Origin of the sequence: Streptomyces achromogenes subsp. achromogenes (assembly GCF_000720835.1) — a bacterium.
Taxonomy (GTDB): Bacteria; Actinomycetota; Actinomycetes; order Streptomycetales; family Streptomycetaceae; genus Streptomyces; species Streptomyces achromogenes.
The window spans coordinates 56,102-112,582 of the sequence record NZ_JODT01000003.1 but is presented as its reverse complement, the minus strand read 5'-3'; the positions used below and the strand labels follow the sequence as shown (position 1 = coordinate 112,582).

At 73.2% G+C, this 56,481-nt stretch carries 49 protein-coding genes and 4 pseudogenes (2 of these 53 only partly in view); 34 read left to right on the top strand and 19 right to left on the bottom strand.

Going from position 1 to position 56,481, the window contains the following annotated elements; genetic code table 11:
• Window positions 1–698 carry the final stretch of a phytoene desaturase family protein gene (locus IH25_RS0104005; protein ID WP_051753770.1) on the top strand. 910 nt of this gene lie to the left of the window's left edge, so only the last 698 of its 1,608 coding nucleotides appear in the window; its start codon lies beyond the left edge, outside the window; its stop codon occupies window positions 696–698.
• On the opposite strand, the gene IH25_RS0104000 is transcribed toward IH25_RS0104005, so the two are convergent.
• The gene (locus IH25_RS0104000) at window positions 664–2,472 is read right to left on the bottom strand and encodes a serine hydrolase (RefSeq protein ID WP_030602921.1); all 1,809 of its coding nucleotides are present in this window, start codon (window positions 2,470–2,472) and stop codon (window positions 664–666) included. The two genes, IH25_RS0104005 and IH25_RS0104000, sit on opposite strands and share 35 nt — an antisense overlap.
• A gap of 415 nt (window positions 2,473–2,887) precedes the next feature.
• Here IH25_RS0104000 and IH25_RS0103995 point away from each other — a divergent pair, with 415 nt between their 5' ends.
• Window positions 2,888–4,402 (top strand): acyl-CoA synthetase, encoded by a 1,515-nt coding sequence (locus IH25_RS0103995; RefSeq protein WP_030602918.1) that lies wholly within the window; start codon window positions 2,888–2,890, stop codon window positions 4,400–4,402.
• Between the two features lie 14 nt (window positions 4,403–4,416).
• Here IH25_RS0103995 and IH25_RS0103990 read toward each other — a convergent pair whose 3' ends face one another.
• The gene (locus IH25_RS0103990) at window positions 4,417–4,980 is read right to left on the bottom strand and encodes a CGNR zinc finger domain-containing protein (RefSeq protein WP_030602913.1); all 564 of its coding nucleotides are present in this window, start codon (window positions 4,978–4,980) and stop codon (window positions 4,417–4,419) included.
• A 79-nt stretch (window positions 4,981–5,059) separates the two neighbouring features.
• On the opposite strand from IH25_RS0103990, the gene IH25_RS0103985 reads away from it, so the two are divergent.
• Complete coding sequence (locus IH25_RS0103985) at window positions 5,060–6,292, top strand: MFS transporter (RefSeq protein WP_051753769.1); 1,233 nt, start codon at window positions 5,060–5,062, stop codon at window positions 6,290–6,292.
• A 2-nt stretch (window positions 6,293–6,294) separates the two neighbouring features.
• Here IH25_RS0103985 and paaK read toward each other — a convergent pair whose 3' ends face one another.
• Complete coding sequence (gene paaK / locus IH25_RS0103980) at window positions 6,295–7,599, bottom strand: phenylacetate--CoA ligase PaaK (RefSeq protein WP_030602907.1); 1,305 nt, start codon at window positions 7,597–7,599, stop codon at window positions 6,295–6,297.
• Window positions 7,600–7,715: 116 nt separating this feature from the next.
• Between paaK and IH25_RS0103975 the strand changes: the two are divergent.
• Together IH25_RS0103975 and IH25_RS38985 are read left to right on the top strand one after the other, a co-directional pair.
• Window positions 7,716–7,960, top strand: a pseudogene (locus IH25_RS0103975) (hypothetical protein); the annotation flags it as partial.
• 90 nt (window positions 7,961–8,050) lie between these two features.
• Window positions 8,051–8,911, top strand: a complete 861-nt coding sequence (locus tag IH25_RS38985) for an alpha/beta fold hydrolase (RefSeq protein WP_245172694.1) — start codon at window positions 8,051–8,053, stop codon at window positions 8,909–8,911.
• Window positions 8,912–8,973: 62 nt separating this feature from the next.
• On the opposite strand, the gene IH25_RS0103965 is transcribed toward IH25_RS38985, so the two are convergent.
• On the bottom strand, window positions 8,974–9,699 hold the full coding sequence (locus IH25_RS0103965; RefSeq protein ID WP_030602896.1) for a dienelactone hydrolase family protein: 726 nt from the start codon (window positions 9,697–9,699) through the stop codon (window positions 8,974–8,976).
• Between the two features lie 252 nt (window positions 9,700–9,951).
• Here IH25_RS0103965 and IH25_RS0103960 point away from each other — a divergent pair, with 252 nt between their 5' ends.
• Together IH25_RS0103960 and IH25_RS0103955 are read left to right on the top strand one after the other, a co-directional pair.
• Window positions 9,952–10,344, top strand: coding sequence for a MarR family transcriptional regulator (locus IH25_RS0103960; RefSeq protein WP_030602893.1), 393 nt, complete (start codon window positions 9,952–9,954; stop codon window positions 10,342–10,344).
• Window positions 10,345–10,396: 52 nt separating this feature from the next.
• Window positions 10,397–10,690, top strand: a complete 294-nt coding sequence (locus tag IH25_RS0103955; RefSeq protein WP_030602890.1) for a DUF1330 domain-containing protein — start codon at window positions 10,397–10,399, stop codon at window positions 10,688–10,690.
• Window positions 10,691–10,732: 42 nt separating this feature from the next.
• Here IH25_RS0103955 and IH25_RS42775 read toward each other — a convergent pair.
• A pseudogene (locus IH25_RS42775) lies at window positions 10,733–11,330 on the bottom strand (AMP-binding enzyme); the annotation flags it as partial.
• On the opposite strand from IH25_RS42775, the pseudogene IH25_RS38975 reads away from it, so the two are divergent.
• From IH25_RS38975 to IH25_RS0103915, 6 genes and pseudogenes are all read left to right on the top strand, one after another.
• Window positions 11,330–11,888: pseudogene (locus tag IH25_RS38975) on the top strand (thiolase domain-containing protein); the annotation flags it as partial. The pseudogenes IH25_RS42775 and IH25_RS38975 overlap by 1 nt on opposite strands.
• Before the next feature lie 126 nt (window positions 11,889–12,014).
• Window positions 12,015–12,257 (top strand): DUF397 domain-containing protein, encoded by a 243-nt coding sequence (locus tag IH25_RS0103940; RefSeq protein WP_030602884.1) that lies wholly within the window; start codon window positions 12,015–12,017, stop codon window positions 12,255–12,257.
• Window positions 12,258–12,375: 118 nt separating this feature from the next.
• Entirely contained in the window at window positions 12,376–13,278 is a 903-nt protein-coding gene (locus tag IH25_RS0103935; RefSeq protein WP_030602882.1) for a universal stress protein, read from the top strand.
• Window positions 13,279–14,022: 744 nt separating this feature from the next.
• Window positions 14,023–15,291 (top strand): extracellular catalytic domain type 1 short-chain-length polyhydroxyalkanoate depolymerase, encoded by a 1,269-nt coding sequence (locus IH25_RS0103925; protein ID WP_030602878.1) that lies wholly within the window; start codon window positions 14,023–14,025, stop codon window positions 15,289–15,291.
• A gap of 140 nt (window positions 15,292–15,431) precedes the next feature.
• Entirely contained in the window at window positions 15,432–16,862 is a 1,431-nt protein-coding gene (locus tag IH25_RS0103920; RefSeq protein ID WP_209445265.1) for a 3-hydroxybutyrate oligomer hydrolase family protein, read from the top strand.
• Between the two features lie 58 nt (window positions 16,863–16,920).
• Window positions 16,921–17,418 (top strand): glycosyltransferase family protein, encoded by a 498-nt coding sequence (locus IH25_RS0103915; protein WP_030602871.1) that lies wholly within the window; start codon window positions 16,921–16,923, stop codon window positions 17,416–17,418.
• 4 nt (window positions 17,419–17,422) lie between these two features.
• Here the strand turns inward: IH25_RS0103915 and IH25_RS0103910 are convergent, their stop codons facing one another.
• On the bottom strand, window positions 17,423–19,450 hold the full coding sequence (locus IH25_RS0103910; protein WP_030602868.1) for an N-acetylmuramoyl-L-alanine amidase: 2,028 nt from the start codon (window positions 19,448–19,450) through the stop codon (window positions 17,423–17,425).
• A gap of 562 nt (window positions 19,451–20,012) precedes the next feature.
• On the bottom strand, window positions 20,013–21,161 hold the full coding sequence (locus IH25_RS0103905; RefSeq protein WP_030602865.1) for an aminoglycoside phosphotransferase family protein: 1,149 nt from the start codon (window positions 21,159–21,161) through the stop codon (window positions 20,013–20,015).
• A gap of 334 nt (window positions 21,162–21,495) precedes the next feature.
• Between IH25_RS0103905 and IH25_RS0103900 the strand changes: the two genes are divergently transcribed.
• Window positions 21,496–22,992: a DNA-binding protein NsdB gene (locus IH25_RS0103900; protein ID WP_030602862.1), complete on the top strand. Its 1,497-nt coding sequence runs from the start codon at window positions 21,496–21,498 to the stop codon at window positions 22,990–22,992.
• A 39-nt stretch (window positions 22,993–23,031) separates the two neighbouring features.
• On the opposite strand, the gene IH25_RS0103895 is transcribed toward IH25_RS0103900, so the two are convergent.
• Window positions 23,032–24,441, bottom strand: coding sequence for a PP2C family protein-serine/threonine phosphatase (locus tag IH25_RS0103895; RefSeq protein WP_030602860.1), 1,410 nt, complete (start codon window positions 24,439–24,441; stop codon window positions 23,032–23,034).
• Between the two features lie 349 nt (window positions 24,442–24,790).
• Between IH25_RS0103895 and IH25_RS0103890 the strand changes: the two genes are divergently transcribed.
• Window positions 24,791–25,204 (top strand): SsgA family sporulation/cell division regulator, encoded by a 414-nt coding sequence (locus tag IH25_RS0103890; protein ID WP_030602857.1) that lies wholly within the window; start codon window positions 24,791–24,793, stop codon window positions 25,202–25,204.
• Between the two features lie 34 nt (window positions 25,205–25,238).
• On the opposite strand, the gene IH25_RS0103885 is transcribed toward IH25_RS0103890, so the two are convergent.
• Together IH25_RS0103885 and IH25_RS0103880 are read right to left on the bottom strand one after the other, a co-directional pair.
• Complete coding sequence (locus IH25_RS0103885; RefSeq protein WP_030602854.1) at window positions 25,239–26,264, bottom strand: Gfo/Idh/MocA family protein; 1,026 nt, start codon at window positions 26,262–26,264, stop codon at window positions 25,239–25,241.
• A gap of 74 nt (window positions 26,265–26,338) precedes the next feature.
• A complete protein-coding gene (locus IH25_RS0103880) occupies window positions 26,339–27,433 on the bottom strand; it encodes a baeRF3 domain-containing protein (RefSeq protein WP_030602848.1) in 1,095 nt (364 codons plus the stop codon).
• Window positions 27,434–27,847: 414 nt separating this feature from the next.
• Between IH25_RS0103880 and asnB the strand changes: the two genes are divergently transcribed.
• Entirely contained in the window at window positions 27,848–29,689 is a 1,842-nt protein-coding gene (asnB, locus tag IH25_RS0103875) for an asparagine synthase (glutamine-hydrolyzing) (RefSeq protein ID WP_030602845.1), read from the top strand.
• Between the two features lie 64 nt (window positions 29,690–29,753).
• On the opposite strand, the gene IH25_RS0103870 is transcribed toward asnB, so the two are convergent.
• Both IH25_RS0103870 and IH25_RS0103865 read right to left on the bottom strand, forming a co-directional pair.
• Complete coding sequence (locus IH25_RS0103870) at window positions 29,754–30,269, bottom strand: DUF4232 domain-containing protein (protein ID WP_030602841.1); 516 nt, start codon at window positions 30,267–30,269, stop codon at window positions 29,754–29,756.
• Between the two features lie 206 nt (window positions 30,270–30,475).
• Window positions 30,476–32,140 (bottom strand): alpha/beta hydrolase, encoded by a 1,665-nt coding sequence (locus IH25_RS0103865; protein ID WP_030602838.1) that lies wholly within the window; start codon window positions 32,138–32,140, stop codon window positions 30,476–30,478.
• Window positions 32,141–32,423: 283 nt separating this feature from the next.
• Between IH25_RS0103865 and IH25_RS0103860 the strand changes: the two genes are divergently transcribed.
• Entirely contained in the window at window positions 32,424–33,131 is a 708-nt protein-coding gene (locus IH25_RS0103860; RefSeq protein ID WP_107058320.1) for a chaplin, read from the top strand.
• Window positions 33,132–33,500: 369 nt separating this feature from the next.
• Window positions 33,501–34,355, top strand: coding sequence for a GNAT family N-acetyltransferase (locus IH25_RS0103855; protein ID WP_030602834.1), 855 nt, complete (start codon window positions 33,501–33,503; stop codon window positions 34,353–34,355).
• Window positions 34,356–34,358: 3 nt separating this feature from the next.
• Here the strand turns inward: IH25_RS0103855 and IH25_RS0103850 are convergent, their stop codons facing one another.
• Window positions 34,359–34,850 carry a nucleoside deaminase gene (locus IH25_RS0103850; RefSeq protein WP_030602832.1) on the bottom strand — a complete coding sequence of 164 codons (492 nt, stop codon included), beginning with the start codon at window positions 34,848–34,850 and terminating at the stop codon, window positions 34,359–34,361.
• A gap of 390 nt (window positions 34,851–35,240) precedes the next feature.
• Between IH25_RS0103850 and IH25_RS0103845 the strand changes: the two genes are divergently transcribed.
• Complete coding sequence (locus IH25_RS0103845; protein WP_030602831.1) at window positions 35,241–36,689, top strand: hypothetical protein; 1,449 nt, start codon at window positions 35,241–35,243, stop codon at window positions 36,687–36,689.
• Window positions 36,690–36,741: 52 nt separating this feature from the next.
• On the opposite strand, the gene IH25_RS0103840 is transcribed toward IH25_RS0103845, so the two are convergent.
• On the bottom strand, window positions 36,742–39,459 hold the full coding sequence (locus IH25_RS0103840; RefSeq protein ID WP_030602828.1) for a glycoside hydrolase family 2 protein: 2,718 nt from the start codon (window positions 39,457–39,459) through the stop codon (window positions 36,742–36,744).
• Window positions 39,460–39,658: 199 nt separating this feature from the next.
• On the opposite strand from IH25_RS0103840, the gene IH25_RS0103835 reads away from it, so the two are divergent.
• The 3 genes from IH25_RS0103835 to IH25_RS0103825 are packed head-to-tail and all read left to right on the top strand — an operon-like array spanning window position 39,659 to window position 42,222.
• Complete coding sequence (locus IH25_RS0103835) at window positions 39,659–41,104, top strand: APC family permease (protein WP_030602826.1); 1,446 nt, start codon at window positions 39,659–39,661, stop codon at window positions 41,102–41,104.
• Window positions 41,105–41,160: 56 nt separating this feature from the next.
• Window positions 41,161–41,727, top strand: a complete 567-nt coding sequence (locus IH25_RS0103830) for a GNAT family N-acetyltransferase (protein ID WP_245172683.1) — start codon at window positions 41,161–41,163, stop codon at window positions 41,725–41,727.
• A 24-nt stretch (window positions 41,728–41,751) separates the two neighbouring features.
• Window positions 41,752–42,222, top strand: a complete 471-nt coding sequence (locus IH25_RS0103825; protein WP_037654329.1) for an SRPBCC domain-containing protein — start codon at window positions 41,752–41,754, stop codon at window positions 42,220–42,222.
• 184 nt (window positions 42,223–42,406) lie between these two features.
• On the opposite strand, the gene IH25_RS0103820 is transcribed toward IH25_RS0103825, so the two are convergent.
• Window positions 42,407–42,841: an SPW repeat protein gene (locus IH25_RS0103820; protein WP_030602817.1), complete on the bottom strand. Its 435-nt coding sequence runs from the start codon at window positions 42,839–42,841 to the stop codon at window positions 42,407–42,409.
• Between the two features lie 234 nt (window positions 42,842–43,075).
• On the opposite strand from IH25_RS0103820, the gene IH25_RS37350 reads away from it, so the two are divergent.
• The 4 genes from IH25_RS37350 to IH25_RS0103805 all read left to right on the top strand — a co-directional run bounded on the left by IH25_RS37350 (window position 43,076) and on the right by IH25_RS0103805 (window position 45,451).
• Complete coding sequence (locus tag IH25_RS37350) at window positions 43,076–43,252, top strand: hypothetical protein (protein ID WP_209445264.1); 177 nt, start codon at window positions 43,076–43,078, stop codon at window positions 43,250–43,252.
• Window positions 43,253–43,410: 158 nt separating this feature from the next.
• Window positions 43,411–43,494: a putative leader peptide gene (locus IH25_RS43060; protein ID WP_350710819.1), complete on the top strand. Its 84-nt coding sequence runs from the start codon at window positions 43,411–43,413 to the stop codon at window positions 43,492–43,494.
• A gap of 212 nt (window positions 43,495–43,706) precedes the next feature.
• Window positions 43,707–44,267 (top strand): NADPH-dependent FMN reductase, encoded by a 561-nt coding sequence (ssuE, locus tag IH25_RS0103810; protein WP_030602814.1) that lies wholly within the window; start codon window positions 43,707–43,709, stop codon window positions 44,265–44,267.
• A gap of 41 nt (window positions 44,268–44,308) precedes the next feature.
• Window positions 44,309–45,451, top strand: a complete 1,143-nt coding sequence (locus IH25_RS0103805; RefSeq protein WP_030602812.1) for an LLM class flavin-dependent oxidoreductase — start codon at window positions 44,309–44,311, stop codon at window positions 45,449–45,451.
• Window positions 45,452–45,498: 47 nt separating this feature from the next.
• Here the strand turns inward: IH25_RS0103805 and IH25_RS0103800 are convergent, their stop codons facing one another.
• A complete protein-coding gene (locus IH25_RS0103800; RefSeq protein WP_030602809.1) occupies window positions 45,499–46,635 on the bottom strand; it encodes an acyl-CoA dehydrogenase family protein in 1,137 nt (378 codons plus the stop codon).
• 163 nt (window positions 46,636–46,798) lie between these two features.
• Between IH25_RS0103800 and IH25_RS0103795 the strand changes: the two genes are divergently transcribed.
• The 3 genes from IH25_RS0103795 to IH25_RS0103785 all read left to right on the top strand — a co-directional run bounded on the left by IH25_RS0103795 (window position 46,799) and on the right by IH25_RS0103785 (window position 49,979).
• The gene (locus IH25_RS0103795) at window positions 46,799–48,121 is read left to right on the top strand and encodes an aldehyde dehydrogenase family protein (protein WP_030602806.1); all 1,323 of its coding nucleotides are present in this window, start codon (window positions 46,799–46,801) and stop codon (window positions 48,119–48,121) included.
• A 209-nt stretch (window positions 48,122–48,330) separates the two neighbouring features.
• Entirely contained in the window at window positions 48,331–49,038 is a 708-nt protein-coding gene (locus IH25_RS0103790) for a chitinase (RefSeq protein WP_030602802.1), read from the top strand.
• A gap of 35 nt (window positions 49,039–49,073) precedes the next feature.
• A complete protein-coding gene (locus IH25_RS0103785; protein ID WP_030602799.1) occupies window positions 49,074–49,979 on the top strand; it encodes an aldo/keto reductase in 906 nt (301 codons plus the stop codon).
• Window positions 49,980–50,061: 82 nt separating this feature from the next.
• Here the strand turns inward: IH25_RS0103785 and IH25_RS0103780 are convergent, their stop codons facing one another.
• The gene (locus IH25_RS0103780) at window positions 50,062–50,520 is read right to left on the bottom strand and encodes a pyridoxamine 5'-phosphate oxidase family protein (RefSeq protein WP_030602796.1); all 459 of its coding nucleotides are present in this window, start codon (window positions 50,518–50,520) and stop codon (window positions 50,062–50,064) included.
• Between the two features lie 205 nt (window positions 50,521–50,725).
• Here IH25_RS0103780 and IH25_RS37345 point away from each other — a divergent pair.
• The 4 genes and pseudogenes from IH25_RS37345 (at window position 50,726) to IH25_RS0103760 (ending at window position 53,951) form a co-directional block, all read left to right on the top strand.
• Window positions 50,726–51,105, top strand: a pseudogene (locus tag IH25_RS37345) (BlaI/MecI/CopY family transcriptional regulator).
• Between the two features lie 359 nt (window positions 51,106–51,464).
• A complete protein-coding gene (locus tag IH25_RS42930) occupies window positions 51,465–51,761 on the top strand; it encodes a M48 family metalloprotease (RefSeq protein WP_063755131.1) in 297 nt (98 codons plus the stop codon).
• Between the two features lie 686 nt (window positions 51,762–52,447).
• Window positions 52,448–52,843, top strand: coding sequence for a VOC family protein (locus IH25_RS0103765; protein ID WP_030602793.1), 396 nt, complete (start codon window positions 52,448–52,450; stop codon window positions 52,841–52,843).
• Window positions 52,844–52,880: 37 nt separating this feature from the next.
• Window positions 52,881–53,951 (top strand): adenosine deaminase, encoded by a 1,071-nt coding sequence (locus tag IH25_RS0103760; protein WP_030602790.1) that lies wholly within the window; start codon window positions 52,881–52,883, stop codon window positions 53,949–53,951.
• Here IH25_RS0103760 and IH25_RS0103755 read toward each other — a convergent pair.
• Both IH25_RS0103755 and IH25_RS0103750 read right to left on the bottom strand, forming a co-directional pair.
• Window positions 53,933–54,448: a mycothiol transferase gene (locus IH25_RS0103755; protein WP_030602787.1), complete on the bottom strand. Its 516-nt coding sequence runs from the start codon at window positions 54,446–54,448 to the stop codon at window positions 53,933–53,935. The genes IH25_RS0103760 and IH25_RS0103755 overlap by 19 nt on opposite strands.
• Before the next feature lie 58 nt (window positions 54,449–54,506).
• The gene (locus IH25_RS0103750) at window positions 54,507–55,388 is read right to left on the bottom strand and encodes a LysR family transcriptional regulator (protein WP_030602783.1); all 882 of its coding nucleotides are present in this window, start codon (window positions 55,386–55,388) and stop codon (window positions 54,507–54,509) included.
• 112 nt (window positions 55,389–55,500) lie between these two features.
• Between IH25_RS0103750 and mgrA the strand changes: the two genes are divergently transcribed.
• Window positions 55,501–56,481, top strand: the 5' portion of a protein-coding gene (gene mgrA, locus IH25_RS0103745) for an L-glyceraldehyde 3-phosphate reductase (RefSeq protein ID WP_030602779.1). Its footprint extends 12 nt past the window's final position; the window shows 981 of its 993 coding nt (coding positions 1–981); its start codon is at window positions 55,501–55,503; the stop codon falls past the right edge of the window.

Sequence of the window (56,481 nt, the reverse complement as noted above, 5' to 3'; positions counted from 1 at the left end):
CGGCGCCCGAGCCCGCCGAGGGCGCCCAGCTCAAGGTGAACATGCTGCTCACCCGGCTGCCCCGGCTGCGCGACCCCGACGCCGACCCGCGCGAGGCGCTCGCCGGCACCTTCCACATCGCCGAGGGCTACCGGCAACTGGCCACCGCCCACGCCGAGGCCGCCGCCGGCCGGCTCCCGGCCACCCCGCCGTCGGAGATCTACTGCCACTCCCTGACCGACCCCACCATCCTCGGCCCCCGCCTCGCCGAACGCGGCTGCCACACGCTCACCCTGTTCGGTCTGCACACCCCGGCCCGGCTCTTCGACCGGGACAACGACGCCGCACGCGAGGAACTGCTGACGGCCACCCTCGCCCAGCTCGACGCCCATCTCGCCGAACCGCTCGTCGACTGCCTGGCCACCGACGCCGACGGCCGCCCCTGCATCGAGGCGAAGACCCCGCTGGATCTGGAACGGGACCTCCGGCTGCCCGGCGGCCACATCTTCCACCGGTCCCTGTCCTGGCCCTACGCCGAGGCGGGGACGGGCCGTTGGGGCGTGGAGACCCGGCACCCGAACGTCCTGCTGTGCGGGGCGGGCGCGGTGCGCGGCGGCGGGGTGAGCGGGGTGCCGGGGCACAACGCGGCGATGGCGGTACTGGAACGCGACCGCCCCGCCCCGCTCAGTCGGCCGAACCCTGCCAGCCCACCGCCGTGATCCGCGCCGCGTCCGCCGGGCGCGCCCCGTCGAACAGCACCGCCCCGCCCGCCTCCACGCGCAGCGCGTCCACGTACGCGCCCCGGCCGACGTACCGCGCGTCGGTGCCGTACCGCCAGCGCAGCGCGATGCCGGGGCCGGCCGGAAGCTCGGCCGTCACCCGGTGCCAGACGCGGCCCGACCAGCCGGAGACCGTGCCCGCCGGGTGCTCCTCGGGGCCGGCGCCGGGCCGGGCGGTGGTGAAGGGGACCGGCTGCCAGGTGGCGCCGCCGTCCGTGCTGGACTCCAACACCAGGCGGTCCGCGCCGGGTTCGGTGTCCCACCACAGGGCGCAGCGCAGCCGGGCCGCGCCCTGGGAGGTGTCCAGCGCGGGCAGCGTCAGCGTCGCGGCCGTGGCGTTCGCCATCCCCGAGAACCAGGCCGTACGGCCCCGGGCCGGGCGGACCGGCACCGCGCGGGCGAGCCGGTTGCCGGCCGCCACCCGGGGAGCGGAGCCGGAGCGCCAGGTGCGCACCGGGTGCACGGAGTTGCCGAGCACGACGAGGAACGAGTCGGTCGTGGGGTCCAGTACGAGCGAGGTGCCGGTGAAACCGGTGTGGCCGGCCGTGCGCGGGGTGGCCATCGCCCCCATGTACCAGTGCTGGTACAGCTCGAAGCCGAGGCCGTGCGCGTCGCCGGGGAAGGCCGTGTTGAAGTCGGTGAACATCAGGTCCACCGACTCCGGCCGCAGGATCCGGTTCCGGCCGTAGCGGCCGCCGTTGAGCAGCGTCCGGCCGAGGACCGCCAGGTCCCAGGCGCGGGAGAACACCCCGGCGTGGCCCGCGACACCGCCCAGGCTGTAGGCGTTCTCGTCGTGCACCTCGCCCCACACCAGCCCGCGGTCCAGGCCGGACCAGGGCTTGCGGGCGTCCTCGGTGGCCGCGATTCCCGGCTTCCAGGAGGCGGGCGGACGGTAGCGGGTGCCGTCCAGGCCCAGGGGGCCGGTGATCTCCTCGTGCAGCAGCGTGTCCAGCGGGCGGCCGGTGACCGTCTCCAGGACCAGCCCCAGCGTGATCATGTTCAGGTCCGAGTACAGGTACGCGGAGCCCGGCGGGGTGAGGGGCGCCTCGTCCCAGATGAGCCGGAGCTTGTCCTCGTGGGCCGGTGCCGCGTACAGCGGCAGCCACGCCCGCAGACCGGATGTGTGGGTGAGGAGCTGACGTAGCGTCACCCGCTGCTTGCCCGCGCGGCCGAAGTCCGGCAGGTACGAGGCGACCGTGCCCTCCAGGTCCAGCGCGCCCCGCTCGATCTGCTGCACGGCCAGGAGCGAGGTGAACAGCTTGGAGACCGAGGCCAGGTCGAACACGGTGTCCCGGGTCATCGGGAGTTGCCGGCCGGGCGGCAACTCGACGCCGGTGTCGGTCTTCTCGTCGTAGCCGGAGTAGCGCACCGCCATGCCGATCGGCTCGTGCAGGGCCACCGTGCCGCCGCGCCCGGCGAGCAGGACGGCGCCCGCGTACCACGGGTGCCGGGGGGAGGGGGCGAGGAACGCCTCCGCGTCCGCGACGAGTTGCCGCAGCTGCCCGGGGAGCAGTCCGGCGCGTTCGGGGGAGCCGTGCCGCAGGGTGGTGCGGCGGCCAGACGCGGCGGACGAGGCGGAGGTGGCGGACGCGGCGGCGGCCGGGCCCGCCGGGAACGCGCCGAGGGCCAGGGCGCCGCCCGCGGCCAGGGAACCCACGACGAGCCGCCGGCGGGTCGGTCCGCCCGCTCTTCTGTCTGCCAGGTCGTCCGTCATCGTCCGCGGCCTCCCGCCTGAAAATATCTTTCCGGACCCGTCCCGCACCGTGAAACTTTCCTGTCAGGCGAGGAGTGTGTCAACGGGGCGCGAGGCCGTCCGCGGAAACTGACGCAAGGCGTGGTCCGTCAACGAGCTCGCCGTCTTCGGCGAGGAGGTCACGGCCCTGGTCGAACCGGCCCCCGGCCGCGAGCCCGGGCCCCGGCTCGCCGCCGAGATGCCCCGCGACCCCCACGGCAAGCTGTACAGACGGCGGCTGCGGGAGCCGAACTGGGAAGGACGCACACGCCCGGTGTGACACCACTATGGGCTCGCCACATGTGCGCCGGGACCATGTGCCGGAACCATGTACCGGACGTTCCGCACTTCCCGGGTGCTTGACCCGCCCCGGTCGGCATGCCGAGGATCCTGAGGCATGACGCAGGGACAGAGCAGCACGGTCGACGGGATGCTGCGGCGCAGCGCCCGGCGCACCCCGGCGCGGATCGCCGTCGAGTACGGCGACCGGGCGTGGACGTACGAGGAACTGGACGACGCCGTCTCCCGCGCGGCCTCGCTGCTGCTCGCGGAGGGCCGCGCGCCCGGCGACCGGGTCGCCGCCTACGGCCACAACTCCGACGCCTATCTGATCGCCTTCCTCGCCTGCGCCCGCGCGGGCCTGGTCCATGTGCCGGTCAACCACCACCTGACCGGCGACGACCTTGCCTATGTCCTCGGTCAGTCCGGCAGCGCGCTCGTCCTCGCCGACCCCGGCCTCACCGGACGGCTCCCGGACGGGACGCGGACGCTGCCGCTGCGCGACACCGGCGACTCGCTGCTCGCCCGGCTCCCCGGGTCGCCGCCGTACGACGGCCCGGAACCCCGTACCGAGGACCTGGTGCAGCTGCTGTACACCTCCGGCACCACCGCCCTGCCCAAGGGCGCGATGATGACCCACCGGGCCCTGGTGCACGCCTACCTGAGCGCCATCACGGCCCTCGGCCTCGATGCCGGCGACCGGCCCGTGCACGCGCTGCCGCTGTACCACTCGGCGCAGACACACGTGTTCCTGCTGCCGTACCTGGCGGTCGGCGCGAGGAACCTCATCCTGGACGCGCCCGACGGCGACCGCCTGTTCGACCTGATCGAAACCGGCCGTGTGGACAGCCTGTTCGCCCCGCCGACGGTCTGGATCGGCCTCGCCGGCCGCCCGGACTTCGCGACCCGGGACCTGTCGGCGCTGCGCAAGGCCTACTACGGCGCGTCGGTCATGCCCGTCCCGGTGCTGCGGCGCCTGCGCGCACGCCTGCCGCACCTCGCCTTCTACAACTGCTTCGGTCAGAGCGAGATCGGCCCGCTGGCCACCGTCCTCGGCCCGGACGAGCACGACGCGCGGCCGGACTCCTGTGGGCGTCCCGTCCTGTTCGTCGACGCCCGGGTGGTCGACGCGGACGGCGCCGACGTCCCGGTCGGTGTCCCCGGCGAAATCGTCTACCGCTCCCCGCAGTTGTGCGAGGGCTACTGGGACCGGCCCGAGGAGACCGCCGAGGCCTTCCGGGGCGGCTGGTTCCACTCCGGGGACCTCGCGGTGCGGGACGCCGAGGGCTACCTGACCATCGTGGACCGGGTGAAGGACGTCATCAACTCCGGCGGCGTACTGGTGGCCTCGCGTCAGGTGGAGGACGCGCTCTACACCCACGAGGCGGTCGCCGAGGCCGCCGTGATCGGCCTGCCCGACGAACGGTGGATCGAGGCCGTCACGGCGGTCGTCGTCCCGCGTGCCGAGGTGACGGAGGATCAGCTCATCGCCCATGTGAAGGACCGGATCGCCCCGTTCAAGGCGCCCAAACGGGTCCTGTTCGTCCCCGAGTTGCCACGCAACGCCAGCGGCAAGATCCTCAAGCGCGAACTGCGCGACCGGTTCCGCGGCAGCGCGGCCCCCGGTCACTGAAACGGCACCCCTGGTCAGCCCGCGGCCCGGCGGCGCAGTGCCGCCTTCTTCGCGCGGTTGCCACAGGTGCCCATCGAGCACCAGCGCCGGGTGCCCGGCCGCGAGGTGTCCAGGAACAGCGCCCCGCACGCGGTCCCCGCGCAGTCGCGCACCCGGCCCACGGCCGGGGAGGTGACCAGGTCCAGCGCGTCCCGGGCGACGAGGGACAGCGTGGCGCGCACCGGGTCCCCGGCGTGCCAGGCCAGCCCGCCCGAGGCGGCGAGCGCGGGGACGGGCACGGGGTGGGCGGCGGCCTCGTTGACCAGGGCGCGCGTCCGTGCGTCCGGGGCCGTGCCGGTGCGGGCGGCGGCGATCAGCCGGTGGACCGCCTCGCGCAGCTCCTGTGCCGCGCGCACCAGGCCGGGCGCCACGTCACCGGGCCCGGCCGGGCAGGGCCCGCACTGCCGTACCCAGGCGGCCAGGGCCTCGGCGTCGGGCAGTTCCTCCACGGCCCCGGGCGTGCCCCGCAAGCGCAGGGTCCGGGCGAAGTCCAGACAGAGACGGCCCGAACCCTGGCGGAAGCGAAGCGTCGTCGGCACCCCCTCACCCTACAAGGGGAACCGGTTTGACTGGTACCGTGCGGGAACCGTTCAAACCGGTTCCCGAAGAGGTGTCCGCGTGTCCGCGTCCCCCGCACCGCCCACCCCGCCCCGCCGGGTGATCCTCGCGCTGGCGCTCGCCTGCGGAGTGAGCGTCGCCACCATCTACTTCCCCCAGGCCATCAGCGCGCTGATCGCCGCCGACCTGCACGTCCCGGCGGGCGAGGCGGCCCTCGTGGTGACCGCGGCCCAGTTCGGCTACGCGGGCGGCATCTTCCTGCTGGTCCCGCTCGGCGACCGGCTGCCGCACCGCCGGCTGATCACCACCCTGCTCGCGCTGACCGCGGCCGGCCTGCTCCTCGCCGGAGCCGCGCCCAACCTGCCCGTCCTCGTCGCCGCGAGCGCCGCAACCGGCGTCACCACGGTCGTCCCGCAGATCATCATCCCGATGGCCGCCGGACTCGTACCCGCCGAACGGCGCGGCGCCGTCACGGGCACACTCCTCAGCGGACTCATCGGCGGCATCCTGCTGGCCCGCACCTTCGGCGGCACCCTCGGCGAGTGGCTGGGCTGGCGCGCCCCCTACCTCACCGCCGCCACCCTGATCCTGGCCCTCGCCCTGCTGCTCGCCCGGGTGGTGCCGGACACCACACCGACGTCCCGGCAGCCGTATCCCGCCCTCATATCCGCCCCGCTGCGCCTGCTGCGCGAAGAGCCCGACCTGCGGCGTTCCTGCCTCTACCAGGCGACCGTCTTCGCCGGCTTCAGCGCCGCCTGGACCGCGCTCACCCTCCTCGTGACCGGGCCGGCCTACGACATGGGTGCCCAGACCGTCGGTGTGCTCGGACTCGTGGGTGCCGCGAGCATGTTCTGCACCCCCATCGCCGGACGTGCGGCGGACCGCCGGGGACCGGACGCGGTGAGCCTGTGGTGCCTGCTCGGGGCGATCGGCTCGGCGGGGGTGCTGGTCCTCGGGGGCACGGGCGGCACCGCCGGACTGGTGGGGCTGGCCGCCGGCATGCTGCTCCTCGACGTGGCCGTGCAGGGCGGCCAGGTCGCCAACCAGGCCCGCAACTTCGCGCTCCGCCCGAACGCCCGGGCCCGCGTCAACACCGCGTACATGACCTGCGCGTTCCTCGGCGGCAGCGCCGGGTCCTGGCTCGGGGTACGGGCGTACGACGGACTCGGCTGGCCGGGTGTCACGGGGCTGGTCGCCCTGATGGCCGCGATCGCGCTGGCCCGGCACCTGACCAGGCCGCGCGTGCCGCTCGTACCGTCCGAGGGCGCGGCGACACCGGGCAGGGTGCGGTGAACCTACCCGTCGTCCCGGGGCCGCAGGTCCACGATCCGGCGGATCTTGCCCACCGACCGCTCCAGCGACTCCGGTTCCACGATTTCCGCCCGGACCGACACCCCGACGCCGTCCTTGACCGCCGCGACGATGGACCGGGCCGCCGCCTCCCGCACCTCCGGCGGCGCGTCCGGGCGCGCCTCGGCCCGGACGGTCAGGGCGTCGAGGCGGCCCTCCCGGGTCAGACGCAGCTGGAAGTGCGGCGCCACCCCGGGCGTGCGCAGCACGATCTCCTCGATCTGGGTCGGGAAGACATTCACCCCGCGCAGGATCACCATGTCGTCGCTGCGCCCGGTGATCTTCTCCATCCGCCGGAACACCCGGGCCGTGCCGGGCAGCAGCCGGGTCAGGTCCCGCGTCCGGTACCGGATCACGGGCATGGCCTCCTTGGTCAGCGAGGTGAACACCAGCTCGCCCCGCTCGCCCTCCGGCAGCACCTCGCCCGTGACCGGGTCCACGATCTCCGGGTAGAAGTGGTCCTCCCACACATGGAGCCCGTCCTTGGTCTCCGCGCACTCCTGGGCGACGCCGGGACCCATCACCTCGGACAGTCCGTAGATGTCGACCGCGTCGATCGCGAACCGCTCCTCGATCTCCCGCCGCATCGGCTCGGTCCACGGCTCGGCCCCGAACACACCCACCCGCAGCGAGGTGCCGCGCGGGTCCACGCCCTGACGCTCGAACTCGTCCAGCAGCGTGAGCATGTAGGAAGGGGTCACCATGATGACGGACGGTTCCAGGTCCATGATCAGCCGCACCTGCCGGGCCGTCATGCCACCGGACGCGGGGACGACCGTACAGCCCAGGCGCTCGGCACCATAGTGGGCGCCCAGACCACCGGTGAACAGCCCATAGCCGTAGGCCACATGGACGACATCGCCGGGCCGCCCGCCGGCCGCCCGGAGGGACCGCGCCACCAGGTCGGCCCACACGGAGAGGTCACGATCGGTGTAGCCGACCACCGTGGGCTGACCCGTGGTACCGCTGGAGGCGTGCAGCCGGCGGATCCGCTCCCGGGGGACGGCGAACATGCCGTACGGGTAGTTCGCCCGGAGGTCGGCCTTCGTCGTGAAGGGGAAGCGGGCGAGGTCGGCGAGCGTACGGCAGTCCTCCGGGCGGACGCCCGCCTTGTCGAAGGACTCCCGGTAGAACGGCACGTGCTCGTACGCGTGCCGCAGCGAGGCGCGCAGCCGCTCCAGCTGGAGTGCCCGCAGTTCCTCGGCCCCGAGCCGTTCGCCCGCGTCGAGCGGATCCGCCGCATCCGTCATCGGTACGTTCTCCCTGCCCAGCCACACATTCCGGACGACCGATCATTCGGTCGTCGCTGCCTGTGGCAAGTAATTCAGGCCACTGGGCCCGAGGGCAAGGGGTCTGCTGAATTTTCGCGGAGAAGCGGCTGCACGCCACGGCCGCGGGAGCCGCGTGGCGGGGGACCCGGCGCTCCCCGGGGAACTGGTGACGACGCCGAAGACACCGAAGACGCCGGAGGGGCCGCGGTTCTCGGAGCTGAAGCGGCCGCACCGGCGTGCGCTGGAGCGGGTGGGCGAGATCGGCGCGTACCTGCCCGGTCGGCTGAACCTGTCGCGGATCCCGCCGAACCGGATGGCGGCGCCGGCCCGGCACGCGCTGTGATGACCGCGGCGGCCACAAAGCTCATTCTTCAACCTTCGGCGGCGGTGGAGCCTCAGTGACATCGGTAGGTTCTCCACGGTGACCTTGATGGAGACGCAGGGCCTCGCGTCGATGAGCGACAGGGCGCAGTTACGTTGGATGGCGCTGGGGGACACGGCGCGGCAGCCGCCCGTGGTCATGCTCCATGGCGGTCCGGGGCTGCCGGATTACCTGGGCGACGTCGCGCCCATGGTCGCGGACCTGGCGCCCGTGTACCGGTACGACCAGCGTGGCACCGGCCGATCCCCGTGGCGAGGCCGCCATTCCCTCGCCCGGCATGTCGACGATCTCGCCGAGCTGCTCGACGCTTGGGAGGTGTCCAAGGCCGTGCTGATGGGACACTCCTACGGCACCGACCTGGCGAGCCGGTTCTGTCTGGCGCACTCTGACCGGCTGGCCGGGCTGCTGCTGATGTGCGGGCCGTTCGTGGGTGATTGGCGCGCCGGGGACCGGGCGGAGCGTGAACGCCGCATGTCCGCAGCACAGCGGGAGCGGCTCCGCGACCTGGAAGAGTCGCCGCGCCGCACGGAGGAGGAAGAAGTCGAACTGCTCACGCTGGCCTGGTTCACCGACCATGCCGATCCCGGACGCGGGTGGCGCTGGGCCGCGCAGGGTGCCCGGCGGCGGCGCCCCGTCAACTGGGCTATGAACGGCGAACTCGGCACGGAGCGCCGCACGGACCCGCTTGATGAGCACCTCGCCGACCTGCGCGTGCGCCTGCCCGCGCGAGCGGAGCTCCTCGGTGGGGTCGCCGATCCCCGTCCTCTGTCGGCCCTCGAATCACTCGCGTCCCGGCTCGATCTTCCGCTGACGCGGATCGAGGGCGCTGGGCATGAGCCCTGGTTGGAGCAGCCCGACGCCGTGCGCGCGCACCTCCGGAGATTCGTGCAAGCCGCGGTGGACGCATAGGGCTTCACCGGGTTCGCTGGCCGGCGTCATCCCGGGTGCCGGCAGCGCGGATGCCGACCGGATCACTCCGTGAGGGGCAGGCACTCGGTGAGCAGGTCGACGATGTCCCGCCAAGCTCGCTGTGCGTGCTGTGGGTGGTAGCCGACGCCGGGTCGCACGGTGTGGTCGACCGTCGGGTGGTGGAAGGCGTGCAGGGCTCCTCCGTAGACCACGAGGCGCCAGTCGACGCCCGCGGCCTGCATCTCCGCGGTGAACGCGTCCCGTTGCGCGGGCGGCATGATCGGGTCTTCCGATCCGACCCCGGCCCATACCGGGCAGCGAATGCGTGCCGCCTCGCCCGGTCGGCCCGTGGTCAGTGCGTTGACTGTCGCGATCGCGCGCAGGCCGACGCCGTCGCGCCCGAGTTCCAGCGCGATTGCGCCCCCGGTGCCGTAGCCGACGGCGGCGATCCGGTCCGGGTCGGTTCGCGGCTCGGCGCGCAGCACGTCGAGCGCCGCGTGGCCGATGCCTCGCATCCGTTCGGGGTCGGCGAGCAGCGGCATGCAGCGGGCCAGCATCTCCTCCGGGTCTGCCAGATAGCGTCCGCCGTGGAGGTCGAAGGCCAGCGCCACGTACCCCAGTTCGGCCAGAGCCTCGGCCCGGCGGCGCTCGACGTCGCTGAGCCCCACCCCCTCGGGTCCGACCAGGACCGCGGGCCGGCGGTCGGCACCGGCCGGGAGCGCGAGATGCCCGGTCATCGTCAGACCGTCGGCCGCGTATTCGATCGTGCGCGTTGTAACCGTCGTCATGAGCCTGGACTGTAGTGATCACCGAGCCCGGTCTGGCCGGTGTTCTGCCGCCGGCAGAAGACGGGTCTCTGGCGTAGGCCGGAACCACCCCGTCAGCGGCAGCAAGCTGAGCGGTATTTCCATAAGCTATGAATATAAAAAGGCTATGCTTCGGGCATGAGTCGTCAAGATGCCGCTCCTGGCGCGTCCGCCGCCATCGGGGCGGCCCTCTACGGCCTGGCCACCAGGGCCGCGAGGCGCCTGCCCCGGGACATGAGCCTGACGTCCGCCGCCACCCTGGCCACCCTGGATCGGACCGGCCCGCGGCGCATCACCGATCTGGCCGCGGTCGAGGGCGTCACCCAGCCCGCGATGACCGCCCTCGTCCGGGTGCTGGAGGAATCCGGCCTGGTCGAGCGGCGGGGCGACGCGTCCGACAAGCGGGTCACGCTGGTGTGTCTGACCGAGGCCGGCGCCTCCTATGTCCGGACGCGGCGCGAGGCGGGCGTCCACGCGTTCGAGCGGTTGATCGGCGAGCTCACCGGCGACGAGGTCGAGGCGCTGGTGGCGGCCCTTCCGGCGCTGGAGCATCTGGCAGAGCTCGAAAGCCAGGACCGCGAAGGGCCGAAGCAGCGACCGGGCAGCCGGTCGACGGCGTCGCGGTGAAGCCCTAAGTCCGATGCATTCATCCCCATATTCATCCCACACTGGAGGTTCCATGCCCAAGGGCTACTGGGTCAGCGTCTACCGCACCATTTCCGACCCTGAGAAGCTGGCTGCCTACAACGAGCTGGCCGGTCCGGCCGTCAGGGTCGGGGGCGGTCGGACCCTCGTCCGCGGCGGTCGGGTCCTGGCGCATGACGCCGGAATCGCCGAGCGCACCGTCTTGGTCGAGTTCGACAGCTTCGAGCAGGCCGTCGCGACGCACGAGAGCGCGGCCTACCAGGAGGCGCTGGCCGCCCTCTCCGACGGCGTCGAGCGCGACTTCCGCATCGTCGAGGGCATCGACTGACCGAGGTCCAGCCGGATCTCCACCGCAGGACTCTTCCGGGAATCTCCGTGGCACCTTGTAGCCGGCCAGGCGGGTGCGGCGGTGGCGCTGGATGCCGGCCGGCGAGGGGCGCTGCGCGCCCGCCGCAGCTGGACCACGGCCGCCACGTGGTTGCCCCAGTGGGCGTCCGGCACGCCGGCCACCAGCGCGTCATACACATCCGGATGCGCCTTGAGTACCTGCTCGACCTCCTCCGGGTACACCTTCTCACCGCCGGTGCTGATGCACTGCGAGCCCCACCCCAGCACGGTGACCACGCCGTCCGTCCCGCTCGAAGAACGTCTGCGTCGATGTCACCGGGTCCTTGTAGTAGCCGAGCGGCACGTGCCCGCACGTGTACGGGAGTTGACCCGGACGCGGTGGAGTGGAAGTTGTTCAACAGCAGGGCGTGGGGCAGCAGTTAGCGGAACTGCCGGCGGACCGTCTCCGCCAGGACCGCGCCCGAGGAGGAGACGCTGAACAGGGACGAGCAGTACGTGCCCTCCAGCGGCCCGGCGAGCGCGTCGAGGAGCGGCCGCAGCATCCAGTCGCCGGCCAGCGACATGCTGGTGACCCGCTCCCGCTGCACGGTCCGCAGCACCTCTTCCGGGGCGAACTTGCGGCAAGACACCCGACTTCTTCGAGGGCGTCATGATGCCCGAGCTGTACCTCGCAGACGCCCCCGGCGCCGCGAACCTGATCGCCGCCCGCGTCCACCGCACAGTCCTCACCCTCGCCTTCGAAAAACAGTCCGAGTCCAACGCCATGTGGGGGCTGTCCCTGCCCATCCCCTTCCAGCAGCCGCTGCTCGCCGGAGCCGGCGGCTTCTTCGCCCTCCCATGTGCGCGCCTACATGCGGCACAGCGGCGCCCCCGACACCCTCGGCGCCCTCGTCGCCTGCAAAGACCGCCGCAACGCCCTGAAGAACCCCTACGCCCAGCTCCACGAACACGGCATCACCCTGGAAATGGTGGTGGCGTCACCCATGTTGGGGCCCCATCCGCTACTCCGAGACCTGTTCTCCCCACGGGCCGGCAAGGATCGCGCCACCGACGTCTACCGGCCGCCCGCCATCACCGACCCGCGCCGGGACATCGACGCCGTCGAGATGTACGTGCCGTTCTCCTGGTACGAGCCCATGCGGCTGGAGAACCTCGGCTTCACCGCGCCGGGCGAGGGCTCCTGACGGCCCGGCCGGGCACGTCCGCGGCCGCAGCGCCGCGAAGATCGCCCTCGCGCGCCCTGTCCGCCGTAGCGACCGGTCGCTAGGCTGACCCGCGGACGACGAACCGGGAGGAGCACGGACGTGGCCGAGAGCACCACCCAGCACAAGCCGCTCGCGGGCTGGGACAAGCCGGAGCTGGACCTCAGCAAGGCCGAGTGGCAGTCCAGCAGCCGAGGGCTGGGCGATGTCCAGATCGCCTTCGTCGAGGGCTTCATCGCGATGCGCAACAGCGGCCGGCCGGAGAGCCCCTCCCTGATCTTCACCCCCGCGGAATGGGGCGCCTTCGTCTCCGGCGCGCGCGAAGGCGAGTTCGATCTCACCTGAACCGGGGGTGTCACCCCCGGATTTCCGGACACGCGACCGGCAGCACCCCCGCCGGGGCCGGACCTGAGCCAGGCTGGCCCCAGCACGGGGAAGGCCGTACTTTCCGGAGGTGAGAAGGATGAACGCTGCGCCGGTCATCGCCGCGGTCGACGGTTCCGCGGACAGCCTGCGCGCCCTGGACTGGGCCCTGGACGCCGCCCGCCGCCGCGCCGCACCGCTGCGTGTGGTGCACGTACGGCAGTACGCCGCCTGGGGCCAGGCGGGCGTACTCGTCGCCGGACCACCCGACACCGAGGACGACCCGGTGCTCGACGAGGTGCGTACCCGGCTCGAAGGCCACGCGGGGGAACCGGCCGTGGAGTACGTCGCCCTGGAAGGCGTACCCGGCGCCGTCCTGCCCCAACTGGGCGACGACGCCCAGCTGTTGGTGCTCGGTTCCCGGGGGCGCGGCGGCTTCGCCAGCCTGCTGCTCGGCTCCAACGGCCTCGCCGCCGCCCGGGACGCCCGGTGCCCCGTGGTCGTCGTACCCCCACCCGGCCGCGAGGTGCACGGGGACGGCCCCGCCGAGCCCGGGCCCCGGGTGGTCGTCGGACTGCACGCCGACAGCCCCGACGAGGACGTCCTCGCCTTCGCCTTCACCGAGGCCGCCCTGCGCCACGCCCGGCTCCAGGTGATCGCCGCCTACCCCTGGCCCGTGCAGACCTGGTCCGCGCCCGGCCAGCCGGTGCCACCGCCCGCCGACCAGGACGCCGTGGCGGACGAGACCCGCACCCTCGCCGACGGCTTCCTCGCCCCCCACCGAGAGCGGCACCCCGGAGTACGCGCCACCGCCGAGGCGCTGCCCGGCGACGCGGCCGGCCACCTGGTCGCCGCCTCCAGGGACGCCGAACTCGTGGTCGTCGGCCGGCACCGACGGCGACTGCTCGCCCCGGCCCGCATGATGGGCTCGGTCACCCAGGCCGTACTCCTGCACGCGGCAAGCCCCGTCGCGGTGGTACCACCGGCCCCGCGCGGGGAATGACAGGGCGTCCCCTGCGGCTGCTTCGCATCTGCGGCCCTGGGATCACCGAGCGGCTGTGTCGGATGGACGCCGCGGTGAGCTCGACCGGTCCCGGTGGGCGATCGGTCTCGGCATGGGGAGGCCCCTTCCAGAAGGGGCCTGCCCAGCTTTCAGCGTGTCCCCCGCAGGGGACCGAACCATGAAGGGTCGTCCATCGCGCCCTCGTCCTCATGCCACTGAGGAGGCGCCGAGAGGACGAAGCTCCTCAAGCCACCACCCAGCACGAACAGGCGCCCGGGTTCGACCTCCACCCCGTAGTCGAGGCCGACCTGCTCACATTCCTCGTCGCCGGCCTGACGGATGACCAAACCGTCGTAAGCGGGACGGAGAAGCAGGAGATCGACGTTGCCGAAGTGGATGTCGATCCGGGTGTCCGGCGGCCTGTCCCGGCTGCTGCGGAGGAGCAGTTCTTTTCTGTAGAGCTGGGCTGGTCCCGGTGTGCGATCGGCTCGGTGAACCTGTGGGCCCGGACAAGGGAGACTGACAGGCCGAGACCTACGGCCGCTCGAGACGGCCGGTAAGACCGCTTAGCACACCCCACCGCACCCCGCAATCCCTCCGAAGCCGACCGGCGTTCCGTCGGCTGTGGGGTGGGACGCCATGGTGTCCGGACACACCCGCGCCTACGGTTCCGCCACCCCTGCCGCTTCCGGTGCCGCCCGTGCCGGAGCGGCCGGGCTCCGTGTGTCCACCGAAGGAGCCGCCATGCCCCTGCCTCCGCTGGGCGCAGCCCCCGGGGCGCGCCCCCGCACCCGGCCGCTGTCCCGCTTCCTGCCCCGCCTGCTCGCCGTCCTCGCCGTCGTCCTCGGCACCGCGCTCGCCGCCCCCGCCCCCGAGGCCCGCGCCGCCGTCACCCTCACCAGGGTGAGCGACTTCGGGTCCAACCCGGGCGCCCTCACCATGTACGTGTACCGGCCCGCCACCCTGCCGGCCCACCCCGCGGTGGTGGTGGCCCTGCACGGCTGCACCCAGAACGCCCAGGTCTACGCCGACAACTCCGGGCTGCCCCGGCTCGCCGACCAGGACGGCTTCCTGCTGGTGCTCGCCGAGACCGGCACCGCCAACAACGTGAACAAGTGCTTCAACTGGTTCCAGTCCGGCGACAACCGGCGCGGCCAGGGCGAGGCCCTGTCCGTGCGGCAGATGGTGAGCCACGCCGTCACCGCCTACGGCGCCGACCCGGGCCGGGTCTACGCCACCGGCCTGTCCGCCGGCGGCGCCATGACCGCGGTCATGCTCGCCACCTACCCCGACGTCTTCTCCGCGGGCGCCGTCGTCGCCGGCCTGCCCTACGACTGCACCAAGGACAACAGCCCCTACCTCTGCATGAACCCGGGCGTCGACCGGAGCCCCGCCGAGTGGGCCCAGCGGGTGCGCGACGCCCACCCCTCGTACACCGGGCCCTGGCCGCGCGCGGCCATCTGGTACGGCGACCAGGACACCACCGTCGTACCGCGCAACGCCACCGAACTGCGCGACCAGTGGACCGCCCTGCACGGCCTGTCCCAGACACCCACCCGGACCACGGCCATCGGACCGGACGCCACCCGGCAGGACCAGTACCTGGCCGCCGACGGCACCGTGGCCGTCGAGGTCGACCGGGTCCCCGGCATCGGCCACGGCACCCCGGTCGACCCCGGCACCGGCGCCGAACAGTGCGGCAGCACCGGCGCCCCGTACTTCCTCGGCTCCATCTGCTCCAGCCGCTGGATCGCCCGGTTCTTCGGCCTGGACACCACCGACCCCGGCGACCCCGGTCCCGGTGACCCGGACCCGGGCGACCCCGGCCCCGCCGCCTGCTGGACGGCGAGCAACTACGCCCACGTCCAGGCGGGACGGGCCACCACCCACGGCGGCTACACCTACGCCGTCGGCTCCGGCCAGAACATGGGCCTCTACAACACGTTCGTCACCCACACCCTGAAGGAATCACCCACGGGCTACTTCGCCCTCGCCGACAGCGGATGCCCCTGACCACACGTCAACGGCCATACACCCCCGCCATGGTGGCCGGCACCGCCGAACGGGACCCCATCATGGCGGCCCCGCACATGTCCCGAACCCCCACACCACCCCTAGCCTCCAGCGCGTCCCCAACCCGCCGGAGGAGCCGTATGTTTCCGCACCGCAGAGAACACCGCGCCCGACGCACCCCGCTCGGCGCCCTGTCACTCGCCACCGCCTGCCTGCTCCTGGCCACCCCGGTCACCCCGGCCGGTGCCACGACCGCCGGCCCCGGAAACCCGGACGCGCACTGCGCCGGCCGCGCCCTGGTCCGCGTACCCGGCGCCGCCCGTCAGCGGGCCGACTGCCTGGACGAGCTGACCACCGCCGGAACCGTCGCCTCCGGCCACACCGACCCCGCCGACTACGCGGGCCTCACCCCCAAGGACCTGCCCACCCCCACGGGCGTCCCCGGCATCCAGATCGACGGCTACTTCCCGGACACCTCCACCACCAACACCAACCACGGCTGGCACCACGACTCCCAGTTCGTGATCCGGCTGCCCGACCACTGGAACGGCGGCCTGGTCGTCGCGGGCACCCCCGGCAACCGCGAGCAGTACGCGGGCGACCGGGCCATCGCCGACTGGGTCCTCGCCCGCGGCTACGCCTACGCCGCCACCGACAAGGGCAACACCGGCACGGCCTTCCACCGCGACGGCCGCCGGCCCGGCGACGCCATCGCCGAATGGAACACCCGCCTCACCCAGCTCACCCGCGCCGCCCGCACCGTCGTCACCCGCCGCTACCACCGGCCCCCCGCCCGCACCCTCGCCACCGGCCTGTCCAACGGCGGCTACCTGGTGCGCTGGCAGCTGGAGCACCACCCCGAGCTCTACGACGGCGGGGTCGACTGGGAGGGCACCCTGTGGCGCGCCGACGGCCCCAACCCGCTCACCTTCCTGCCGGCCGCCCTGCGCCACTACCCCGACCACGCCGCCGGCGGCCCCCGGGCCGCCGAGGCCACGGCGGCGATGCACCGGGCCGGCTACCCGGCCGGCTCCGAGTTCCTGTGGCCGTACCACCACCAGGTGTACTGGGACCTCACCCAGCGCCTCTACCGCGAGGAACTCGACCCCGGCTACGACGGCGCCACCGAGGCGGGCACCCCGTACTGCGCCCCCGGCACCCCCGGCTGCGACGCCGACTACGCCTACCCGGCCCGCCCCGCCGCCGTCCACCGGGCGGTCGGCCGCATCGCCCTGACCGGCCGCATCGGCAAACCCCTGATCACCCTCCAGGGCACCCTCGACCTGCTGCTCCCCATCAGCCAGGACTCCGACGTCTACGCCCGCATGGTCCACGCGGCCGGCCGCGGCTCCCTGCTGCGCTACTACCGCATCGAGGACGGCACCCACACCGACGCCCTGGCCGACGTCTTCCCGGACCGGCTGCGCCCGATGGTGCCCTGCCACCGGGCCGCGTTCACCGCCCTGGAACGCTGGATCGCCGGAGCGGGCCGTCCCCCGGCGGACCACACGGTCGCCCGGCCGGCCGGCGCGGACCGGGCCACCCTGCTCACCAGCTGCCCGCTGCGCTAGCCGGTCTGCCGGGCGCCCACAGGTCACCTGGCGGTGCCCGGGCACGTACCATGGCCGCATGTCGTTCCTCCGCCGCCGCAGCGCGACCCCCGCCGGACCCGACTTCGACGTGCTGGCCATGGACCCGGGCGACTGGCCGGGCAATCTCGGCGCGGGCCTGCTGCCCGCCCCCGACGGCACCTGCCAGGGCGTCTTTCTGCGCTACGACCTGTTCGGCGGACGCGGCCCCGCCATGATCATCGGCAACCTCCCGGAGGGCTCCCCGGCCCGAGACGTCGCCGAGGGCGAGATCCCCTTCGAGGTGGGACAGCTGCTGCTGGCGCTGGAGAACGACGAGGACGTCACCGTCGTCGGCACCGAGGACACCCCGGTGCTCCAGGGCGACAACCTCCTCATCGTGCGGCGGCTGAAGCTCTCCGAAAGCCGCATCTCCTGCGTCCAGTTCGACCGCAGCGACGGCGTGCTGGTGACCATCGCCGCCTGGGACCGGCCCATCACCGACGACCTGTACGCCCTGCTGAAGCCGCTCCCGGCGGAACTGTTCCAGCAGGGCTGAGGCCTCACCGGCGGGCCGCGGCCCCGTCCTCGACCGTCACGTCCGCGGCCCGGACGAAGGCGACCCGGTGGCCGTACTGGATCTCGTAGTACCGGTCCTCGCCCACCACCACCCGGTGCGCCTCGGGGGTGAAGGTGACCGCGTAGTAGTACTCGCCCGGCATCTCGTCACCGATCACGTACCGCTGCCCGGCCGGGATCGTGTAGGGCAGCGGCACCACCGACTGGGCGGGGACACCCGCCGGATAGGCCGCCTTCTCCGGGTAGGCGCGGCCGTACACCGGGACGCTCGCCAGGCCCTCGCGCGGGGTCACCACCAGCCCCCTCGCGGGCACCGCCGTCCGCTGTCCGGCCGGGTCGCGGAACCAGGCCTTCTGCCCGAGGTACCAGACGGCCGTCCAGTCGCCCCAGCGGCCGGCCACCGCGTACTGCTGGCCGGTGGAGACCCGCGAGGACAGATCGTTCACCCCGTCGGTCGGGTCCGTCCTCAGCCCGATGTCCCTGACCAGCGGCGCGCTCTCGTCGTGGTCCGTGTGCAGCCGCACCTCGCCCGAGCCGTGCGCCGGGCACGGCTCGCCCTTGGTGGTGCAGCCGGTGTACACGGGCCGGTTCGTGTCGTAGTCCGGCAGCACCGTCAGCACCCCCGAGTGGGGGCCGGCCGTGCGCCGCAGCGGCCGGCCCAGCAGCCGGAAGTAGTGCCGCCAGTCCCAGTACGGGCCCGGGTCCGTGTGCATGCCGGGGATGGTGGAGGCGGTCGGTCCGGGCACGTTGTCGTGGCCCAGGATGTGCTGCCGGTCCAGCGGGATGCCGTACGTCCTGGCCAGGTAGCGCACCAGCCGCGCCGAGGAACGGTACATCTCCTCCGTGTACCAGGCGTCCGGAGCGGCCAGGAAACCCTCGTGCTCGATACCGATCGACCGGGCGTTGACATCCCAGTTGCCCGCGTGCCAGGCCACGTCCTTCGTTTTCACATGCTGGGCGATCAACCCATCGGTCGAGCGAATCGTGTAGTTCCACGACACATACGTGGGGTCCTGGATCAGGTTCATGACCCCTTCCCAGGCGCCCTCCGTGTCATGGATGACGATGTACTTGATCTGCTGGGAGGCCGCCCGGTCGCCGAGGTCGTGATTGCCGTAATCGTTGTCGCCGAACTCCTCGTACGGTGCCGGGACCGAGGTGCACGCGACCGACCGGGGACACTCGGTGCCGTCCGCCGGCAGCGTGCGCAGGCCCGAGCGCCGCAGCCGCCCGGCGTCGGGGGCCGGCCCGGGCCGGGCGGCCAGGGTCACCCGCTGGCCGTCGTCCGTGACCCGCTCCTCGCCGGTGCGCAGCACGTCGTACACGTCGTCGGCGTACGCGGTGGCGGTCGCCGTGTCGTCGGCGCCGGAGAACCGGGCCACCGCGGAGTACCAGTCGGCCGGGTCGGCGCTCGCCGGTGCGCCCAGCTCCCTCTGCGCGGCGGCGAGCAGCGCGGCACCGCCGGCCACGTTGGCCGCCGGGTCGGAGCGCAGCCGTGCGGCCGGGATACCGGTCAGCTCGGCGGCCTTCGGCAGCGTCCGCAGCCGGGCCGGGACCGCCGAGGGCGCCGGAGCCCCGGCCGCGGGGCGTGATGCCGTGAGGTGCAGTGCGGCACGGGCGGTGTCGCCGCGGGGATCCTCCGCACCCCCGGCGAAGTGCTCCCCGGCGAAGTGTTCCGGGGCGGACCGCGCGGCGGTGGCGAGCGCGGTGGGCGCGTCGGTGAGGTGCATCGGGCCGTAGCCGCCCGTCACACTCGGCGCACCGCCGTGGCTGTCCCAGCGGGACTGGAGGTAGGAGACGGCCAGCAGCACGCTCTGCGGTACGTGGTAGTCGGCCGCCGCGGTGGCGAACGCCTGTTGCAGACGGCGCGCGGAGGAGTCCGGGGCGGGATGGGCGGGAGCCGCGCCGAGCAGGGACAGCAGCAGGGCCGCGGAGGCGGCGAGCGGGACGGCGGCCCGCAACGGCCGTCTGTGGCCGACCGGGGCCGGGGGAGCGATGGCGGGTCCTCGCAAGACGGCCTCCAGTGAAGGGCGGGGCGTGCGGCGCAGGATGGCTCAGTCGTACCGGTTCGCCGACGACCCGTCAATGAGGCTGCTACAAAGGCGACTTGACACATCACGGAGGGCTCGGGTGATCCGTCCCGGGAAGTGGGACTGGCCGACTGGTGCGAGTGGCGGGTCCGGGAGACGCGACACGGCATCCTCCTGGCCGGACCGACCCTGCTGAGCGCGGAGGAAGGCGGACGCCGGACCGCCTTGTGCGGGCACCACTCAGCCCCGAACAGTGGCGTCGTGTCCAGCCCGGCGATGTGATCACCCTGCACGAGGGCGGACCGGCTGTCCGCACGGCCGTGATCATCCAGGTCACACCGCCTTCCGACCCTGAGCGCGAGGAAGATCAGCAGGCGCGGGCCCCGGGGATTCGAGGTGCTCGGCAGGCGGGGCAGCCCGGGCGGCCCAGGCTGGTCGCGCGACGCCCGCAGGGGGAAGGACACGCGTCGTCCACCGCTCGGCACGCCCGGCAGGCCGCGCGGTGCGCCGCCGCTGGGGCGCACCGCGCGGCCGGTCTCCGTCGTCAGCGGGTGCCGACCGCCGCGCGCACCGCCCTGCGGGCCAGCTGGCAGTCGTCGTGCAACCGCCGCAACAGCAGCCGCTGTTCCTCGCCGGACGGCACGGCACCAGGCAGCGTCGTGCCCGGGGGCACCGGGGCCGCCTCCTGCATCGAACGCTGCACGGCTGTCTCGTACGTGCGGATCTCCCGGGTCAGCAGCAGCATCAGGTTCACCAGGAAGGCGTCCCGGGAGGCCGGGCCCGCCGACTGGGCGAGCTGGCTGATGTGCCGCCGGGCCACCGGAGCGGCGTCCCCGAGGACCAGCCACAGCGTCGCCAGGTCGTACCCCGGCAGGTACCAGCCCGCGTGCTCCCAGTCCACCAGCACCGGACCGGCCGGGGACACCAGGATGTTCGACAGCAGGGCGTCGCCGTGACAGAACTGGAGCATGCCCTGCCGGCCCACCTCGTGGGCGATGCCGTGCAGCAGCTTCTGCAGGTCGCCGAGGTCCCGGTCGGTGAGCAGGCCCAGCTCGTGGTAGCGGGAGATCCGGGCCGCGTAGTCCAGCGGCATGTCGAACGTGCCCGCCGGGGGTCGCCAGGCGTTCACCCGGCAGATGGCGCCGAGCGCGGCCCGGATGTCCGCGCGCGGCGGTGCCTCCATCGGATGCCGCTGGAACGCCACCGGACGGCCCGGCAGCCGTTCGATCACCAGCGTGCAGTTGTCCGGGTCCGCCGCGATCAGCCTCGGCACCCGCACCGGCGGCCGGTGCCGGACGAACGAGCGGTATGCGGCTATTTCCTGCCGGCTCCGCTCCACCCACGCCGGCGAGTGGTCCAGGAGACACTTGGCGACCGCCGTACCGCGCCCCGTCGTCCCGACCAGAAGGACCGACCGCCCGCTCTGCCGCAGCACCTGCACCGGCACGAACTCGGGGCAGATCCGCTGCACCGAGGCGAGTGCGGCCCGCAGCCGCGCGCCCTGCGGCCCGGACAGGTCCAGCCGCCCGCTGAGCGGGGGGGTCCCGGGCCGTCCCGGCACCCGCCGCGGCCGGCCCACCCCCGGCACCGGGACGCCGGGACGCGCCACCGGGTCCAGGTACGGCCCGCCACCCGCAGGACGGGAGCGCAGCGGCCGGGCCGGGGCGGACACGGAGGACGATGCTGCGTACATGGGAAAGACAGATCCCTTCGTGTGCCTGCTGTGCCTGCCTGTACGTCCGCACTCCGAACCCGTGCTCGCGGGTGCGTGCCCCGTGAGCGTGGTTTCGGGAGCGTACGCCCACCCGACCCGGCCCTCCGGGCACACCCTGGGGAATGTGCCCGGCATGTGCGACCGGATGGCCGTCACCGGGAGGTGGCGGACCAGGTCGGGGTGGCGCTTTCCTACCTGACACCCGATGAGTGGTGGCACACCATCTGGCGCACCCTGGCGAACCGTGGCGAATAGTCGCCCGGCAACCCGCACCCGGCTACTGTCAACTCAGCCGAGAACCTGGGGGCTTGACGTGAGCGGACGACCCAACACCCGCCTTGCGGACCTGTTCGGCCTGGCCGGCTGGTCGAAGGGCGAACTCGCGAGACTGGTCAACCGGCAGGCGGCGGCCATGGGCCACCCCCAACTGGCGACCGACACCTCCCGGGTGCGGCGGTGGATCGACATGGGAGAGATCCCGCGCGATCCCGTGCCGCGGGTGCTGGCGGCCCTGTTCACCGAGCGTCTCGGCCGTGTCGTGACCATCGAGGACCTCGGTCTGGTACGGCAGGGGCGTGCGGGGAAACGGCAGGGCGACGGGATCGAGGAACACCCCGACGACCTGCCCTGGCCGCCCGAGCGGACCGCCGCGGTCCTCACCGAATTCACGGGAATGGACCTCATGCTCAACCGACGCGGCTTGGTGGGCGCGGGTGCCGCGCTCGCCACGGGCTCCACACTCAGCGGTGCCATGTACGAATGGCTGCACACCGACCCGGCCCTCAGGGCCGATGCCCCTGTTCTCGACGACCCCCTGCACGTCGACCCGGCCGGGTTCGACCGCTACGAGGCCGCCCCCGTCGGATCCCAGGAGATCGAGGCGCTGGAGCGCTCGGTCGAGGTGTTCCGCGCCTGGGACGCGGCCCGTGGCGGCGGCCTCCAGCGCAAGGCGGTGGTGGGCCAGCTCAACGAGGTGGGCGGCATGCTCGCATACCACCATCCCCCCCACCTCCAGCGGCGCCTGTGGGGCGTCGCCGCCAACCTCGCCGTCCTCGCCGGCTGGATGTCGCACGACGTCGGCCTGGAGCCCACGGCGCAGAAGTACTTCGTGATCGCCGCGCACGCCGCCCGGGAGGGGGGTGACCGGCCGCGCGCGGGGGAGGCCCTGTCCCGGGCGGCCCGGCAGATGGTGCACCTCGGCCGTCCGGACGAGGCCCTGGACCTGATGAAGCTGGCCCAGTCCGGCGCCGGGGACCGTCTCCAGCCGCGTACGAAGGCGATGTTCCACACCATCGAGGCGTGGGCGCAGGCGGCGATGGGCAAGGGCCAGGCGATGCGCCGCACGCTCGGTCAGGCGGAGGACCTGTTCGTCTCCGACCGGTGGGACGCGGCGACACCGGACTGGATGCAGACCTTCAAGGACGAGGATCTGTACGGCATGTCGGCGCTCGCCTACCGCACCCTGGCGGAGTTCGACCCGAACGCGGCCGGAACCGCCCAGCACTACGCGCAGAAGGCCCTCGCCCTGCGGGTGGACGGACGGGAGCGGTCGAAGATCTTCGACCATCTCTCCATGGCGTCGGCCTGTTTCATCGCCGACGACCCCGAACAGGCCGACCGCTACGCGCGCCTGGCCCTGATGGCGATGGGTTCCAACTCCTCGCGCCGGACCTGGGACCGGCTGCGGGAGATGTACCGGCTGACCGCGCAGTACGCCGGCTATCCGAGGATCCAGGAGCTGCGCGAGGAGATCAGAGTCTCCCTGCCCAAGCAGCGGGCCAGGAAGGACGGTTCCGACGCGCAGGTGTAGGGGACCCGCGCGCCGCCCGGCCCGCCGGGCCGGTTGTCGTCATGGGGTGACCTTGGCGGCGAGCACGCACGCGTCGTCCTCGCGCCCGGGGCCGCCGAACTCCTCGACGACCGTGCGCACACAGTCCCGTGCGGTCTGCGCGGGGCCGAACCGGGGAGCGAGGCCGAGCAGCCGGTCCACGGCCGCCGTCCCGTCGTGTTCCGGCAGCAGCGCGCCGGTGTGCAGCAGGAGCAGATCGCCCGGGCGCAGGGTGACGGCGGACTCTTCGTAGCGGGCGCCCGGGGAAGCGCCGAGGGGAGTGCCGTCCGGCGCGTCCAGCAGGCGTCCCGTCCCGTCGCGGTACAGCAGCGGGGCGGGGTGTCCGGCGCGTGCCCACAGGAGGGTGCGGGTCGAGGGGAGGTAGCGGCAGCAGACGGCGCTGCCGAGGGCGGGCTGCGCGGCGGTGTCGAGCAATCGGTTCAGCAAGGTGAGCAGCCGGCCGGGCCGGGTGCCGGCCATCGCCATGCCGCGTACGGCGCCGAGCAGCATCGCCGTGCCGGAGGCGACGGCCACGCCCTGTCCGGTGAGGCCGCCCACGGTGAGCAGGGTCTGGCCGTCGGTCAGTTCCAGCGCGTCGTGCCAGTCCGCGCCGATCAGGGTGGCGGTCGCGGCGGGGAGGCGGTGGGCGGCCAGGTCCAGGGCCGCCGGCCCCTGGTGCGGCGGCCGCAGGGAGCCGTGCCAGGGCGGCGGCACGGCTTCCTGCGGCCCGGCCGCGCCGCGGTGCCCGGTCCGCTCCCGCCGGCGGTGCCGGTGCAGCGAGTCACGGGTCTCGGACAGGGTCCGCTGGCTGCGGCGCAGTTCGCTGACGTCGCGCAGCACGGCCCACATGGAGGTCGTGCCGCCGTCGGCGCCGAGCACGGGTTCGCCCATCATGTGCACGGTCCGTACGGTGCCGTCGGGCCGTACGACGCGGAACTCGCCGTCGATCGGCTTGGCGTCGACCAGGCAGGCCGTCACCATCTCGGTGAGTTTCGGCCGGTCCTCCGGCAGGACCAGACCGGGCAGTTCGTCCAGCGTGAGGGCGGGGCCGGCCGGGTCGAGTCCGAGGATCCGGTACAGCTCCGCGGACCAGGTGGCCCGGTCCGTCAGCAGGTTCCACTCGGCGCTGCCGACACGGGCGAGCAGCGAGCCGTCCGGGGTGGCCGGCGGCGGGGCGGGCCGGGCGGGACCGGGCGGCGGGCCGTCCCGCAGCTGGGCCAAGTGGGCGTCGATGTCGTTCAGTTGGCGCAGGGCGAGGTCGTACAGGGCGCGCTGCCAGCGTTCCTCGGGGTCCGCACCGTCGCCGCGGGAGTCACGCCGTACGGCGTCCACGTCGCCCTTGAGTCGTCGCGTCTGCCTTATCAGCGCCTCGACCGACCCACGGCCGGGCGGCTGGGCGGCGGGGTGGTCCGCGGAGACTGGGGACGGCATGACGCACTCCGGAATGGGGGGATGGTACGGCGGGCGACGGCGGGGACCGTTACGACTCTGGCACAGCCCGCGACCGCCTGTAAGGGATTTGGCAACACACGTTACGCTGGTGCCTCAGGCATATGCCAGAGTCCTTCAGGGGGGATTCATGGGGACGAAAGGCGTGCCCACCGCAGTGCCCAAGTCGTAGGAATCGTACGTGTGTTGGGGGAGACGGGCGGTCCGGGCCCGGGGTTCGGGCGGGCGTTCGACACCGTGGTGTTCCTGGGAGGGCCGGAGCGGCCGGTACCTACCGAACTCTGACCGGAATTGACGGCATGCGACCGGCCCTCGCGGACTCCTAATGAGCATGGAGACCACCGTCGCACAGCCCGCCCACGCCCGCCTCGTCGCCGCCGGGGACCACGAGGTCCCGGTGCCCGCCACGCTGCGCTACACCGCGGACGACCCGCTCGCGGTGTACCTGGACTTCCCCGCCGAGGCCGCCCTGCACGGCGAGGAGGTCACGTGGATCTTCGCGCGCTCCCTGCTCGACGAGGGACTGGGGGCCCCGGCCGGCCAGGGGGACGTGCGGATATGGCCCTACGGCCGCACCGGGACCGTCCTGGAACTCCACTCGCCGCACGGGATGGCCCTGCTGCTCTTCCCGGCCCCGGAGCTGCGCTGCTTCCTGCGGCGCACGTACGAGGTGGTGGCGGGCGGTGCGGAGGACGTGACGGGGGTGGTGGAACGGGGGCTGAGCGCGCTGTTCGGCGGTGTGTGAGCCGGCGGTGCCCCCGGTCGCGCCGGTCCCGGCGTCAGCGGCCGGGCCGGGCGTACAGCGCTGGGCGCGGGGCCGCTTCGACGGCCACCCGGGCACCGGTCTCCAGGGACCGTACGCCCGCCTCGGCGACCACGGACGCCGCGTACCCGTCCCAGGCGCTCGGGCCGGTGACCTCGCCGCGCCGGGTGGCGTCGACCCAGGCCTGCACCTCGCGGTCGTAGGCGTCGGCGAAGCGGACGAGATAGTCCCGCGCCACCTCCTCGCGGGCGCCGTCCCGGGTGGTGACCACCATGGTGTGCGCCTCGCCGATCCGCGCGCTGCCCGCCTCGCACACCGCCTCGCAGCGCACCTGGTAGCCGAAACCGCAGTTGACGAAGACCTCGACGTCCACCAGGGCCCCCGACTCGGTCTCGAACAGCACGAACTGCGGATCGGACAGGCCCTCGGGCGCGCGCGAGGACGGCGTGGGCCGCAGCACGGTGACCGCCGTCAGCTCCTGTCCGAGCAGCCAGCGGGCCGCGTCGATCTCGTGCGACACCGAGCTGTTGATCAGCATGGCGCTGGTGAAGCCGTCGGGTGAGGAGACATTGCGGTGGGTGCAGTGCAGCATCAGGGGCCGGCCCAGACCACCGCCGTCCAGCAGCGCCTTCAGCCGCAGGTACTCGGCGTCGTAGCGGCGCATGAAGCCGATCTGCACCAGCCGGCGGCCGAGCGCGGCCTCGGCCTCCAAGACCCGCAGGGCACCGGTGGAGTCCGGCACCATGGGCTTTTCGCACAGCACCGGCAGCCGGCGGGCGAAGGCGGCGAGCAGGGCCTCCTCGTGCGCGGGGCCCGGGGAGGCGATCAGGACCGCCGTCACACCGGGCGCGTCCAAAGCGGCCAGTGGGTCGGTGTGCACGGTGACCCCGGTCAGGCCGGCCACCGCCGCCTCGGCCCGGGCGAGGTCGGGATCGGCGACGGCCGCGACCCTGGCGCCGCTCACCACCCGATCGAGGCGCCGTATATGGTCCGCCCCCATGTGCCCGGCACCCAGTACCGCCACACCCAGCAACTCACCCACGCGCACGCTCCCTCACGCCGACGATCAGGCCGTAGCGTACGCGGGGGGTGGGTTACGGGCTGGAGTCTTGCGGCTCAGTACCGCAGCACCCCGGCGATGCCGTCCGCGTCGCCCAGTGTGCCGTCCGGGACGAAGCGCACGTCGGCGCCGGTCTCCAGGCACTGCTCGACGATCTCGTCCACGATGTCGTCGCGGGCGTCCAGGTCGCCGGGCCGGGCCGGTTCCAGGTGCTCGCCGGTCTCGCGGACGGTCGTACGGTAGTTCTCCTCCACGGCGAGCAGCCGGACGCGGCCGTCCCGGGCGCTCTGCCACAGCTCGTCCACCCCGGCCGCGTAGGCCCGGCGCCCGCGCGCCGAGGTGAGCTCCCGCAGGACGGACGCGGCGTTCTTGCGGGACTCCTCCTCCAGGACCGGGCGGATGGCCTGCCACACCGCTTCCGGACCGGCGTGGGCCAGCCCGCCACGCCCTATCGGCACGGCGTGGCGCGCGACGGTGCCGGCCTCCTCCATCAGGGACAGCGCCGCCTGCTCGCCGGTGATGTACAGCGGCCGGGGCGCCTCGCGCAGGACCCTGCTCATGGCGGTGTCCGCCTCGCGCAGGAAGCGGCGCGTGCCCTCGTCGCGGAACGTGCTCGGCTGGTCGCCGATCCGCATGAGCCGCTCGGCGTCGAAGTTCTCCCGGGCGCGCGTCAGCGGGAAGCCGCCCCAGTGCTCCTCCACGACGCGGCCGGCACCGCCGTTCCACAGCGTGACGCGGTCGGCGGAGAGCGACAGTACCCAGAAGGGCCGCTCGGCAGCGTGGGCCGACACCAGGTTTCGGGTCAGGAAGGTGTCCGACAGCACCACCCGTTCGGGCACGGGCCGGGCCAGGGACCACACCTGGTGCTCACCCGGCGCGGCGAAGATCACCAGACCGTCCTCGGGGTGTGACAGGTCGACCTCGGCCAGGGCCCGGTCGAGTTGTGCCTCGACGTCGGCGCGGCGCTCGCGGGTGACGGAGGGATCGGACTCCAGCCGTCGGCGCGCCTCGGTCAGCGCGTTGCGCAGCCGGACCTGGTCCTGGCCGTCCCCGCGTTGCCGACGGTGCGTCGGGGTCAGCACGGAGACCGCCGGATAGGGGCGCGGGCGGCGCAGTTCGGCAAGGGTCGCGGGACTCAGTGCGTGCTCCATGACAGCACGATAGGGCGGATTCACCATTACGGCATTCGGGGTAATCCGGACCTCTGCGGCAGTCTCCTGTCCGGACTCTCGCGGCATCGCCGTACGCCTCCGGGATCTGTCCGCCCGGTTTCAGATCGCGAAGACGTAACACGCCGTTTACTTGAGGAAGTTTTTGCCTGTGGCCGGTTCCTGTCGGTCGATGTGCGACTACATGCCGATCCGTCGATTTTGCTGAGGCAAAACGCGGCCGAAACCGTGAACCGGATACCCGTCCGATGTTTCCGGCGCGTTGACTCGGCCGGACGCCTGACGGACGCTCGATATAGATGCTCGATACAACTGGTTTGCCCGGCCGGCCTCCCGCTCCCGAGGAAAACGCAGGTGAGCGGGGGTCTGCCGGCGGCCGGAGGCAGGAGGTAGCGCATGTGCGGCATCACCGGATGGGTCTCCTTCGACCGTGATCTGACCGCCGAGGCGGCCGCCTTGGAGGCGATGACCGAGACGATGGCCTGCCGGGGCCCGGACGACCGGGGCACCTGGAGCGAGGGGCCCGCCGCCCTGGGGCACCGCCGGCTCGCCATCATCGACCTGCCCGGCGGCCGTCAGCCGATGTCCGTGCCCACCCCCGAGGGCACCGTGGCCATGGTGTACTCCGGCGAGGCGTACAACTACACCGAACTGCGCCGGGAACTCACCGACCGTGGCCACCGGTTCACCACCGACTCCGATACCGAGGTGGTGCTGCACGGCTACCTGGAGTGGGGCGACGCGGTCGCCGAACGGCTCAACGGCATGTACGCGTTCGCCGTCTGGGACGGCCGGTCCGACAAGCTGGTGATGATCCGCGACCGCATGGGCATCAAGCCCTTCTACTACTACCGCACCCCCGACGGCGTCCTGTTCGGCTCCGAGCCCAAGGCGATCCTCGCCAATCCGCTGGCCCGGGCCCGCGTCACCCTGGACGGCCTGCGCGAGCTGTTCGTCATGATCAAGACGCCGGGACACGCCGTCTGGGACGGCATGGCCGAGGTCGAACCCGGCACCGTCGTCACCGTCGACCGCTCCGGCCTGTCCACCCGTGTGTACTGGCGCCTGGAGACGCGCCCGCACACCGACGACCGTGACACCACGATCGCCACCGTGCGCTCGCTCCTCGACGACATCGTGCGCCGCCAGCTGGTGTCCGACGTGCCGCGCTGCACCCTGCTCTCCGGCGGACTCGACTCCTCGGCCATGACCGCGCTCGCCGCCCGGCAGCTCGCCGCGCACGGCGAGAAGGTGCGCAGCTTCGCCGTCGACTTCGCCGGACAGGCCGACAACTTCGTGGCCGACGAGCTGCGCGGCACGCCCGACACCCCCTTCGTGCACGACGTGGCCCGGCTCGCCGGCACCGAGCACCAGGACATCGTGCTCGGCTCCGACGCCCTCTCCGACCCCGCGGTGCGTGAGCGGGTGATCCGGGCCCGCGACCTGCCGTCCGGCCTCGGTGACATGGACAGCTCGCTGCTGCTGCTCTTCCGCGCGATCCGCGAGAAGTCCACGGTGGCCCTGTCCGGCGAGTCCGCCGACGAGGTCTTCGGCGGCTATCTGCAGTTCTTCGACGAGGAGGCGCGGCACGCCGACACCTTCCCGTGGCTGGCCACCATGAGCCGGCACTTCGGCGAGGATGCCGATGTGGTGCGTGCCGATATAGCCAAGGCCCTGGACCTCGAAGGCTATGTGGCCGACGGCTACCGCACCGCCGTCGCCGGCATCGACCGGCTGGACGGCGAGAGCGACTTCGAGTACCGCATGCGGCGGATGAGCCATCTGCACCTGACCCGCTTCGTACGCATGCTGCTGGACCGCAAGGACCGCATGAGCATGGCCGTCGGCCTGGAGGTCCGGGTGCCGTTCTGCGACCACCGGCTGGTCGAGTACGTCTACAACACGCCCTGGGCGCTGAAGTCCTTCGACGGCCGGGAGAAGAGCCTGCTCCGGGAGGCGACGGCGGATCTCCTGCCGAAGTCCGTGTACGACCGGGTGAAGAGCCCGTACCCGTCCACCCAGGACCCCGGGTACGCCCGCGCGCTCCAGGAGCAGGTCAAGGAGCTGCTGGCCCGGCCCTCCCACCCCGTGTTCGACCTGCTCGACCGGGGCCGGGTGCGGGCGGCCTGCGAACGCGACACCCCGGTGAGCACCCAGGCGGCCCGGCGCGGACTGGAACGCACCCTGGACCTCGCCGGCTGGCTGGACCTGTACGCGCCGGAACTGGTGCTCGGCTGAGCCGGTGCGCCGGCCCCGCCGTGAACCGGGACGGGCGCCCGGTCCACCGCGGGGAGCCCGGTGCTCAGCCCAGCCCGATGATCCGGTCCGCGGCCCGTGCCGTCGGCTGCCACCAGGTGGTCACCGGCTCCCAGACGAGCACCTGCCGTCCGGTGCCGAGCTGCCCCGCACCGAAGGACCGGCCCCAGTGCGCGGCCGACGCCGCCACCGTGACCGAGTCCGCCCGGCGGGCCTCGGGGTCCTGCGGGTCGCCGATGGTCCGCACGGCGGCGTAGGCGGTACCGCCCGCCGCCAGCCGGTAGCCGCCGGTGCCGCCCTCGGGCACCGGCAGCGCGGCCCCGTCCAGGTCGCCGAAGGTCACCGTGGGCACACGGTCGACGACACAGGCGCGGGCGGTGCGGTTGGTGACGCTGACCCGCAGCACGGTCGGGTGGCCGGTGGCGGCCTTCGCCCGTATCGTCAGCGCCCGCTCGGTGCACTGGGCGGCCCGCTCGGGGCCGGCGGCGGCCTGGCTCTGCGGCGTGCTCAGCAGCACGGCCGCAGCGGCGGCGGATACGGCGATGGCGGCGCGGATGGGCATGAGGGTGTCCCCCTGTCGTGGTCGGGAGCGGGACGCTGGGCCCGGCTCGCGGAACGGGACGACGGCCCCGGGCCGGACGCCGTGGGCGAACGGCGGCCGGAACCCGCCTGCCCTGTGTGACGGCCGGAGCGGCCGGGAGGTTGCCCCGGTCCGAGGGCCCTCACCCGGTCGTGTCACGTCCGGCACCGGCGGCGGGCACGCGGCCGTCAGCCGGCGTCCTCCGGGCCGTCGGCCGCGGGGGCGTTGGCCGGGCAGGAGCCGCCGCCGGGCGGCAGCGTGCCGTAGAGCAGGAAGTCGTTGACCGTGTGGTGCACGCACATGGAGGAGGAGTACCCGGTGTGGCCCTCACCCTTGTTGTCCAGCACCACCGCCGAGGGGCCCAGCCGGCGGGCGGTCTCCACGGTCCACCGGTACGGCGTCGCCGGGTCACCGCGTGTGCCGACGAGCAGCATCTTCGCCGTGTGCACGTCCTTGACCCGTTCGCGGATGAAGTCGGTGCCCTTGGGGCGGCCGTAGCACAGCAGCAGCTGGGTGAGGCGGTACCGGCCGAAGACCGGTGAGGCGTGGTCGTACGCGGCCCGCAGTGTCCGCATCTCCTCGGTGAGCCGCGCCGCGTCGGGCCGGTCGGGGTCGTCCGCGCAGTTGATCGCCAGCAGCGCGGCCGGCAGGTTGTCGGCGGGGACGTCGGCGGCGTCCACCAGTCCGCCGTCCTCGCGATGGTGGGCGGCGGACGCACCGGTGCGGTCGCGGTCGTGGGACGGGCCGGTGCGGTCCGTGCCGTAGCGGGCGGGGGGCAGGCCGATGCCGCCCGTGGCGAAGCCGAGGAGCCGGCGGGTGTCGCCGTCCTCCACCAGGGAGGCCAGTGCGCGTTCCAGCGGGGGCCACGTCCGCTTGCTGTACAGGCCCTGCGCGAGGGCACCCACCAGATCCTGTCCGGTGAACGAGGCGCCGAAGTCCGTCGGCACCGGGTCCCGGTCCAGCGAGCGCACCAGCCGGAGCACCTCGTCCCCGGCCCGGCGCCGGTCCTGCCCGAACGGACAGCCGACATCCGTCGTACACCAGTCCAGGAAGTCGTCCAGTGCCTGCTGCTGCCCCTCGGCGCCCGCCAGGCCCTGTTCGGCCGGCGACTCGGTCAGCGTGTCCACCCCGTCCAGGGCGAGCCGGCCGACCTGGTCCGGGAACTGCGCCGCGTACACCGCGCCGAGCCGGGAGCCGTAGGAGAAGCCGAGGTAGTTGAGCTTCTTGTCGCCGAGCGCCTGGCGGATGACGTCCAGGTCGCGGGAGGCGTTCACGGTGCCGATGTGCGGCAGCACCGGGCCGGAGTTGCGCGCGCACTCCTCGGCCACCTGCCGCAACTGCCGCAGCAGGGCCTGCGGTTGGCCGGGCGCCGGGTCCTGCCTGGGCACCGCGGGGACCGCGACGCCGCCCTCGCCGCAGCTGACGGGGGAGGAGCGGCCGACGCCGCGCGGGTCGAAGGCGACCACGTCGTAGCCGTCGGTGAGGTCCATGAACTGCCTGCCCTCGGCGGCCAGTTCGGGGATGCCGGCGCCGCCCGGGCCGCCGAAGTTCAGCACCACCGAACCGTGTGACGGACCGGTCGCGCGGTAGCGGGCCAGCGCCAGGTCGAGGGTGCCCGCATCCGGCCTCGCGTAGTCGAGCGGGACGGTGACCTTCGCGCATTCGAGGTCCTTGGGCATGTCCGGGCCCGGGCAGCCGGCCCAGGCCGGCCGCTGCTGGTAGAAGCGGGTCAGGTCGGGCTGCGGCCGGTCGGCGGCGGCCGCGGGCAGCCCGGCTCCGAGCAGCGCCAGGGCGAGCACCGAGGCACCCGCGCAGCGCCGCACTAGGGGCCGCGTGGACAGCATGGCCAGCATCGATCGCCTCCCGGGGCACGCCCGCCACGGGCCGGGGGCGGCGCCCTCGGATCACCATAAGCGGCCCCCTCCGGGTCCGCCTCCCGAAGAGCGGGACGGCACCCGCCGTCGTATCCTGCGCACTCTCCGTGCCCGTCGGTGTTCATTCGATGGCTTTACGCGCGGTTCGATAACAGTGCCGCTCGATGGGGTGAAAGACCGATAAGCCATAACTCGGATGGTTCACACGCGTTTTAGGTGGTGCGGGTGAGTGCCCGCGCGATGTCTGGAAGGCAGGGAACCTATGAGACGGGCTACCCGAAACGGTGTGATCGCCGTCGCCGCCGCGTCCGGTGCGATGGCCGTGGCGCTCCCGGTGTCCGCCGCCTTCGCGGCCGACGGGGCCGGTGCCCGGGGCACGGCGGCCGGCTCGCCCGGACTGATCTCCGGCAACGGCATCCAGCTCCCGGTGGACGTGCCGGTGAACGTCTGCGGCAACACGGTGGACATCGTGGGGCTGCTCAACCCGGCCATGGGCAACGCCTGTGCGAACACCGGCAAGGCGCGGGCCGACGGCCCGGGACACGGTGGGGCGCCGTCCCGGCCCGGCGGGGCGACCGCCCACGGCGGCACCGCCGACTCGCCCGGGGTGGTCTCCGGCAACGGCATCCAACTGCCCGTCGACCTCCCGGTGAACATCACCGGCAACACCGTCGACGTGGTCGGCGTGGGCAACCCGGTGTTCGGCAACCAGTCGGTCAACGGCCCCGGCGACATCCACCGGCCCGCCCCGCACACCCCCGCCCGGCACACGCCGGCCCCCAAACCCCGGGCCCCGAAGCCGCAGCCTCCCACCCGGACCCACCCCGCCCCGCACGCCCCGAGCCCGACCGTGTCCGCACTGGCCCACACCGGAGCGGACGCCACCGCCCCCGCCGCGGCCGGAAGCGCCGCGCTCATCATCGCGGGCGCCCTCCTCTACCGCCGCTTCCGCCCGGCCCGCCCCCACTGAACCAGCGTTTCCGCCGGGCCCGCCCCGCGGATCCGCCGCTTCCGCCCGGCCCGCCCCCGCTGTTCCACCGACCCGGCGCGGACCGGACCCGGGACACCCGGGGCGTCCGGGCGTGGCGACGGTACGGGTGCGACTACGACTCCGGGCGCCCACCCGCCGACGGCGCCGCCCATGACGGTGACCGCGAGCCGGCGGGCCCATACGTACGCGCCCGCCGGCGGCGGGCCCCAGCCCAGGTGGGCCCGCCAGATGCGCGTCGGCCGATCTCCCCGTGGCGCGGCTCACGTTGATCCGGAAGGATACTGCGGGCGGCCGGCCGAGGGCCGCGCCGTACGGACAGCCCGACCCCGACGGAAACGGAGCGCACCGATGACCTCTGCGGCCCCCCAGGACCTCGTCGTCACCCAGGCCACCCTCGCCGACTGGCCGGTGATCAGCGGGTGGGCGGCGGCGGAGGGCTGGAATCCCGGACGGTCCGACGGCCCCGCCTTCTTCGCCCAGGACCCCGAGGGATTCTTCCTCGGCCGGATCGACGGGGAGCCGGTCTCCGCCATCTCCGTGGTCAACCACGGACCCGACTACTCCTTCCTCGGCTGCTACCTGGTCCGCCCCGGCCTGCGCGGCCGGGGACACGGCCTCACCACCTGGAAGACCGCGCTGGCGCACGCCGGGAACCGGACGATCGGCCTGGACGGGGTGGTCGCCCAGCAGGACAACTACCGTCAGTCCGGCTTCCGACTCGCCCACCGCACCATCCGGTTCACCGGCCCCGCTCCCGAGGCCGAGCCGCCCGCCGGCGTCCGCCCCGCCGGGCCCGCCGACCTCGCCGCGATCACCGCCTACGACAGCGCCTGCCACCCCGCCGACCGCCCCCGGTTCCTCGCCGAGTGGCTCACCACGCCCGGCCACCGCGCCGTCGTCCGCGACCACGACGGGCACCTGACCGGCTACGGCGTGATCCGCCCCGGCCAGGACACGCTGCGCATCGGCCCCCTCTTCGCCGACACCGACGCCGACGCCCGGGCGCTGTTCGCCGCCCTCACCGCCGACGTGGCCGGCCGCGAGATCGCGATCGACGTGCCCGAGCCGAACGCTGCGGGCGTCGCCCTCGCCGAACAGGCGGGCCTGCGGCCCTCGTTCGAGACCGCCCGCATGTACACCGGCCCGGTGCGCGCCTACGCCCAGGAACGGGTGTTCGGCGTCACCACGCTCGAACTCGGCTGACCCTCAGTCGAGTCGGGCCCGCCCGGCGTGGAAGCGGCGGTGCAGTTCCCGTACCTCGTCCACCAGCTCCGGCACCGGGCCCGCCACGGCCACCCCCGGCGCGATGTCCCGCACCGGCAGGGTCCGCACGGGCGGTGCGGGCACGCCCAACTCGGCCAGGATCCCGGCGAGTTGCACGGAGGAGACGACGTACACGATCCGGCCGAGCCCGACCCAGGCATGCGCCGCCGCGCACATCGGGCAGTGCTCACCGGAGGTGTAGACGGTCGCCGCCGCCCGCTCCTCGGGTGTCAGACGCGAGGCCGCCCAGCGGGCCAGCTCGAACTCGGGATGCCGGGTGCGGTCCCCGTCGGCCACCCGGTTGCGGTCCTCCGCCAGTACGGTCCCGTCCCCGGCCACGAGGACCGACCCGAAGGGCTCGTCACCGGCGTCCAGCGCCTCCTCGGCCAGTTCGACACAGCGGCGCAGATACCGCAGCTCACCGTCCCGGACCATCGGCTCACCTCCGTAGGTCATGATCTCCGGCCGGGCACATTACGGCCACCGCACCCGGCCCGGCCAGGGGCTTTGCCCCGGGGGCGAAGGCGCGCCGCCCGGTCGGGAAGGTGTACCGCCGCCTCGGCGCGACCGTACCGAGCGCCGGCGGCACCGGCGGGAGAGCCGGCCACGGCAGCGCCCCCGCGCCCGGCCGGTGTGCCACGTCGTCCATCCGCCCCCGGCGGCGCTCCGGCGCGCTCGCGTCTCCACCGGAACCCCCTGTTCACCCACCCTGGTCGCCATGTACATTTCAGCCAACCGACGCGCGGAGGACACCCCAGTCCGGTTCTACGCGCGCAGACTTGGCGCCCGCACCGCCTCTCCCCACCCTTCACGGAGGTTCGACGGATGCTCGGACGGAAAAGATCCCGCCGCGGTGGCACCACCGCCCTGGCCGGTGCGGCGCTGCTGCTCACCTCGGTCGCCGTACAGGCCGGTACCGGCACCCCCGCCCACGCGGCGACCACCCACCGCATCCTGTTCGACAACGCCCATGCCGAGACGGCCGGCAACGCCGACTGGATCATCTCCACCAGCCAGCCCGACCCGCTCGGCCAGGACTCCTCCCCGTCCGCCGAGACCGACTGGACCGGGGCCCTGTCCTCCTGGGGCGTCGCGCTGCAGAAGACCGGCGGCTACAGCCTGAAGACCCTGCCGTCGGGCTCCAGCCTCGGCTACGGCGGCACCTCCGCCACCGATCTGTCGAACTTCGACACACTCGTCCTGCCCGAACCCAACACGCTCTTCACCAGCGCCGAGAAGACGGCGATCATGAACTTCGTCAAGAACGGCGGCGGACTGTTCATGATCTCCGACCACACCGGAGCCGACCGCAACAACGACGGCTACGACGCGGTCGAGATCTTCAACGACCTGATGACGAACAACAGCGTCGACTCCACCGACCCGTTCGGCTTCTCCGTCGACTCGCTGAGCATCGGCTCCGACCACCCGGCCGCGATCAGTGACGGCACCGACCCGGTACTGCACGGCTCCTTCGGCACCGTCACCAAGAGCCTGATCGCCAGCGGTACGACCGCCACCCTCAAGCCCGCCGACAACCCCGGCGTCAAGGGCCTGCTCTACCGCACCGGTTACTCCGGGAACACCGGCGCCTTCTTCGCCACCAGCACCTTCGGCAGCGGCCGGGTGGCCTTCTGGGGCGACAGCTCCCCGGTCGACGACGGCACCGGCCAGTCCGGCAACACCCTCTACGACGGCTGGAACGACACCACCGCCACCAACGCCGCCCTCGCGCTCAACGCCACCGAGTGGCTGTCCGGCGCGAGCGGCACCGGCGGTGGCACCGGCGGCGGCTCGACGACCTGCACCGCCGCCCAGCTCCTCGGCAACAACGGCTTCGAGTCCGGCGGCACCGTCTGGACCTCGACCAGCGGGGTCATCACCAACTCCACCGGCAAGGCGGCCCGTTCGGGCTCCTACTACGCCTGGCTCGACGGCAACGGCGTAGCCACCACCGACACCCTGTCCCAGTCGGTCGCCCTCCCGTCCGGCTGCGCGGCCAGGCTGACCTTCCAGCTGCACGTGGACACCGCCGAGACCACCACCAGCACGGCCTACGACACCCTCAAGGTCCAGATCCTGAACGGCTCCGGCACGGTGCTGCGCACCCTGGCGACGTACTCCAACCTCGACGCCGCCACCGGCTACACCCAGCGCGCCTTCGATCTCGGCGGCTACGCCGGGCAGACCGTCACCCTGAAGTTCACCGGCACCGAGGGCTCCAAGTACCAGACCTCGTTCGTCGTGGACGACACCGCGCTCGACGTGAGCTGAGCCGGGCCCGGTGCGGCGGGGCGGGCCGGCGTGCGGCGCCGCCCCCACCCCGTCAGCCCGCCGGGACCGTCGTCTCCGGCGTGTTCCAGCCGGAGACGCGCACGCCCGGCGCGGAACCGCGCAGGTCGGCCGTCCGGTAGGTGGCGGTCAGCGTCACCGACTCGCCCGGCCACAGACTCACCTGGTTGTCCGACCAGCGCACCGGCAGCACCGGCCTGCCCTCCGCGCCCACCACATCGACATCCGTCAGCAGCGCCGGAGTCTTGCCGCTCCCGTGGTGGCGCAGGGTCACCGTCGTGGTCGACACGCCCTCCGAGGCGCGGGTGACCGCCGTCGCCGACACCGGCACCCGGGCCATCGAGGCCAGCCCGGTCAGGTCGGCGTACTCCGTCGTCGGGGTGTAGTACCAGGTGGTGTCGCTCCAGTCGAGGGTGTCGGGCCGGGTGGCGAGCCAGTACACGTTCCGGCTCACTTCCCGGCCGGCCGCGTCCGTCAGCACCAGCCGCAGCAGCCGGGTGCGCGCCGGCCCGTCCTCCGAGGGGGGCAGCGTGAGCGCGGTGGCATGCGCGCCGCCGCCGTTCACCGCCACCCCGCCGGCGCTCTGGTCGAACCGGCGCGTGCCGTCGGGATCGAACAGCGTGGCCCGCGCGGTGAGGCCCCGGACCGGAGCGGGGCGGTTGTTCACCACCACGATGGAGCGGTCGTCGTAGGAGAACTGCACATGCAGCGGCTCGTTGGCCTTCTTCGCGCCGAAGTAGGCGCCGTTCTGGTCCAGGTAACGGTCCGTCAGCTGCCAGTGCAGGCTGGGCCAGCCGCTGTTGAACATCCAGTGCACGACACCGGTGGCGGGCCGGTCGCTGTCGGTCGCGTTGCGCTGGTACGACTCGAACTGGGCGCGCACGGTCTCGTACGTGGCCAACTGGGCCTTGCGCACATAGTCCGCGAGGCCCGTCGGAGCCCCGTAGCGGCCGGTGAGCGCCTCGTCGTAGATCTTGAGCGTGCCGAAGGTGACCGACGGCGAACGGTGGTACTGCCGGGCGTCCGGATCCTTCCAGAGGGTGTCCAGTTCGGCCGGTGTCATCATCCGGCGCAGCGTGTCCAGGGTGGGGATGCTCGGGCCCGCGCTGGTCTCGGAGTTGAAGCCCGTGGCCCCGCCCTCCCGCTTGGCGTACCAGTAGCCGGGCGGCACCCAGTCGTAGGGGCCCGTCATCTTCATGCCCGAGTCGCCCAGCCGCGGGGAGGAGGTGTCGGAGGCGGCGGGGATCACGGGGACGGGCCAGTCGGCCGCCTCCAGCGCGTCCAGGTAGCCCTTCTCGATCGTGGCGTCCGGCGCGGCGTCGCTGCCGATCAGGAACGACAGCACGCTCGGATGGTCGCGCAGCCGGGCGGCCTCGGCTGCCATGGACGCCCGGGCCACGGTGTGGTCCGCCGCGGACCACGGCTCACCGGACCCGTTGGGGTTGACGTCGCCCTCCCACTTGCCGCAGCACTCCCAGCCCGGCAGGGCGAGCAGGCCGTAGCGGTCGGCGAGGTCGAAGAACTCGTCCGGCTCCAGGTGGCCTTCCAGACGGAGCGTGTTCAGGCCCAGGTCGAGTGCGTACTTCAGGCGGTCCTCGGTATAGGCGCGGTCCCAGCGCAGGAACTCGTCCGGGGACCAGCCGCCGCCCTTGACCAGCAGGGGCCGGCCGTTGACGCGGTACTGGCGGGCGCCGTCGGCGTTCAGCGGGGCCCGCACGTCCCGGATGCCGAAGCTCTCGTGCGCGGTGTCCGACGGCGTGCCGGCCACGGTGGCGGTGAGGTCCAGGCCGTACAGCGGCTGCCCGCCCATGCCGGCCGGCCACCACACCTTCGGGCGGGTGAGGTGCAGGCCGGGGACGTCGGCGGGGGAGAAGGAGAGCGTCTTCGACTCGTGCGCGCCGAGCGTCACCGTCCGGGCGAACCGGATGCCGCCGACGCTGCCGGCGACCCGCGTGGTGACCGCGGAGCCCGTGTCGTTGCGGACCTGGGCCCGGACCGTCAGGTCGGCGGTGGCGAGCGAGGGCACCGCCAGCTTCGTGACGACGTGCGCGTCACGCAGCGCGACCGGGCCGCCCCGGCGGACCAGGACGTCCCGGACCAGGCCCATGTTCCGGTCCGGCGGCGGCTGGAGCCAGTCGAGCCAGCCCATGGTCAGGTCGCGGTTCGGGTCGTTGGGCCGCACCCGGAAGGCGACCGTGTTCGTGCCCTGCCGGACCAGCGGGGTGATGTCCAGCTCATGGCGGGTGTAGGCGCCGGTGACCCGGGAGGCCGGTGCCACCAGCCGGCCGTTCACATAGACGTCGGCCGCCGAGACGACGCCGCTGAAGTCCAGGAAGGTGCGCCGCGCGGTGTCCTCGACCGCGAAGTCGGAGCGGTACCACCACGGCACCTCGAAGTCGGCCCGCGGGATCTGCCGCTGGTTGGTGGAGCGGAACGGGTCGGGATACACGCCGTTCGCCAGCAGTGCGGCCAGCACGGTGGAGCGGGGGCCGGCCGGATACCAGTCGCGCGCCGGATAGCCGGGGGAGGACACGGCCGCCGCCGAGTCGCCCACCTTGGCGGCGGACTGGATGGCATAGCGGGTCAGCGGAGTGCTGGTGCCCGCGGCGGAGGGGACGGGGGTGATCCGCTCCGGCCGGTGGGGCTGCGTCGCCTCCCCGCGGCCGGACCAGGCGCCGGTGGTCAGGGCGCCGCCCAGGGCGAGCAGCGCCGCGGCGGCCAGGGGGAGCCGGCGGGTGTGGCGAGGGAACACGGCGGTCTCCAGCCTCGTAAAGTTAGGAAACTTTACTAACCTGGGTCACGCTAAGTCGCGCCCCGGACACTGTCAACGAGCCTCGCGGAGACCGGCACAGCACGCCGCCGGCTTGGGCAGGATCGTTTCGCCGTCGAGAGGCTGACGGTGGGTCAGCCGCTGCCGGGTGCGCCGGATGCCCGCCGTGTCAGGAGTCCCATTGTCCGTTAGCCCGCCACCCACGGGTGGTTTCGTCCGCCGTGTCGGCCTGTTCCAGGCCACGGCGATCAACATGAGCCAGATGTGCGGCATCGGCCCGTTCGTGACGATCCCGCTGATGGTCGCCGCGTTCGGTGGCCCCCAGGCGGTCACCGGGTTCCTCGCGGGCGCGGTCCTGGCCCTGTGCGACGGACTCGTCTGGGCCGAACTGGGCGCCGCCCTGCCCGGCTCCGGCGGCAGCTACGTCTATCTGCGCCAGGCCTTCCGGCATCGCACCGGACGTCTGATGCCGTTCCTGTTCGTGTGGACGGCGATGCTGTTCATCCCGCTGATCATGTCCACGGGCGTGGTGGGCTTCGTCCAGTACCTCGGCTATCTCGCCCCCGGCCTCGGGCGGACGGCCGGCGACCTGACCGGCCTCGGCGTCATCGCCCTGGTGGTGCTCCTGCTGTGGCGCGGCATCGAGCGCATCGCCCGGATCACGGCCGTCCTGTGGACCGTGATGATCGCCTCCGTGCTGCTGGTGATCATCGCCGAGGCCACCCACTTCAGCCCACATATGGCCTGCACCTACCCGCAGGGCGCGTTCAATGTGATGAGCGACCACTACTGGCCCGGTTTCGCCGCGGGCCTGACCATCGGCATCTACGACTACCTCGGCTACAACACCACCGCCTACATGGGCGCCGAGCTCAAGAACCCCGGCCGGGCCCTGCCGCGCTCCGTGCTCTTCTCGATCCTCGGCATCATGGCGATCTACCTGCTGCTCCAGATCGGCACGCTCGGCGTGGTCGACTGGCACCGGATGACCGACCCGCACGACATCGCCTCCACCTCGGTGGCCTCCGCGGTGCTGGAGGACACCTGGGGCAGGGCGGCGGCGGACACGGTGACCGTGCTGATCCTCGTCACCGCGTTCGCCTCCGTCTTCACGGGCCTGCTCGGCGGCTCCCGGGTGCCCTACGACGCCGCCCGCGACCGGGTCTTCTTCCGCGCGTACGGCAGGCTGCACCCCAGGCACCGGTTCCCGGTGTCCGGCCTGGCCACCATGGGCGTGATCACCGCCGTCGGCTTCCTGGTCGGCCGCCACACCGACCTCGCCACCCTGATCCAGTTGCTGACCACGGTGATGGTGATCGTGCAGGCGCTGGCCCAGATCGTCGCGCTGACGGTCCTGCGCCGCCGCCGGCCCGACCTGCCCCGCCCCTACCGCATGTGGCTGTACCCGCTGCCGAGCGCCCTGGCCTTCACGGGCTGGTGCGTGATCTACGGCTACGCCGACCACAACTCCCCGGGCCGCCACCCCGTCGAGTGGTCCCTGGCCTGGCTGGCCCTGGGCTGCGTGGCCTTCCTGGCGTGGGCGCGGCACGAGAGGGTCTGGCCGTTCGGCCCGAAGGAGACCGGCGAGGACATCGGCGAGACCCGCAACGCCCTTGAAATGAACTAGAGTTGCGAGCATCAGCTCCCCGGCCGGACCGCGATCCGCCGGGGACGCTCTCGTTCATGAGCGAGAACACGACCGAGAGCATGGCCGGCGACACGGCCGAGAACACGACCGCGGACCTCGGTGTCCGCCCCGCGACCCCCGAGGACCGGCCCGCCGTGGAACGGCTGTGGCTGATGTTCCGCCACGATCTGTCCGAGTTCCGGGGCGGCCTGCCCGCCGCCGACGGCGGCTTCCGGAGCGACTGGGTGGCGTCCGCCTTCACCGGACCCGGCTGGGTGCCGTACCTGCTGACGTGCGACGACCGCCTCGCCGGGCTGGCGTTCGTCCGCGGACTCGACGGCCCGGTACGCGTGCTGAACAGCTTCTTCGTGGTGCGTGGTGCCCGGCGCCGGGGCATCGGGCTGCGGGCCGCGCGCGAGGTGCTCACCCGGCACCCCGGACGATGGAAGATCGCCTACCAGGAGGACAACCCGGTCGCGGCGCGCTTCTGGCCACGGGTCGCCACGGAACTCGCCGGCGACGCCTGGACCCGCGAGCCGCGCCCGGTGCCGGGCCGGCCGGAGCTGCCGCCGGACGTGTGGATCTCCTTCACCGTGCCGGGCCGGCCCGACGCGGACCTTTGACAGCGGACGATCCCCTCGCCGGCCTTGGGGCACCATGACCGAGCACCCGGCTTCGGGTACGTCACCTACCTCGCGAGCACTCCCGAGAAGGTCTGGGAGGCGCTCACCGACGCCGGCCTGACGGCCGTCTGCCGGGGGCGCCGGAACGTCTCCGACTGGTGGCCCGGCTCCCGCTGGGAGCATGTGCGTGCCGACGGCTCCGGCGTCGTCGACGTGGTCGGCCGGGTGGTGGAGGGCGAGCCGCCGGCCCGGCTGGTGGCCACCTGGGCCGAACCAGGGGAGGAGGGGCGCGAGAACCGGCCCTTCAGGGTCACCTTCGAACTCCGGCCGTACGAGGACATCGTCCGGCCGGCCGTCACGCCCGACGACCCGGCCGACGAGAGTGAGCGTGCCGCCGTCGCGGCCGGCTGGCCGGCCGTGCCGTCCCACCTCAAGACGCTGCTGGAGACCGGCCGGCCCCTGCCGCAGAAGCCGTGGCGGGTGCCGGCCGGCTGACCGGGGACAATGGGGAGGCCGGTCCGTCCGGCGGACCGGCCTCGATGTTCTTCTTCCTTGCCGATCTTCTCGTCTCCTTTCCTCGGTCTTCTCTTCCGTGGTCCGTGGTCCGGGGTCCGCGGTCCGGAACCCGGGCTCTGCGGCCGGGGTTCTGGACCGTGTTCCACGGCCTGCGGCTTGCGTACTACGGCCTGGGGGTGCTCTTCGCGGCCGTACCGGCGCACACCAGTCCGAGGACGAGGGCCAGGGCTCCGATGACGATGTTGTTGACGATGACGCCCGTGTCCGGGCGGCTGCCCACGATCCACGGGGCGATGATCATCCAGATGCCCATGGCACACATGGCCCAGCTCAGGCCGTACATGCGCTCGGGCGCCCGGGTGAATCCCAGGGCCAGCAGGCCGATCGCTGTGCCCACGATCAGATTGTGGGTGACGAGGGCGGGCTGGCTCGCCGTGTAGTGCAGGATCCACGGGGACGCGGCACAGTACAGGCCGAGCAGGAACACCGGCCCGTCCACGAGCGCCACATCACGACCACCGAGTACGCGGGCGTAGCGGTCCCGCATCTCGGAGGCATCGGGGTGGCTGGAGATGTCACCCCTGTGCAAGTCGGCCATGAGTCGTCTCCTTTGACTTCACAGGCCAGACCCGGACTGGTCCGGTGCCTGGTGAGCGCGCCATATGGTCCATTTTGCTCTTATTGGCGGCTTATGTGTAGAGGCTGGAGGAGGTGCGATGGAACGCCCTCGCGGTGGCATGTCCGCGCCTGTCGGGGGCAGGCGGATCAGTACAAGCCGTACATTCCATGGCGCGTCCCGTTCGGGCCGGTGAAGAAGGAGGTGGCCGCCGTCGTGAGTGCGAGGGTGCTGGAGCGTTTTCCCGCCGGGGCTCCGCGGGGTTCGTGGCCCGCGGAGGAGTACGCCGCCGCCCGACGTGCCGAGGGCGAACCGGCGACCGTGGTGATGGACCTCAAGTCGGACGCCTTCCTCGTGGTGGTCGAAGGCCGGGAGGAGGACGGCGGAGTCTGAGGGCCGGCCGCCCGTGCTCGGCCGCCGCGCGACTCCGTGCGGCGGCCGAGCAACATGTGGGTCCGCGATACGGGAACGGCCCGTGGTGTGGGTCCGCGATACGAGAACGGCCGCGATCTCCTTGACTGTCGTCGCGGGCTGCTGACACGATCGATGGCATGACCATGCGACTGGATCTCACGCGGCGACGCCATGTCGATCTCGCACGCGTCTCCAGCGCCTCCTGTCGCGCCGCGGCCTGATCCGCCCTCCTCTTCCCTCTCCTCCGGGCCTCCGGCACGGCTGAACTCCCCTGATTCCCACGGGAGTCGGCGTGCCCGGCGTCCCGTCGAGCGCTTCCGCTACAGGGGTTCCGCGGGCCCGGTCCGGCTCGGGACGCGGTGCTCCCGACCGCCTTCTCCCCGGGCGCCCCCTCGCGTACGGCCGTCCGGCGCACCCCAGAAACGAGATCCCCATGGCTACCGTCCTGTCCGTCTCCGGCAGCCCCTCCGCGTCCTCGCGCACCGGCCTCCTGCTGCGCCACCTGGACCAGCGGCTCATCGCCCAGGGCCACGAGGTGATCCCGCTCGATGTCCGCGCCATCCCGGCCGAGGCCCTGCTCGGCGCGGACTTCGGGCACCCCGCCATCGTCGAGGCCGCCGGGCTGTTCGCCCGCGCCGACGGCGTCGTGGTCGGCACGCCCGTCTACAAGGCGTCGTTCTCCGGTGTCCTCAAGGCGCTCCTGGATCTGCTCCCGCAGTACGCGCTCACCGGCAAGACCGTGCTCCCGCTGGCCACCGGCGGCTCCACCGCACATGTCCTCGCCATCGACTACGCCCTGCGGCCGGTGCTGAACTCCATGGGTGCCGCGCACATAGTCCAGGGCTGGTTCACCCTCGACAAGGACATCACCGTGCGCGAGGACGGCTCCCTGGCCGTCGCACCGGCCACCGCGGAGGCCCTGGGGCACGTGGTGGACCAGTTCGCCGCCGCCCTGGACCGCACGCCGGTACTGGTGGCGGCGACCGCGAGCTGAGCGCCCGCCCACCCCACGGACACAAGCGATCGGAGACCCCCGTGTCCCTCACCTTCCACTGGTTCCTGCCCACCAACGGCGACAGCCGTGATGTCGTCGGCGGTGGCCACGGCAGCCCGGCGACCGCGTCCGGCCGGGACCGGCCCCCGACGGTCGCCTATCTGAGTCAGATCGCGCGCGCCGCCGAGGACCTGGGATTCGTCGCCGCGCTCACCCCGACCGGTGCCTGGTGCGAGGACGCGTGGCTGACCACCGCCATGGTCAGCCAGCACACCGAACGGCTGAAGTTCCTCGTCGCCTTCCGGCCCGGCTTCGTCTCGCCGACGCTCGCCGCGCAGATGGCGGCCACGTTCCAGCGGCAGACCGGGGGACGGCTGCTGCTCAACGTCGTCACCGGCGGGGAGAGCCGGGAGCAGCGGGCCTACGGCGATTTCCTCGACAAGGACGCCAGGTACCGCCGTACCGGTGAATTCCTGCATGTCGTACGGGAGTTGTGGGACGGCAAGAGCGTCGACCTGGACGGGGAGCACCTGCGGGTCGAGGAGGCGCGGCTCAGCCGGGTGCCCGATCCGGTGCCCGAGGTGTACTTCGGCGGCTCCTCACCGGCCGCCGGCGAGGTCGCGGCCCGCCACGCCGATGTGTACCTCACCTGGGGGGAGCCGCCCGCGCAGGTCGCCGGGAAGATCGCCTGGATCCGCGGGCTCGCCGCCGCGCACGGCCGCACCCCGCGCTTCGGCATCCGGTTGCACGTCATCACGCGGGACACGGCGGCGCAGGCCTGGGCGGAGGCGGACCGGCTGCTCGACGGCTTCGACCCGCAGACCGTACGGGCCGTGCAGGAGGGGCTCGGCCGCAGCGAGTCGGAGGGGCAGCGGCGCATGCTCGCGCTGCACGGCGGCAGCCGCGACGGCCTGGAGATCCACCCCAACCTGTGGGCCGGGATCGGGCTGGTGCGGGGCGGTGCGGGGACCGCGCTGGTCGGCAGTCACGAGGAGGTGGCCGAGCGGATCAAGGAGTACCACGCCCTCGGCATCGACGAGTTCGTCCTCTCCGGCTATCCGCACCTGGAGGAGGCGTACTGGTTCGGCGAGGGCGTGCTGCCCCGGCTCGCCGCGCAGGGACTGTGGACCCACCCCGACGGGCGGGCGTCCGCCGCCGCCCCGGAGCTACCGGTCGCCATCTGACCGACCGAGCGCGTTCCTGTGGGAGGGCCGGGGGCGGAGCGTGCCTCTCAGGCGTTCCGTCCTCCGGTGTCCGCCGGCGCCCTGCCCAAGGCCCGCAGATGTGCCTCGCGTGACTCGGCGGTCTGGCCCTGCACCAGCAGGAACAGCCCCTCCCGGGCATGGCGTTGGGCGCGGCCGGTCAAGGCCATCGCCCGGCCGCCGCCGGCCACCACCGCCGCCGTGGTGGCCGTACGCAGCAGCTCGTAGGCCTGCGCGCGCACCGCCAGCCGTTCCCCCGCCCACGCGTCGACCGCCCTCGCTCCCGACTCGGCCCCGGCCCCTCTGGCGCGCGTCGCCGTGGCCGGCCGCCCCGTCCACCCCTTCGGCGGCGACTCGTCCGCCAGCTCGTACGCCCTGCGGCGGATCCCGGCGAGGCGGGCGCGGAGCGGGGCGGCCGTGCCGGTGTCCAGCAGGGAGAGCGCGGCCTCGGCCACGCCGAAGACGGCCGGGCTGGTGTGCAGCGTCCTGACCCGGTCCCCGGCGGCCCAGCGGTCGTACGGAGTGCGCAGGGCCACCGCCTCCGCGGGCAGCCACAGACCGTCCAGCTCCAGTGACACCGTGCGTGCGGCGGTGAGGGCGGCCAGCCGCATCGGCTCCGAGGCACGCAGCCCCGGCTGCTCGCGGGCCTCGGCGAAGGCGAACAGCGCCTCGCCGGAGTCGGTGACCCCGGCCAGCAGCATCACGTCGTTCAGCCCCCAGCCGGTGTACCAGGGCACCGTCCCGTCGAACCGCCAGCCGCCGCGCTCGGGACGGACCCGTACCGGGCGGCGCGGATACGACCGCAGATGCGCGTACGCCACCCCGGACAGCAGCTCCCCACGGGACAACGGGCCCAACAGCCTTTCCCGCGCCGGGTGTTCGCCGCGCGCCAGGGTCTGTACCGGCGTGTGGTGCTGGGTCTGCACGAACCAGGTGGCACCGCACGCCCCGGCCAGGATCTCCGCGACCTCCCGCGCCACGGCGGGCGGCGCCCCCGCGCCCCCGTGGTCCGCCGGCGCGGTCACCCCGAGCAGGCCCGACCGCTTCACCGCCTCGATATGGCTCCGGGGCACCCCCTCCTGGTCGACCCGCTCGGCCTCGGGGGCGAGCAGGTCCGCGGCGAGGCGGCGGGCACGGACGACGAGCGGATGCGGAGTGAGGTCCATGCGGAAGATTCTTCCGGGCTTCGGGACCTCCGGGCTTCGGGACCTCCGGGCCTTCGGCCCGCCGTGACCCTCGTCACTCCTCCGGTCCCACCGGAATCAACTTGAGGACATGAAAGGTTGCTATATGCATCCGACTGTCCCTACCTGATCCATCCGAGGCACCGTGAACCACTCCCTGCCTGAGCGGCCCGCCGATGTCGTGGCCCGGCTGCGCGCCACCTTCGCCACCGGCCGTACGAAGTCCGTCGACTGGCGTACCGACCAGCTGCTCCGGATGCGCGCCCTGCTCACGGAACGCGGCGCCGACCTCGCCGCCGCCCTCCGCGCCGACCTCGGCAAGAGCGACACCGAGGCCTATCGCACCGAGATCGACTTCACCGTCCGCGAGATCGACCACACGCTGGAGCACCTGGCGGACTGGCTGCGCCCCGAGCCCGCGCCCGTCCCGCCGCACCTGGGCGCCGACGCCACGGCCTGGACGCAGTACGACCCGCTCGGCGTCGTCCTCGTCATCGCGCCGTGGAACTACCCGGCGCAGCTCCTGCTCGCCCCCATGGTCGGCGCGCTGGCCTCCGGCAACGCGGTCGTCGCCAAGCCGAGCGAGCTGGCCCCGGCCACCTCCGCCGCGCTGGCCGGGCTGATCCCGGCCTACCTGGACCGGGACGCGGTCGCGGTGGTCGAGGGCGGTGTCCCGGAGACCACGGCCCTGCTGGCCGAGCGCTTCGACCACATCTTCTACACCGGCAACGGCACCGTCGGCCGTATCGTCATGCGGGCCGCCGCCGAGCACCTCACCCCGGTCACTCTCGAACTGGGCGGCAAGTCCCCGGTGTTCGTGGACCGCAGCACCGACCCGGAGGCGGTCGCGGACCGGCTCGCCCGCGGCAAGTTCCTCAACGCGGGCCAGACCTGCGTCGCCCCCGACTACGTCCTGACCGACCCGGAGACCGCACCGGCCCTGGAGGCCGCGCTGGTCCGCGTGATCGAGAAGCTGTTCGGCGCCGATCCGGCGCGCTCGCCGGAGTACGGCCGGATCGTCAACGAGCGGCACTTCGACCGGCTGTCCGGCCTGCTCGGCTCCGGCCGGGTCGCGGTCGGCGGCGTCGGCGACCGGGCGGCGAAGTACCTCGCGCCGACCGTCCTCGCCGACGTCGACCCCGCCTCGCCCGTCATGCGGGAGGAGATCTTCGGTCCGATCCTGCCGATCGTCACCGTGGCCGGCCTGGACGAGGCCATCGGCTTCATCAACGACCGCGACAAGCCCCTCGCCCTGTACGTCTTCAGCGAGTCGGACGAGACCCGGGCGCGCATCGCCGCCGAGACCTCCTCCGGCGGTCTCGGGTACGGCCTTCCCGTCGCCCATCTCACCGTCTCCGACCTGCCGTTCGGCGGGGTGGGGGAGAGCGGTATGGGCAACTACCACGGCCGCTACTCCATCGAGACGTTCAGTCACCGCAAGGCCGTCCTGGCGAAGCCGCTGAGCTGACCGTTTCGCATGCCTCTCGGTCCCGGCCACGTGTGCGGCCGGGACCGATTCCCGCGCACCGCGGGGGAGTTCACCCTTCCGGTCGTCCGTGATCAACTGGTCTAAACCCTTGACTGGTACATACCAAAGCGGTTGAGTGTGCCCAACCCCCCACCACGGCCGCTCCCGACTCCGGCGGGTGCGGCCGTGCCGTACAGAGGAGTTGGTCCATGTCGAAACACCGCATCGCCGCACTCCTGGCCTCGCTCGCGATCGGCGGCTCCGCCCTGGCGGTCCAGGCGTCCCCGGCCTCCGCCGCCGGTTTCGTGGTGAGCGAGTCGCAGTTCAACCAGATGTTCCCGAACCGCAACCCCTTCTACACCTACAGCGGTCTGACCGCCGCGCTCGGTGCCTACCCCGCCTTCGCGAACACCGGCAGCGACACCGTGCGGAAGCAGGAGGCCGCCGCCTTCCTGGCCAACGTCAGCCACGAGACCGGCGGACTCGTGTACATCGTCGAGCAGAACACCGCCAACTACCCGCACTACTGCGACCAGAGCCGCCCGTACGGCTGTCCGGCGGGCCAGGCGGCGTACTACGGGCGCGGCCCCATCCAGCTGTCCTGGAACTTCAACTACAAGGCCGCCGGCGACGCGCTCGGCATCGACCTGCTCAACAACCCCAACCTGGTGCAGAACAACGCGTCCGTCGCCTGGAAGACCGGCCTGTGGTACTGGAACACACAGTCCGGGCCCGGCACCATGACCCCGCACAACGCCATGGTGAACGGCGCGGGCTTCGGCCAGACGATCCGCAGCATCAACGGCTCGCTGGAGTGCGACGGCAAGAATCCCGCGCAGGTGCAGAGCCGGGTCTCCGCCTATCAGCGCTTCGCCCAGATCCTCGGGGTCGCACCGGGAGCCAACCTGTACTGCTGACGTGGGGCGGGGGCGCCGTGTGCGAGACTCCGCCGATGACCACGGAAACGATCACCGCGGACGCCTCCGGCACCTTCGCGCTGGGCGATCTGCCCGTCCGCCGCATCGGCTTCGGCACCATGCGGCTGACGGGCAGCGCCGCCTTCCACCACGGCACCCCGAGCGACCGGCAGCGGTCGCTGGCCGTACTGCGCGAGGCCGTCGGACTCGGCGTGAACCACATCGACACGGCGGCCTTCTACTTCTCCGCGCTGCGTTCCGCCAACGAACTCGTCAACACCGCGCTGTCCCCGTATCCCGACGACCTGGTCATCGCCACGAAGGTCGGCCCTTACCGCGACTACCACGGCGCGTGGGGCCCCTCCGCCCGTCCCGACGAGCTGCGCGGCCATGTCGAGGAGAACCTGCGCCAGCTCGGACGGGACCATCTCGACCTCGTCTACCTCCGCCGGATGCGCCAGGACTCCATCGCCGAACACTTCGGCGCCCTCGCCGAGTTGCGCAGCGCGGGGCTGATCCGGTACCTCGGGATCTCCGCCGTGGAACCCCGGCACCTCGCCGAGGCGCTGCGGATCGCCCCGGTGGTCTCGGTCCAGAACCGGTACGCCCTGGACCGCCCCGACCCGGCCGGCGACGAGCTGCTGCGGCTGTGCGGCGAGCACGGCATCGCCTTCGTCCCCTTCTACGCCGTGGCCGGAGAGGCCGCGGAGCGCGGTGCGACCGCCGCGCACGACGACGCGGTGCTCTCCGTCGCCCGCGCCCACGGCGCAAGTCCCGCGCAGGTCCGCATCGCCTGGACGCTGCACCAGGGCCCGCACGTCCTCGCCATCCCCGGCACCGGCAACCCCGGCCACCTGGCCGAGAACGTCGCCGCCGGGGCACTGCGGCTCACCGACGGGGAGCTGGCCCGGCTCGACCAGGCCCGCGGGCAGGCGGGCTGACCCCCGCAGGCGCGGCTGAACAAGGGCCCCACCCCGGCCTGTTGACCGCATCGGAGACGGCCGACGAGCGCGCCGGCCGGTGTCACACGATCCAGGCGCCGTCCCGCATCAGATGCCGGCCGCGCAGCTCCGGCACCTCGTGCCACGCCTGCACCGCGACCGGCCGCACCTGGAAGAAGACGTACGCCGGGCTGTCCGCGCGCGGATCCCAGCCCGTCTTCGCCGTGAACGCGTCGGCCGCCGCCACCGGCACCTCACCGGCGCCGAAGGCCCGCGCCTCCCCGTCGACCAGCACGACGTCCCGGGTATGGCCGAGGGCGAGCCGGGTGCGGCCGCCGTCGCGCAGATTGCGGCCGGTGGGGTTGGTGCCGCGCGTGCACAGCCAGAACGACTCCTCGTGCCAGACGAACCACAGCGGGACGAGACACGGCACACCGTGCGCGTCCGCCGTCGCCACCCAGATGTCGGTCTCCCGCTCCAGCCGGGCCAGCAGGTCGCTCTTGCGCCGGGCCGGAGTGCGGACCCGTTCGTCGTTCGTCATGCCCGGCGACGCTACCGGCCCCGCCCCACCGGCACCTGAGGCCAGGGTCCCTGCCCACCTGCGACCACGGGCGTAGGTCCACGGCCCCGGCAGGCCCCCGCCGCCGTCGACCACCCACGCCCGGCGGGGGACGGCACCCCGCTGACTACGATGGCGTCGACGGCCTTGCGGACCGCACTACGAAGACGGGGTGAAGGACCTCCCCATGACCGACGCCCACGGCGGACGCCGGCCGGCCGGTGAACTCGAGGCGAGCGTCCTGGCCGCGCTCTGGGCCGCAGGCGCCCCCAGACCCCCGGCCAGGTCCAGCTGAGCCTCGGCACCGGCCTCGCCCGCACGACGGTGACGACGATCCTCACCCGGCTGCACGACAAGGGCGTGGTCGACCGACGCCGCCAGGGCCGGGGCTACGCCTACTTCCCCGTCCAGGACGCCCAGGACGCCCACGGCCTCACCGCCCGCCGGATGCACAGCGAACTCGACCGGGACAGCGACCGCGAGACGGTGCTCGCCCGCTTCGTCGCCCAGCTCGGCCCGGACGACGAACGCATCCTGCGCGCCCTGCTCGCCTCCGACGGCCGATGACCGCCCTGCTCCCGCTGCTGCCGTACGCCCTGCCGCGCCCCTGGCCCGCCGGGTGCCGGACCGGCTGACACCCGTGGCCGCGCTGTGATCCGTCGCGGGTTGCGCGCTGCTGCTCGCCGGGCGTACGGCGGTGGCCCTCGGCGTGCTGCTTCTGCTCGGGCCGCTCAAGCTGCCGTCCTTCGCCGCGCTCGGCGCACTCGTCCATCCGCTGCGCACCGCCCCGGCGCCCTCCTCGTCCCGGGCCGCCGCCTCGGCCGGCGCGCTCGCCCGGCGCGGCTGGACCCTCGGCCGTGCGGCCCTGGAGCAGGCCCGCGCCTACCGGGCGGCCCCCGCCGAGGCCGGGCGTCGGCCCGCCGCCGGTGACCTGTGCGCGGTGGACTCACCCCCCTCCGCCCGACGCCTACGCCCTGCCCGGCCGCCCGCACCGGGTCGTCGTCACCACGGCCATGCTCCGCGGCCTGGACGGCCCCGAGTGGGAGGCGCTGCTCGCGCACGAACGGGCGCACAACGCGGGCGGCCACCACTACGCCCTGGCCGCCGCCGGACTCGCGGCGCACTGCCGCCCCGCGTTGCGCCGGGTACGCGACACGGTGCGGCTCGCGGCCGAGCGGGCGCCGACGAGACCGCCGCCGCGCCGGTCGGCGACCGGCGGCTGACGACCCGGGCCATCGCCCGCGCCGGCCCTCGCCGCCCAGGCCGCGCACACCGCCGGGAGCGTCCGGCCCGCGCCCCCGGGCTTCGCGCCCGGCCCACGCGCCCGGGCTTCGTCCCCGGCCCGCGCGCCCGGGCTTCGCCTTCGGCGCCGCCACCGGGCCCGTCCCGCGGCGCGTCCAAGCCCTGCCGGCCCGCGCGCCCGGGCTTCGCCTTCGGCGCCGCCACCGGGCCCGTCCCGCGGCGCGTCCAAGCCCTGCCGGCCGGCCCGTCACGGCCACCCCGGGCCCGTCACGGCCACCCCGGGCCCTCCGCGCCCTCGCCGCCCTCCTCGTCGCCTGCGCCGCCCTGTCCTGTGTGTCCTCGGCCACCGCGACGGCCGACGTCCACCACCGGGTGGAGGTCGCGCAGGGCGAGGAGAGGAGCTGACCGACCTGCGCACCGCAAGGAGCGCCCGCACGAGGAGAGGCGCCGGCCGACCCGGGCACCGCAAGGAGCGCCCGCACGAGGAGAGGCGCCGGCCGACCCGGGCACCGCAAGAAGCGTCCCGCCCCTGACGCCCCACGGCCGCCCCGCCCACCCCACACCCGCCATCGAGCCGCCCCGCGTGACGCGCGTAGAAATCGGGCTGGCGTCCGTGTAGTTTTACGTATAACCTCACCCGCTAACCGCTCCCCGCCGGAAGGTAGCCATGCGCCGCGTCGCCCTGGTCACCCTCGTCGTCCACGACTACGACGAGGCGATCCGCTTCTACACCGAGGCCCTGGGTTTCCGCCTCGTCGAGGACAGCCCGCGGCCCGACGGCTCGCGCTGGGTCGTCGTCGAGCCCGGCGGCGAGGGACCCGGCACCGGACTGCTGCTGGCCCGCGCCAAGGACGCCGGCCAGAGCGCCCGGGTGGGCGACCAGACCGGCGGACGCGTGGGCTTCTTCCTGCACACCGACGACTTCGCCCGCGACCACGCCCGGATGACCGCCGCCGGCGTGACCTTCCTGGAGGAGCCGCGCCACGAGCCGTACGGCACGGTCGCCGTCTTCCAGGACCTGTACGGCAACCGCTGGGACCTGCTCCAGCCCGCCGCCCACTGACCCGACCCGTACCACCAGCCGAGGAAACGACACGCCCATGACCGCGTCCCGCATCGACACCGAGACCCTCCGCCGGCTTCCCAAGGCCGTCCTGCACGACCACCTCGACGGCGGCCTGCGCCCCGCCACCGTGGTGGAACTCGCCGACGCGGTCGGCCACACGCTGCCCACCACCGACCCCGACGAGCTCGCCGCCTGGTACGTCGAGGCCGCCAACTCCGGCGACCTGGTCCGCTACATCGCCACCTTCGAGCACACCCTCGCCGTCATGCAGACCCGCGAGGGCCTGCTGCGCACGGCCGAGGAGTACGTCCTCGACCTCGCCGCCGACGGAGTCGTCTACGCGGAGGTGCGCTACGCCCCCGAGCTGATGCTCAAGGGCGGTCTCGCCCTGACCGAGGTCGTCGAGGCCGTCCAGGAGGGCCTGGCCGCCGGCATGGCCAAGGCCGCGGCGGCCGGCACCCCCGTCCGGGTCGGCACCCTGCTGTGCGGGATGCGCATGTTCGACCGGGTCCGCGAGGCCGCCGAACTGGCCGTCGCCTACCGGGACGCCGGTGTCGTCGGCTTCGACATCGCCGGCGCCGAGGACGGCTTCCCGCCCGCCGACCACCTCGACGCCTTCGCGTACCTGCGCGCCGAGAACATGCCCTTCACCATCCACGCCGGCGAGGCGTACGGCCTGCCCAGCATCCACCAGGCGCTCCAGGTGTGCGGCGCCCAGCGCATCGGCCACGGGGTGCGTCTGACCGAGGACATCGTGGACGGCAAGCTCGGCCGTCTCGCCTCCTGGGTCCGCGACCGCCGGATCGCCCTGGAGATGTGCCCCACCTCCAACCTCCAGACCGGCTGCGCCACCTCCATCGCCGAGCACCCCGTCACCGCCCTGAAGGACCTGGGCTTCCGGGTCACCCTGAACACCGACAACCGCCTGGTGTCGGGGACGACGATGACCCGTGAGATGTCCCTGCTGGTGGAGCAGGCCGGCTGGACGGTGGAGGACCTGCGTACGGTCACCGTGAACGCCCTCAAGAGCGCGTTCGTCCCGTTCGACCAGCGCACGGCCCTGATCGAGGACGTGGTCCTGCCGGGTTACGCCGCCGCGCTCTGAACCAGCCCCCTGAGGTAGGCGGCCTGTCCGACGTGCTGGAGATCGTCGGACAGGACGCTCACCAGGCGCACCCCCAGGCCGACCGGGGGATCCCAGCGCTCGTCCACGACGCGTTCGAGGTCCTTGGCCGCCAGGGTGCGCAGCACCCCGAGGGTCTGCTCGTGGACGGCGTCGTAGTACCCGGTGAGCAGCTCGGCGGACTCCACCCGCACCTTGGCGACCTTGGCCGGTGTGTGCCCGTAGCCCGTGTCGTGCCGGGGCAGGTCGAGTCCGAACCGCTTCTGCCAGTCCTGGGCGAGCCACACCTGGTCGAGGTCGAAGGCGTCGGCGATGTGGTCGTCCTGTACCCGGGTGAGGTGCCACACCAGCCAGGCGATGGTGTTGGCGTCGGGGGCCGGGCGATGGTGCAGCTCCTCGGGACCGAGGCCGTCGAGGACGGCGTGGACTTCTTCCCGGATGCGGCCGTAGCCGTCGATGAGGATGTCCTTGGCATGCATACCGTCCACCATCGCAAACCGCCGCCGCTGCCGCGCCCGGAATCCGGCCACCGGTGCGTCAGGTTCCCGTCTCCAGCAAGGTGACCAGTGCCCGGGCGGCCGGGCTGGTGGCCCGCTCCGGCGGCAGCAGGGCCACCGTCTCGTACCGCGCCCCGCCCGTGCCCTTCAGCGGCAGCGCCGTGAGCGCCGGCCGCTTGTGCCGGAAGTGCCGGGGCACCACCGCGATCCCCAGGTTCTCGTCCACCAGGTCCAGCAGACTGTGCACGTCGTTGACCTCCAGCGCGACCGTGCGCCGGACCCCGGCCGCGGCGAACGCGGCGTCGGTGGTGCGGCGCGGTCCCCAGTCGGGGTGGAAGTCCACGAACACCTCACCGGTGAGGTCGCCCGGTCCGAGCACGGCCGGCGCCGCGGCGAGCCGGTGGTCGGGGTGGCACAGCACCGTCATGGGCTCGTCGGCCAGCGACACCGAGCGCAGCTGGTCGCTGTCGGCCCGGGTGCGGTAGGCGAAGGCCAGGTCCAGCCGTCCGGCCGCGACCTCCTCCGCCAGCTCGCCCGAACCGGCCTGCCGCAGCCGGATCTCCACATCCGGGTGCCGGCCCCGGAAGGCCGCCAGCAGCTCGGCCACCCGCACCCCGGCGATGCACTGCTCGGTGCCGAGGGCGAGCGTGCCGCGCAGCACCCCCTGCACCGCCGCCACCGCGTCGTGCGCCGCCCGCACCTGGGCCAGGATCCGCTCGGCCTCCACCAGCAGCGCCCGCCCCGCCTCCGTCAGCGTCACCCGGCGCGTGGTCCGTACGAACAGCGGCGCCCGCAACTCCCGCTCCAGCGCCCGGATGGACGCCGACAGACCCGACTGGGACACCATCAGGCGTTCGGCGGCACGGGTGAAATGCCGGTCCTCGGCGACCGCCACGAAGTGCTGGAGATGGCGCAGTTCCATGATTGAGCAGCCTAGCCGCTGAATCCCATCGGATTCTTCTGTTGGACCGCTGCCCACCGCCCGGGCAACAGTGGAACCGGTAGATCCCGTGCCCACCCCTCATGGAGTCGCGTTGTACACCGCACACCCCGACCGCTACGCCGACATGCCCTACCGGCGCACCGGACGCAGCGGCCTGAAGCTCCCCGCCCTGTCCCTCGGCCTGTGGCACAACTTCGGCCCCGACCGGCCGGTGGAGACCCAGCGGGCCATCCTGCGCCGCGCCTTCGACCTCGGCGTCACGCACTTCGACCTGGCGAACAACTACGGCCCGCCGCCCGGCGCCGCCGAGTCCGCCTTCGGCGCGGCACTGAAGGCGGACTTCGCCCGCTACCGCGACGAGCTGGTGATCTCCACCAAGGCCGGCTACCTGATGTGGCCCGGCCCGTACGGCGAGTGGGGCTCGCGCAAGTACCTGCTCGGCTCGCTCGACCAGAGCCTGAAGCGGATGGGCCTGGACTACGTCGACATCTTCTACTCGCACCGCCCCGACCCGGACACTCCGCTGGAGGAGACGATGGGCGCGCTGCACTCGGCGGTGCAGCAGGGCAAGGCCCTCTACGTCGGCGTCTCCAACTACTCCGCCGAGCAGACCCGGGAGGCCGCCCGCATCCTCGCCGGCCTCGGCACCCCGCTCCTCATCCACCAGCCGCGCTACTCGATGCTCGACCGGCGCCCCGAGGACGAGGGCCTGCTCGACGCCCTGGACGAACTCCAGGTCGGCTCCATCGTCTACTCCCCGCTGGAGCAGGGCCTGCTCACCGGCCGCTACCTCGACGGCATCCCCGAGGACTCCCGGGCCGCGAGCGACAGCCCGTTCCTGAACTCGGACGCGGTGACCGAGGACCTGGTCGCCCGGCTGCGCGCGCTGGACGAGGTGGCCAAGTCCCGCGGCCAGACGCTGGCCCAGCTGGCGCTGGCATGGGTGCTGCGCGGCGGCCGGGTGACGTCCGCGCTGGTCGGCGCGAGCAGCGCCCGCCAGATCGAGGACAGCGTGGCGGCCATCGGGAACCTGGAGTTCGACACCGAGGAACTGGCGCGGATCGACGCCCTC

Excerpts from the sequence above, each read along its gene's own strand:
- IH25_RS0103880 (WP_030602848.1), bottom strand. The coding sequence starts at position 27,433 with ATGGAGCACGCACTGAGTCCCGCGACCCTTGCCGAACTGCGCCGCCCG.
- IH25_RS0103790 (WP_030602802.1), top strand. The coding sequence starts at position 48,331 with ATGTCGAAACACCGCATCGCCGCACTCCTGGCCTCGCTCGCGATCGGC.
- IH25_RS0103845 (WP_030602831.1), top strand. The coding sequence starts at position 35,241 with ATGCTCGGACGGAAAAGATCCCGCCGCGGTGGCACCACCGCCCTGGCC.
- IH25_RS0103800 (WP_030602809.1), bottom strand. The coding sequence starts at position 46,635 with ATGGACCTCACTCCGCATCCGCTCGTCGTCCGTGCCCGCCGCCTCGCC.
- IH25_RS0103850 (WP_030602832.1), bottom strand. The coding sequence starts at position 34,850 with ATGGTCCGGGACGGTGAGCTGCGGTATCTGCGCCGCTGTGTCGAACTG.
- IH25_RS0103925 (WP_030602878.1), top strand. The coding sequence starts at position 14,023 with ATGCCCCTGCCTCCGCTGGGCGCAGCCCCCGGGGCGCGCCCCCGCACC.
- IH25_RS0103750 (WP_030602783.1), bottom strand. The coding sequence starts at position 55,388 with ATGGAACTGCGCCATCTCCAGCACTTCGTGGCGGTCGCCGAGGACCGG.
- IH25_RS0103905 (WP_030602865.1), bottom strand. The coding sequence starts at position 21,161 with ATGTACGCAGCATCGTCCTCCGTGTCCGCCCCGGCCCGGCCGCTGCGC.
- IH25_RS0103785 (WP_030602799.1), top strand. The coding sequence starts at position 49,074 with ATGACCACGGAAACGATCACCGCGGACGCCTCCGGCACCTTCGCGCTG.
- IH25_RS0103915 (WP_030602871.1), top strand. The coding sequence starts at position 16,921 with ATGTCGTTCCTCCGCCGCCGCAGCGCGACCCCCGCCGGACCCGACTTC.
- IH25_RS0103860 (WP_107058320.1), top strand. The coding sequence starts at position 32,424 with ATGAGACGGGCTACCCGAAACGGTGTGATCGCCGTCGCCGCCGCGTCC.
- IH25_RS0103830 (WP_245172683.1), top strand. The coding sequence starts at position 41,161 with ATGAGCGAGAACACGACCGAGAGCATGGCCGGCGACACGGCCGAGAAC.
- IH25_RS0103995 (WP_030602918.1), top strand. The coding sequence starts at position 2,888 with ATGACGCAGGGACAGAGCAGCACGGTCGACGGGATGCTGCGGCGCAGC.
- asnB (WP_030602845.1), top strand. The coding sequence starts at position 27,848 with ATGTGCGGCATCACCGGATGGGTCTCCTTCGACCGTGATCTGACCGCC.
- IH25_RS0103920 (WP_209445265.1), top strand. The coding sequence starts at position 15,432 with ATGTTTCCGCACCGCAGAGAACACCGCGCCCGACGCACCCCGCTCGGC.
- IH25_RS0103960 (WP_030602893.1), top strand. The coding sequence starts at position 9,952 with ATGAGCCTGACGTCCGCCGCCACCCTGGCCACCCTGGATCGGACCGGC.
- IH25_RS0103935 (WP_030602882.1), top strand. The coding sequence starts at position 12,376 with ATGAACGCTGCGCCGGTCATCGCCGCGGTCGACGGTTCCGCGGACAGC.
- IH25_RS0103870 (WP_030602841.1), bottom strand. The coding sequence starts at position 30,269 with ATGCCCATCCGCGCCGCCATCGCCGTATCCGCCGCCGCTGCGGCCGTG.
- ssuE (WP_030602814.1), top strand. The coding sequence starts at position 43,707 with ATGGCTACCGTCCTGTCCGTCTCCGGCAGCCCCTCCGCGTCCTCGCGC.
- IH25_RS0103890 (WP_030602857.1), top strand. The coding sequence starts at position 24,791 with ATGGAGACCACCGTCGCACAGCCCGCCCACGCCCGCCTCGTCGCCGCC.
- IH25_RS0103895 (WP_030602860.1), bottom strand. The coding sequence starts at position 24,441 with ATGCCGTCCCCAGTCTCCGCGGACCACCCCGCCGCCCAGCCGCCCGGC.
- IH25_RS0103955 (WP_030602890.1), top strand. The coding sequence starts at position 10,397 with ATGCCCAAGGGCTACTGGGTCAGCGTCTACCGCACCATTTCCGACCCT.
- IH25_RS0103780 (WP_030602796.1), bottom strand. The coding sequence starts at position 50,520 with ATGACGAACGACGAACGGGTCCGCACTCCGGCCCGGCGCAAGAGCGAC.
- IH25_RS0103865 (WP_030602838.1), bottom strand. The coding sequence starts at position 32,140 with ATGCTGGCCATGCTGTCCACGCGGCCCCTAGTGCGGCGCTGCGCGGGT.
- IH25_RS0103760 (WP_030602790.1), top strand. The coding sequence starts at position 52,881 with ATGACCGCGTCCCGCATCGACACCGAGACCCTCCGCCGGCTTCCCAAG.
- paaK (WP_030602907.1), bottom strand. The coding sequence starts at position 7,599 with ATGACGGATGCGGCGGATCCGCTCGACGCGGGCGAACGGCTCGGGGCC.
- IH25_RS0103965 (WP_030602896.1), bottom strand. The coding sequence starts at position 9,699 with ATGACGACGGTTACAACGCGCACGATCGAATACGCGGCCGACGGTCTG.
- IH25_RS0103765 (WP_030602793.1), top strand. The coding sequence starts at position 52,448 with ATGCGCCGCGTCGCCCTGGTCACCCTCGTCGTCCACGACTACGACGAG.
- IH25_RS38985 (WP_245172694.1), top strand. The coding sequence starts at position 8,051 with ATGGAGACGCAGGGCCTCGCGTCGATGAGCGACAGGGCGCAGTTACGT.
- IH25_RS0104000 (WP_030602921.1), bottom strand. The coding sequence starts at position 2,472 with ATGACGGACGACCTGGCAGACAGAAGAGCGGGCGGACCGACCCGCCGG.
- IH25_RS0103820 (WP_030602817.1), bottom strand. The coding sequence starts at position 42,841 with ATGGCCGACTTGCACAGGGGTGACATCTCCAGCCACCCCGATGCCTCC.
- IH25_RS0103855 (WP_030602834.1), top strand. The coding sequence starts at position 33,501 with ATGACCTCTGCGGCCCCCCAGGACCTCGTCGTCACCCAGGCCACCCTC.
- IH25_RS43060 (WP_350710819.1), top strand. The coding sequence starts at position 43,411 with ATGACCATGCGACTGGATCTCACGCGGCGACGCCATGTCGATCTCGCA.
- IH25_RS0103755 (WP_030602787.1), bottom strand. The coding sequence starts at position 54,448 with ATGCATGCCAAGGACATCCTCATCGACGGCTACGGCCGCATCCGGGAA.